Origin of the sequence: Spirochaeta cellobiosiphila DSM 17781, from assembly GCF_000426705.1 — a bacterium.
GTDB classification, from domain to species: Bacteria; Spirochaetota; Spirochaetia; order DSM-17781; family DSM-17781; genus Spirochaeta_E; species Spirochaeta_E cellobiosiphila.
The window spans coordinates 1-57,671 of the sequence record NZ_KE384554.1 but is presented as its reverse complement, the minus strand read 5'-3'; the positions used below and the strand labels follow the sequence as shown (position 1 = coordinate 57,671).

The 57,671-nt window shown below is 32.9% G+C and carries 50 protein-coding genes and 2 rRNA genes (1 of these 52 running past the window's edge); 9 read left to right on the top strand and 43 right to left on the bottom strand.

Annotation, left to right across the window (positions count from 1 at the left end):
* Positions 1-100 carry the 5' end (the start) of an ATP-binding cassette domain-containing protein gene (locus tag K345_RS0106985; RefSeq protein ID WP_037571559.1) on the bottom strand. The gene continues 1,355 nt to the left of window position 1, outside the view, so 100 of the gene's 1,455 nt are visible here — the first part of the coding sequence; it begins with the start codon at positions 98-100; its stop codon lies off the left edge, out of view.
* Positions 101-150: 50 nt separating this feature from the next.
* Entirely contained in the window at positions 151-711 is a 561-nt protein-coding gene (locus tag K345_RS0106980; RefSeq protein ID WP_037571557.1) for a sugar O-acetyltransferase, read from the bottom strand.
* Between the two features lie 97 nt (positions 712-808).
* Between K345_RS0106980 and K345_RS20115 the strand changes: the two genes are divergently transcribed.
* Positions 809-2,356, top strand: coding sequence for a methyl-accepting chemotaxis protein (locus K345_RS20115; RefSeq protein ID WP_037571776.1), 1,548 nt, complete (start codon positions 809-811; stop codon positions 2,354-2,356).
* Positions 2,357-2,409: 53 nt separating this feature from the next.
* Positions 2,410-3,978: a hypothetical protein gene (locus K345_RS0106970; protein WP_037571555.1), complete on the top strand. Its 1,569-nt coding sequence runs from the start codon at positions 2,410-2,412 to the stop codon at positions 3,976-3,978.
* A gap of 36 nt (positions 3,979-4,014) precedes the next feature.
* Here the strand turns inward: K345_RS0106970 and K345_RS0106965 are convergent, their stop codons facing one another.
* From K345_RS0106965 to rpe, 6 genes are all read right to left on the bottom strand, one after another.
* On the bottom strand, positions 4,015-4,500 hold the full coding sequence (locus tag K345_RS0106965) for a YbaK/EbsC family protein (protein WP_028973549.1): 486 nt from the start codon (positions 4,498-4,500) through the stop codon (positions 4,015-4,017).
* A gap of 316 nt (positions 4,501-4,816) precedes the next feature.
* Positions 4,817-5,392 carry a hypothetical protein gene (locus K345_RS0106960; RefSeq protein ID WP_028973548.1) on the bottom strand — a complete coding sequence of 192 codons (576 nt, stop codon included), beginning with the start codon at positions 5,390-5,392 and terminating at the stop codon, positions 4,817-4,819.
* A gap of 351 nt (positions 5,393-5,743) precedes the next feature.
* The gene (locus K345_RS0106955) at positions 5,744-6,814 is read right to left on the bottom strand and encodes a tetratricopeptide repeat protein (protein ID WP_028973547.1); all 1,071 of its coding nucleotides are present in this window, start codon (positions 6,812-6,814) and stop codon (positions 5,744-5,746) included.
* A complete protein-coding gene (locus K345_RS0106950) occupies positions 6,811-7,860 on the bottom strand; it encodes a hypothetical protein (RefSeq protein WP_028973546.1) in 1,050 nt (349 codons plus the stop codon). The genes K345_RS0106955 and K345_RS0106950 overlap by 4 nt, the downstream gene beginning before the upstream one ends.
* On the bottom strand, positions 7,850-8,818 hold the full coding sequence (locus tag K345_RS0106945; RefSeq protein WP_028973545.1) for a tetratricopeptide repeat protein: 969 nt from the start codon (positions 8,816-8,818) through the stop codon (positions 7,850-7,852). Before K345_RS0106945 ends, K345_RS0106950 begins: the two co-directional genes overlap by 11 nt.
* Positions 8,819-8,882: 64 nt before the next feature.
* Positions 8,883-9,539: a ribulose-phosphate 3-epimerase gene (gene rpe / locus K345_RS0106940; RefSeq protein WP_028973544.1), complete on the bottom strand. Its 657-nt coding sequence runs from the start codon at positions 9,537-9,539 to the stop codon at positions 8,883-8,885.
* 135 nt (positions 9,540-9,674) lie between these two features.
* On the opposite strand from rpe, the gene K345_RS0106935 reads away from it, so the two are divergent.
* From K345_RS0106935 to K345_RS0106925, 3 genes are read left to right on the top strand one after another with little or no spacing between them, the layout of a single operon-like run.
* Positions 9,675-10,625 (top strand): tetratricopeptide repeat protein, encoded by a 951-nt coding sequence (locus K345_RS0106935; RefSeq protein ID WP_053228125.1) that lies wholly within the window; start codon positions 9,675-9,677, stop codon positions 10,623-10,625.
* An 18-nt stretch (positions 10,626-10,643) separates the two neighbouring features.
* Complete coding sequence (greA, locus tag K345_RS0106930) at positions 10,644-13,343, top strand: transcription elongation factor GreA (RefSeq protein ID WP_028973542.1); 2,700 nt, start codon at positions 10,644-10,646, stop codon at positions 13,341-13,343.
* A gap of 17 nt (positions 13,344-13,360) precedes the next feature.
* Positions 13,361-15,319: a vWA domain-containing protein gene (locus tag K345_RS0106925; protein ID WP_028973541.1), complete on the top strand. Its 1,959-nt coding sequence runs from the start codon at positions 13,361-13,363 to the stop codon at positions 15,317-15,319.
* Here K345_RS0106925 and K345_RS0106920 read toward each other — a convergent pair.
* The 18 genes from K345_RS0106920 to mutS all read right to left on the bottom strand — a co-directional run bounded on the left by K345_RS0106920 (position 15,294) and on the right by mutS (position 36,963).
* The gene (locus K345_RS0106920) at positions 15,294-16,676 is read right to left on the bottom strand and encodes a HEAT repeat domain-containing protein (protein ID WP_028973540.1); all 1,383 of its coding nucleotides are present in this window, start codon (positions 16,674-16,676) and stop codon (positions 15,294-15,296) included. The genes K345_RS0106925 and K345_RS0106920 overlap by 26 nt on opposite strands.
* Positions 16,673-18,217: a murein biosynthesis integral membrane protein MurJ gene (gene murJ, locus K345_RS0106915; protein ID WP_037571550.1), complete on the bottom strand. Its 1,545-nt coding sequence runs from the start codon at positions 18,215-18,217 to the stop codon at positions 16,673-16,675. Before murJ ends, K345_RS0106920 begins: the two co-directional genes overlap by 4 nt.
* Entirely contained in the window at positions 18,204-19,313 is a 1,110-nt protein-coding gene (gene tgt / locus K345_RS0106910; RefSeq protein WP_028973538.1) for a tRNA guanosine(34) transglycosylase Tgt, read from the bottom strand. Before tgt ends, murJ begins: the two co-directional genes overlap by 14 nt.
* 10 nt (positions 19,314-19,323) lie before the next feature.
* Positions 19,324-20,400, bottom strand: a complete 1,077-nt coding sequence (locus K345_RS0106905; RefSeq protein ID WP_028973537.1) for an LptF/LptG family permease — start codon at positions 20,398-20,400, stop codon at positions 19,324-19,326.
* Entirely contained in the window at positions 20,397-21,677 is a 1,281-nt protein-coding gene (locus tag K345_RS0106900) for an LptF/LptG family permease (protein ID WP_037571548.1), read from the bottom strand. Before K345_RS0106900 ends, K345_RS0106905 begins: the two co-directional genes overlap by 4 nt.
* Complete coding sequence (locus tag K345_RS0106895; protein ID WP_156888336.1) at positions 21,674-23,020, bottom strand: ligand-binding sensor domain-containing protein; 1,347 nt, start codon at positions 23,018-23,020, stop codon at positions 21,674-21,676. The genes K345_RS0106900 and K345_RS0106895 overlap by 4 nt, the downstream gene beginning before the upstream one ends.
* Positions 22,971-23,405 (bottom strand): dUTP diphosphatase, encoded by a 435-nt coding sequence (dut, locus tag K345_RS0106890; RefSeq protein WP_028973534.1) that lies wholly within the window; start codon positions 23,403-23,405, stop codon positions 22,971-22,973. Before dut ends, K345_RS0106895 begins: the two co-directional genes overlap by 50 nt.
* A complete protein-coding gene (locus K345_RS0106885; RefSeq protein WP_037571544.1) occupies positions 23,402-24,604 on the bottom strand; it encodes a M16 family metallopeptidase in 1,203 nt (400 codons plus the stop codon). Before K345_RS0106885 ends, dut begins: the two co-directional genes overlap by 4 nt.
* A 9-nt stretch (positions 24,605-24,613) precedes the next feature.
* Positions 24,614-26,746 carry a polyribonucleotide nucleotidyltransferase gene (gene pnp / locus K345_RS0106880; protein WP_028973532.1) on the bottom strand — a complete coding sequence of 711 codons (2,133 nt, stop codon included), beginning with the start codon at positions 26,744-26,746 and terminating at the stop codon, positions 24,614-24,616.
* Between the two features lie 15 nt (positions 26,747-26,761).
* A complete protein-coding gene (gene rpsO, locus K345_RS0106875; RefSeq protein ID WP_028973531.1) occupies positions 26,762-27,031 on the bottom strand; it encodes a 30S ribosomal protein S15 in 270 nt (89 codons plus the stop codon).
* 12 nt (positions 27,032-27,043) lie between these two features.
* The gene (locus tag K345_RS0106870) at positions 27,044-27,814 is read right to left on the bottom strand and encodes an FAD synthetase family protein (protein ID WP_028973530.1); all 771 of its coding nucleotides are present in this window, start codon (positions 27,812-27,814) and stop codon (positions 27,044-27,046) included.
* Complete coding sequence (gene truB, locus K345_RS20110) at positions 27,814-28,671, bottom strand: tRNA pseudouridine(55) synthase TruB (protein WP_053228124.1); 858 nt, start codon at positions 28,669-28,671, stop codon at positions 27,814-27,816. Before truB ends, K345_RS0106870 begins: the two co-directional genes overlap by 1 nt.
* Positions 28,661-29,023 carry a 30S ribosome-binding factor RbfA gene (gene rbfA, locus K345_RS23105; protein ID WP_028973529.1) on the bottom strand — a complete coding sequence of 121 codons (363 nt, stop codon included), beginning with the start codon at positions 29,021-29,023 and terminating at the stop codon, positions 28,661-28,663. Before rbfA ends, truB begins: the two co-directional genes overlap by 11 nt.
* Positions 29,024-29,038: 15 nt before the next feature.
* On the bottom strand, positions 29,039-31,621 hold the full coding sequence (gene infB / locus K345_RS0106855) for a translation initiation factor IF-2 (protein ID WP_028973528.1): 2,583 nt from the start codon (positions 31,619-31,621) through the stop codon (positions 29,039-29,041).
* A gap of 19 nt (positions 31,622-31,640) precedes the next feature.
* The gene (gene nusA / locus K345_RS0106850; protein ID WP_028973527.1) at positions 31,641-33,119 is read right to left on the bottom strand and encodes a transcription termination factor NusA; all 1,479 of its coding nucleotides are present in this window, start codon (positions 33,117-33,119) and stop codon (positions 31,641-31,643) included.
* A gap of 3 nt (positions 33,120-33,122) precedes the next feature.
* Entirely contained in the window at positions 33,123-33,581 is a 459-nt protein-coding gene (locus K345_RS20105) for a ribosome assembly cofactor RimP (protein WP_053228123.1), read from the bottom strand.
* Positions 33,582-33,685: 104 nt separating this feature from the next.
* Positions 33,686-34,351, bottom strand: a complete 666-nt coding sequence (locus K345_RS0106840; RefSeq protein ID WP_156888335.1) for a ComF family protein — start codon at positions 34,349-34,351, stop codon at positions 33,686-33,688.
* A 32-nt stretch (positions 34,352-34,383) separates the two neighbouring features.
* Positions 34,384-36,963, bottom strand: a complete 2,580-nt coding sequence (gene mutS, locus K345_RS0106835) for a DNA mismatch repair protein MutS (protein ID WP_028973525.1) — start codon at positions 36,961-36,963, stop codon at positions 34,384-34,386.
* Positions 36,964-36,978: 15 nt separating this feature from the next.
* Between mutS and K345_RS0106830 the strand changes: the two genes are divergently transcribed.
* On the top strand, positions 36,979-37,509 hold the full coding sequence (locus K345_RS0106830) for an STAS domain-containing protein (protein ID WP_028973524.1): 531 nt from the start codon (positions 36,979-36,981) through the stop codon (positions 37,507-37,509).
* A gap of 34 nt (positions 37,510-37,543) precedes the next feature.
* Here K345_RS0106830 and K345_RS0106825 read toward each other — a convergent pair whose 3' ends face one another.
* From K345_RS0106825 to K345_RS0106795, 7 genes are read right to left on the bottom strand one after another with little or no spacing between them, the layout of a single operon-like run.
* On the bottom strand, positions 37,544-38,071 hold the full coding sequence (locus K345_RS0106825; RefSeq protein ID WP_028973523.1) for an OmpH/Skp family outer membrane protein: 528 nt from the start codon (positions 38,069-38,071) through the stop codon (positions 37,544-37,546).
* Positions 38,072-38,084: 13 nt separating this feature from the next.
* Positions 38,085-40,724 (bottom strand): outer membrane protein assembly factor BamA, encoded by a 2,640-nt coding sequence (bamA, locus tag K345_RS0106820; protein WP_028973522.1) that lies wholly within the window; start codon positions 40,722-40,724, stop codon positions 38,085-38,087.
* A gap of 17 nt (positions 40,725-40,741) precedes the next feature.
* Positions 40,742-45,040, bottom strand: coding sequence for a translocation/assembly module TamB domain-containing protein (locus K345_RS0106815; protein ID WP_156888334.1), 4,299 nt, complete (start codon positions 45,038-45,040; stop codon positions 40,742-40,744).
* Positions 45,030-45,629 (bottom strand): hypothetical protein, encoded by a 600-nt coding sequence (locus K345_RS0106810; RefSeq protein ID WP_156888333.1) that lies wholly within the window; start codon positions 45,627-45,629, stop codon positions 45,030-45,032. Before K345_RS0106810 ends, K345_RS0106815 begins: the two co-directional genes overlap by 11 nt.
* 55 nt (positions 45,630-45,684) lie before the next feature.
* Positions 45,685-46,098 (bottom strand): ExbD/TolR family protein, encoded by a 414-nt coding sequence (locus K345_RS0106805; protein WP_028973519.1) that lies wholly within the window; start codon positions 46,096-46,098, stop codon positions 45,685-45,687.
* Positions 46,099-46,105: 7 nt separating this feature from the next.
* A complete protein-coding gene (locus tag K345_RS22265) occupies positions 46,106-46,705 on the bottom strand; it encodes a MotA/TolQ/ExbB proton channel family protein (protein ID WP_053228122.1) in 600 nt (199 codons plus the stop codon).
* Positions 46,706-47,722, bottom strand: coding sequence for a hypothetical protein (locus tag K345_RS0106795; protein WP_211227845.1), 1,017 nt, complete (start codon positions 47,720-47,722; stop codon positions 46,706-46,708).
* A gap of 129 nt (positions 47,723-47,851) precedes the next feature.
* On the opposite strand from K345_RS0106795, the gene K345_RS20095 reads away from it, so the two are divergent.
* A complete protein-coding gene (locus tag K345_RS20095; RefSeq protein ID WP_211227844.1) occupies positions 47,852-48,568 on the top strand; it encodes a hypothetical protein in 717 nt (238 codons plus the stop codon).
* Here the strand turns inward: K345_RS20095 and queA are convergent.
* The 8 genes from queA to lepB (K345_RS0106750) all read right to left on the bottom strand — a co-directional run bounded on the left by queA (position 48,558) and on the right by lepB (K345_RS0106750) (position 55,324).
* Positions 48,558-49,577 carry a tRNA preQ1(34) S-adenosylmethionine ribosyltransferase-isomerase QueA gene (gene queA, locus K345_RS0106785; protein ID WP_028973517.1) on the bottom strand — a complete coding sequence of 340 codons (1,020 nt, stop codon included), beginning with the start codon at positions 49,575-49,577 and terminating at the stop codon, positions 48,558-48,560. The two genes, K345_RS20095 and queA, sit on opposite strands and share 11 nt — an antisense overlap.
* Positions 49,552-50,583, bottom strand: a complete 1,032-nt coding sequence (gene ruvB / locus K345_RS0106780; protein ID WP_425423289.1) for a Holliday junction branch migration DNA helicase RuvB — start codon at positions 50,581-50,583, stop codon at positions 49,552-49,554. Before ruvB ends, queA begins: the two co-directional genes overlap by 26 nt.
* Before the next feature lie 6 nt (positions 50,584-50,589).
* On the bottom strand, positions 50,590-51,162 hold the full coding sequence (ruvA, locus tag K345_RS20090) for a Holliday junction branch migration protein RuvA (protein ID WP_053228121.1): 573 nt from the start codon (positions 51,160-51,162) through the stop codon (positions 50,590-50,592).
* Between the two features lie 3 nt (positions 51,163-51,165).
* Positions 51,166-51,648 carry a crossover junction endodeoxyribonuclease RuvC gene (gene ruvC / locus K345_RS0106770; RefSeq protein WP_028973515.1) on the bottom strand — a complete coding sequence of 161 codons (483 nt, stop codon included), beginning with the start codon at positions 51,646-51,648 and terminating at the stop codon, positions 51,166-51,168.
* On the bottom strand, positions 51,641-52,384 hold the full coding sequence (locus K345_RS0106765) for a YebC/PmpR family DNA-binding transcriptional regulator (RefSeq protein ID WP_028973514.1): 744 nt from the start codon (positions 52,382-52,384) through the stop codon (positions 51,641-51,643). Before K345_RS0106765 ends, ruvC begins: the two co-directional genes overlap by 8 nt.
* 61 nt (positions 52,385-52,445) lie before the next feature.
* Positions 52,446-53,657 (bottom strand): radical SAM family heme chaperone HemW, encoded by a 1,212-nt coding sequence (gene hemW, locus K345_RS0106760; protein ID WP_028973513.1) that lies wholly within the window; start codon positions 53,655-53,657, stop codon positions 52,446-52,448.
* Positions 53,658-54,350 (bottom strand): signal peptidase I, encoded by a 693-nt coding sequence (gene lepB, locus K345_RS0106755; protein WP_028973512.1) that lies wholly within the window; start codon positions 54,348-54,350, stop codon positions 53,658-53,660.
* Positions 54,347-55,324: a signal peptidase I gene (lepB, locus tag K345_RS0106750; protein WP_028973511.1), complete on the bottom strand. Its 978-nt coding sequence runs from the start codon at positions 55,322-55,324 to the stop codon at positions 54,347-54,349. The genes lepB (K345_RS0106755) and lepB (K345_RS0106750) overlap by 4 nt, the downstream gene beginning before the upstream one ends.
* Before the next feature lie 92 nt (positions 55,325-55,416).
* Between lepB (K345_RS0106750) and K345_RS0106745 the strand changes: the two genes are divergently transcribed.
* Together K345_RS0106745 and smpB are read left to right on the top strand one after the other, a co-directional pair.
* A complete protein-coding gene (locus K345_RS0106745) occupies positions 55,417-56,631 on the top strand; it encodes a PEGA domain-containing protein (RefSeq protein WP_028973510.1) in 1,215 nt (404 codons plus the stop codon).
* A gap of 2 nt (positions 56,632-56,633) precedes the next feature.
* Positions 56,634-57,095, top strand: coding sequence for an SsrA-binding protein SmpB (gene smpB, locus K345_RS0106740; RefSeq protein ID WP_028973509.1), 462 nt, complete (start codon positions 56,634-56,636; stop codon positions 57,093-57,095).
* 258 nt (positions 57,096-57,353) lie between these two features.
* Here the strand turns inward: smpB and rrf are convergent.
* Together rrf and K345_RS0106730 are read right to left on the bottom strand one after the other, a co-directional pair.
* Positions 57,354-57,464: ribosomal RNA gene (rrf, locus tag K345_RS0106735) — 5S ribosomal RNA — on the bottom strand.
* A gap of 97 nt (positions 57,465-57,561) precedes the next feature.
* Positions 57,562-57,671, bottom strand: a 23S ribosomal RNA gene (locus K345_RS0106730); the annotation flags it as partial.

The window sequence follows — 57,671 nt, the reverse complement described above, 5'->3', positions numbered from 1 at the left end:
CTCCTTTAGATATTTTGATATTTATGTTCTTAATAAAAACTTTGTGTTTTACTAGTAAAGAAACATTTTGAGCCATGAAAAGAGTTTCATCATCATTCATATCGATATAGTGAAACAAAAAGATAAGTGCTTCAATACTTAAGTGAAATTTTATTGATTTAAATATTTAACAACTTTAGCAGGGTTCCCAACAGCTAAGGCATCAGGAGGGATATCTTTCGTAACGACAGCACCAGCACCTATGACAGCTCGGTCTCCAATTGTAACCCCTGGACAAATAGTAACATGACCGCCTATCCAACACTCTTCACCTATGGTGACAGGAACACAGTCCTCCCAAACTCTTCTTTCTTCCACACTGAGTGGATGTCTTGCTGTATAGATATGAACACCAGGAGCAATCAATGTTTTACGACCAATACGGACTTTTGCCCCGTCTAAAATGACAGCTCCAAAGTTAATAAAAACCCCTTCATCTGCAAAAATGTTTTCTCCATAATCACAATAAAAAGGAGGTTCTAGATGTATATCCTTCGCAGAGTTAGGGCATAGTTCATTTATAACTAATTTAAAATTATCAGTATAATACTCTGTCACGTTTAACCGGTGAAGTATGTGTTTTATCTTTGTCCTTATGCTTATCATTTCTTCACAATGAGCATCATAAGGTTCTCCGGCAAGCATTTTTTCTTTTTCTGTTTTCTTTGACATAGAGTTTATTATTAAACCATTGTTGTATTTTGACAAGTTAAACCTTTTATTGACAATCAATACCTACAAGCTAGACTTAGATGTAAGGGGTGAATCCATGTTCCGATCGACCAGTATTTCTATAAGAATTATTCTACTCATAGTACTCATTATATTAATGACTATAGGAATAAATGCTGTTTACATTTTGGAAATAGAAAATATTAAGAACTACAGTATTGATGAAAGCGGTAAAATAATGCTTAGTGGTCAAGAGGCAAAATTAAAAGTAGCCAACCACACAGCGGCTATTGGATTGGGTGCCCTCCTAAAAGAGGTACCAAAAGAGAATAAAGACAGTTTTGTACAATCATTTGTCGAAGACATTAGATTCGAAGAGGATGAGTCTGGTTATTTTTTTGTTTATCGAGGCACAATAAACGTTGCACTTCCAACGAATAAGGCCTTAGTGGGTACAGACCTAAAAGATAATCAGGATGTAAACGGAGTTTATTATGTAAGAGAATTGTCAGAGGCTGCAAACAGAGGAGGAGACTTTGTCACTTACGTATTTTTAAAACCTGGATACGGTGATCAGCCTAAGTTAGGTTATGCAGAAATGATACCTGGAACAGATATGTGGATTGGCACTGGTATATATATTGATAACGTTGAGGCAATTAAAAAAGGAATTAACCAATCCATTACTTCCATGATCAATCGACTAATATTGTCTATTTTGATTGCAGTCATTGGATTCTTCCTTGTTTTCTTTCTTCCCTTCTCCCTATTATTCTATCGAAGCATAACAATACCTCTATCGAAAGCGGTAAAGTTAACAAGAGATATTGCTTCAGGAGATTTAAAAAGTACAATACATTATCTTGGAAACGATGAAGTCGGTAAGCTGATACAATCCTTAAATACTATGCAAAAAAAATTAGTTCAGATAGTTAAACATATACAAGATTTATCTAAACGATTATCTACAGGAAGCTCAGAAATCAATTCAACAGCTCAGCTAGTGTCAAATGGGACTATCCAGCAAGCAGCATCAACTGAAGAAACCAGTGCTTCTATGGAAGAAATGTCCTCGACTGTTCAGCAAACAACAGAAAATGCCAACCAAACAGAAATTATTGCATTAAAAGCAAAGAATGATGCCATCAAAGGTAGTGAAGCGGTTCATAAGACAGTAGAAGCTATGCACAATATTCAATCTCGAACAGAACTAATTGAATCCATTGCTCGACAAACAAACTTACTGGCTTTAAATGCGGCTATAGAAGCGGCCAGAGCCGGAGATGCTGGTAAAGGATTTGCTGTTGTTGCTACTGAAGTTAGAAAGTTAGCGGAGAACTCTCAAGATGCTGCCGTTGTTATATCCCAACTCTCCTTAGAGAGTATGAAAATTTCAAAGGATTCAGGTGAATTATTTGACCAACTTTTACCGGGAATTCAAAAAACATCTGATCTTGTACAAGAAATAAGTACCGCTTCCAGAGAGCAGTCAACAGGTATAGAACAGGTAAATTCCGCATTAAGAATACTAGATGAAACAGTACAACAAAATGCTGCAGTATCAGAAGAACTTTCAGGGATGGCCCAAGAATTTGAAGTTAGCGCTAAACATTTAAATGAGACGGTTAGTTTTTTTAAACTGTAGTCTTCCCTTTTTTAGAAATAAGATAATTGTCTTTTTTTGATTCCGGAGGTACAGTGACAAAGGTTAAATTAATGATGGATACAACAGAAGCAGAATTACTTAAAAGAGATCGAAGATTAATTTCAACATGGGAACTTTATGTTCAGTACCTAGAAGAACTCTTAGACAGCAATGATATAGATAAAGGTATTAAATTCTTAAAAGAATTAGATCTGCATACATTAGATTACACTTGGATTCCCTCTTGTAGTGAATGCAATAAATTACTCATAACTGGAGCAGCCTTTTATTCAATAGCAGATCAAAAGGATAAAGCTTTAGATTTATTACAGAAAGCATTTTTATTTGATCATCATCTACCAGGTTTTTATAGTGAACAAGATTTCCTTTTGGAACAACAAGAAAGGCAAGTAAGATCAGGTATACCAGTTGAGAAACCTAAAAAGCTGGAACAGGCTTTTTTTGATCCCTATTTTGTAGATAAAAAAGCTCCTTCAAGAACGGAATATCATTTTAAAAGTATTGAAAGTACACCATTTTGCTGGATTGAGAAGGGAGAATTAAATCGCAAACAGCAATGGTGTAGAATAAGTAAAAAGATGTTAAAGAAAGGTGATAGCCTATACAAGTATCGCTTTTTTACAGGAGCAAACGACAGTCCAGAAGAATTTGATATTATTGATGCTAAGGCATTTGAAAATAATGATGCTGCAGTAAAAAACAAAGAAAGATATGAATCGAATAAATATAAACTAGAAGATTACAATTATAATACAAATTATTGTGCACCCTATATAAGTAGATTTTACAAAACACTTACTGGTTTTAATTTGCAGGCAACTCTCGAGACCATAGCGTCTCCCCCTGTCTATCCAACTCAATACATTCTTAATTCTTTTACAGATAAATTTGAACGGAAATTTCTCGAGGATGATTATGTGAATGGCCAAGGAGGAGGCCCCTATGTGGAACTCCTCTATGTTTTAATAAAATGTGGTTATTTAACAGATATTATTAAACTATTACCTCAACTACCATCTCATATGCCCTATCTTATGTTACTCTTTGATTCTGATGAGGTAAGGTTTGCTATTAATTCCTACTTGAACAATGAAAATCATGGGAAGATGATAGATATTGCCATTAAGACTTTTTCTCGTAGAAAAAGCCAAACATTGATTGATTTAGCTATCTATGGCAAAGAAAACCCTCTATTCCTTGAGAATCTTGCTATATGTTTAAATCTCTATGAATTCCATTTTTTTGATGAATACTATCATTATCCCAATTGGAACATTCCAGAATTTAGTTTTATGAGAAAAGCTAAAAGTGTTGCTTTACTTGATTTCTTTATTACAGACATAAAATCAATACCTATACTAATGAGAATGAAAGAAGAATTAGCCTTACCTACCGCATCAGTAGAAATGTTTGGTACGGATAGACTGGCATTCTCCTTACCCTTTTTGTGTCGTACAATAGCCTTAAACCTAGCTTGGCATGGCGACAGTAAATATGAACTTTGGTTTAAAGTTTTTAGTACCTTTGATAATCCGATAATAACCAAAGCTTTTCTTGATAATACTATGAAGATAATAGAATCAATAAAAACTGAAAACTAGGAATTGTTAACTAATTCTATAAAACGACTAGTTACTTTATTTTGCAATATCTGCAATTTTTCCTTTTACAGCATGAAGGTAATCATCTCTATCTAGTATAACTTGTATACCTCTTTGTCCAGCGCTCATACAAATTTGTTTATGTTGAATAGCTGTTATATCTAAGTGGACTGGCCAATTTTTATTGACTAGAGAGAGGGAACTAATACCTCCTACTTTTAATCCTGTTTTATCTTCTGTTAACTTTTGACTTGCCATTTGAAGTTTTTTTTCACCTGTTAGGATTGATAACTTTTTTAAATCCAATTCACCATTTGCTGGAATGATTGCCAAATAAAAATTATTAGCATTATGAAGACTCTGCACAACAAGTGTTTTATATAATTGAGTATAAGGTAATTTTAACATATCAGCGACTTCAATGGCATTATGGAAATCCCCATCACCATATTCAATTATTTCATAAGGAATTTTCTGTTGATCGAGGAAGCGCATACTATTTAATTTTTTTTGTTTCTTCATAAACTAATTCCAAGGGACCTAATATATTTTTGTGCGTACTATTAATGAATACTCATATTTTTTATTTTACCACCAAAACGTTCTATAGTTTTAGCCACTTTATTTTTGTCATCAGAAGTGATAAGAAGTTTTTTATTATTCTTTCTTTAGTCTCCTGTCACTTTTTAAATATATTGTATATTGCTCTTTATAGATTTGAATATCTTCTACTATTAAATATCATGTTAAAAAAGAGCTCAGTAATAGATCCTTTTAAATACTGAAAAATCTATTACATATAACTCATTTTAAAAATTAGATTCCAAAAACGAAGAATTTAATTTTCAACTTTTAAGTATTCAAAAGCATCATCAATATCCCAACCTCGAGGATAGTCTGCCAAGTATACTTCTTTGTTAAAAGACATTTTCTGATATTGACTATAACTATTAGAGTATCTGTAACCACTTTTTAAGTAAAAAGCAGAAAGAGATATAGCTTTATCATCAACAAATATCATAAAAACATTTGTCACAGACACACTACGCCTTAATACTTGCTCTAAATCTATATTTGGAGAATCTAAAGTTACTTCCTGACTTAGATGGTTCATTGCAGATAGAAAATATGCTACAGTAACAGGACTATCAGATTTGACCTTAGGTCCTTCTAAGATCGCAGGTAATCCTTTCTGTTTTTTCTTATTAATTGTTTTCTTTAATTTATACTCAGCACTATTAATATATTCATAAGCATCGTCTAGATTATCAAAATATAATACACCAGAAGAATTGGGGAAATAATCAGAAAGCTCTGTACCCTTCGTTAGATTAGCATAAGTCTTTTCTTTTTGTATTGACGAACAACTAAAAAACATGAAACTAGTTATAGTGAGTAGTAATAATTTTTTCATTTATCTATTCCTTTTTCAAATTTTCATTTAAATAAAATAGATTATAAGTGAGTTTTAATCAATATAGATGGATACACACTCTTCATTTTTCTTTCACCATTATCAATCTGATATTTAAGATTTTACTTACTGCATTTTATCGATTTTGACTGCTTGGCTTGGTCCTTTTGACTGCTAGGTTTGGTCCTTTTGGTTACTAGGTTTCGACCTTTTGGTTACTAGGTTTCGACCATTTGGTTACTAGGTTTCGACCATTTGGTTACTTGGTTTGGTCCATTTGGTTACTTGGTTTCAACCATTTATAAGTAAGCAAAATCGACGTTTTTCAATAGGCAAAATAATATATCAGTACTAGTCTTTTAACTTATGAATACTAAGGGCTTCAAGATAGACTTTTCCCTCTCGGATATGTATCTGCCCAAGGACTTCAATAGGAGTATCATCATCCAGGTTGATACCAAAGTTTACTTCAACAGGGACAATCCCCTCTAAGACTTTACCATCTGTATATCCTATAAGAAAATCAAATGTAATCTTGTCTCCAATTTTGGGATTTGAAATTCTCCCTGGCCAGATTACATATGTGTTTTCATATAAATAAGGATTTTCTTTCACTTCTGAATAAGGATAATTGGTGTCTAGAGTCGCAAAACTAGGTTTATCCAGATGGCTCAATAAAGAACTAACCCTATCTTTAATTAAGCCATTGACATTCCCCATTAATAAATAATTGATCTCTTTACGAACAAGGTTGTCTTTATGATCCTGAAAATACCGATTAACTCTTTTAAGCCCTGCTTTGATTTCATTTTCTGTTAGTACAGTTTGATATTCTCCAGACATATCAAAATATTGATCAACATCAATATCCAAGGAGACTCCATCACGTTTTTGTTCTTCCATATGGCTCATGATCAAAGGATAAGTTAAGACACTACCAGAAATAAGAACAATAGCCACAATTACAACTGATAATATAGGTCGCATTAGATCCCAGACAGATCCTAAGTTAGGGAGATAATATCCTTTTTTGCTTTTATCAAGAATATCCGGTAATAGATTAGGATCTTCTACATCCCTTAATAATTTGAGAGCACGCTTTGCCATTTTTTGATTAGGATAATCATCAAGAATATTTAGATACAAAGAGAGAGCCTTGTCAATATTACGTCTTCTTAATGCTAGATAGCCAATACCTAGATAGGGAAATAAATTTTCATGATCAAGTTGTTGGGCTCTTTTCAGGTAAGATTCTGCAGCTCCAAAATCATTTAAATGAAGACAGGAATATCCAAGGAGAATATAAAAATCCATGTTGTCACGATAGGTAAAAATTTCTTTTTCTAATAATCGTATTACAGCATTGTATTTTTTCTTATTGTATAAACTTTGTGCTTTTTTTAGTACCCCCTCTACTTTCATTGTTGTAGATACGCATCCTGCCTTCTTTCTAGTTCTTTGAGGACTTCTTGTAGTACTGTCAATTCTTCTTGAGTTAAGGTCTCAGGTGTTCTCAGTCTTGTATTAATATTATCCAACAATTCAATAACTGCTGTATAGTCATTTTTCATTTGTATTGTCTTGTCCCTTGTTGGATTTTCTATATCTGACGAACTATCCGTCAATATTTCAGAAACTGGTGACAAGCTGGCGCCTTGATTCAGATTAAAGCCTTCATTATTTTGAATCCCCAATAGAATTTTAATTTTACGTTCTTCCTGGGGTGTCATGATCTTATCTTCATATATCTGGGCTACTGCAGAGTCATTAAAACTATAGGGCGGTAAATTAAAATCTCTTGAGGGGTCTGCTTCAAAGGACCATAGGTTTTCTTCTAAACGTTTCCAGTTGGCAAATACAAGTCTACTTGGTTGGGTCACCCCACTGATGGCATTTGTCATGACCATTAGTCCAGGATTTTTATTGCCTCTCGATATCCAAAAAGGAGGCATATCATTAGTAAACACTCTTTCATTTTTAATAGTTTGACCAGCTGAAAGATTAAAATGATCACCTTTTTCTCCAAGATAAGTATCAATAAGGAATAACAAACCAACCTTGGCAGAACGTTCTGAAATATTCTTTATATTAACATCAATTTCTAGTCCATTGGCTGTCATGGTATTCTTAGATACAATAAAAATATAATCCACGATGATGAGATAAAAAGGGTTTTGATAGGCCACTTTTACTCCAGATGCGGTTTTACTTACATTAATATCAAAGGCGTTTCCCTTACCAAGTACATAAGACTTGTCATTCTCCCTTAAGGAAAAAAAGCTAGTTCTAGGATCATCTGCAAAAAAGAATGATTCATCAGTTTGTGTATTTTTAATGATTACCGACCCATTACGCTCATTAATATTAAGAGATAGAGATCCTTGGCTTACCTCCAAGGAATACACACTAACCACATTGAAAATAAGGAGCCATGTTAATAAGAGGTAGAATCCTTTCTTATTGACCATCAACTTGTACTCCTTCTTGTAGGAGCTCTACATAGTAGAATTCCTTTAGTTTTAACACCCGTTCCTTAAGATCAATAAGGGCTTTAAGCTTTTGGATATCATCATTATTTTGAATGGTCATATCCTGTATATTGGCATCCTTAGAGTTTAGCTGTGTTCTCAGAGCTTTATTTTCTGCTTCTAAGTTATCAATACGAGCCTGTAAAGCTCTGTTTTGGTCTTCCTGAGATTTTAGATTATCAGATATATCTACTAATTGGTTTTCCAAATTCTTAGATTGTAGAATAGCCAATTTGTTTTGATAATCCTTTATAGCGTTGCGATATTCTACTTCTCTCTTCTGGAATTCTTCCAAACTTTCAAGATTCTCTTCATGACTCCACTTGATTAACTTCAATAGTTCTTCTTCTCTTCTTTTTAAGGAAATAAGAGTTACTCTGTATTTAGCTGCTTCAAACTTAAAGGACTTGGGATATTGTTGAATGACAACTTGGTAAGCTGTCATAGCTTCTTCCCAATGCCCTGTTTCATAAAAACACTCACCTAACCAAAAATGTCCATTTGAGATTAGAGAAGAATCAGGATATTTATTAATAAAATCAGTTAGAACATTAATGGCCTTGGCATATTCTTTTTGGAAAAATAACAATCGTCCTTTTTGATATATACCTTCAGGATAATTGGTATTATTAGGGAAGTTTTGAAGAAAATACTCCAAGTTCTTTTCAGCTTGTACAAGCTCAAGAGTTGTTACATAGACTTTACCTAACCAAAAATAAGCATCCCCTTGAAGATTAGCTTTATCAGAGTCCAATAGGATATTACGCAAGCTCTCAGTAGCTTCGCTGTATTTGCCCTGATTATATTGATTGATAGCAGTGTTTAAAGCACCATCATTGACTTGAGCAAAGGATAGACTTGCTGTTAATAGATATAATATCCAAAGTTTTCTCTGCATAACCTCGACCTAAAATGGTAGTTTTCTTAATCAATTATCGACACATTGTGTCTTAATCTATATCTCATTTACTTCTTAATGTATTTATATAAGACTTTTTGTCTTTTGCCTTAAAGAAAGCACTCCCTGTTACAATAACATCCGGTGCATAGGTTTTTATAACATTAATAGTATCACTATTAACACCGCCATCAATACTAACTAATAGACTAGGATTGACACGACTTGAGATCTCTCTGATTTCTTCTATTTTGTTCAAACATCTCGGTATCATTATCTGACCACCAAATCCAGGATTTACAGTCATAACAAGAACTAGATCAAGATAAGGAATCAACTCCTTAATAGCACTTACAGGGGTCGAAGGAACAATACTTATGCCTGCTTTGACACCCCCTTGTTTAATCAGTTCCACAGTTCTATGGGAATGAACCTCTGCTTCCATATGAAAGGTGATATAATCAGCACCTGCTTTTATGAAGTTATCTATATGACTTTGGGGATGTTCCACCATTAAGTGAACATCTAGAGGTAAATCTGTTTTAGTATTGATATCCCCTACCATTTTATGCCCGAAGGTTATGTCAGGGACAAAAGATCCATCCATAACATCCAAATGTACCCAGTCAGCACCCCCTTCTTCCATAAGTTTTATACTTTCTTTACCTAATGTAAAATCAGCCGCTAGGAAAGATGGCGCAATTATTGTATGCTTATTCATAGTTAACTTTTAACACTTTTATTCCTTTTATTCAAACTGTTATTCAAACACAAATTAAAAGAATTAAGTTTACTCAGATTGACTAAAATTTTAGGTCTGCTATAATAGAAATAAGGGCTATGGGATTTTTGATTCGTGAAACCATCTAATTCAATAAGATCAACTGAATTTAGACCATTACTGGATGAAGCCTATAAGGCCCTTGAATTAGGACAATTTGAAAAGGCGGGGCAAAAATTAGAACAGGCATTACAGATCTCTTTCGATGACTGGGAACTTTTGTCTGCACTTAAATGTGTTGAGTATTGGCGACAAAGAAAAGATAAACTAGACAACATTAACGATTCTATAGAGTTGGCAGAAGTGAGACTTTATGAATGGAAGGGTTTTGTGTCTCGTTTTGTTCCTAAGCTTAAGGCGGATCAATTAATGGCTACACATGCCATTCAAAGATGGGTATTTAACTCAGCTATAAAGAGTTATGAATCCATAATTGACGAGACTAGTGAGAAAACCCCTGAAGTCAGGCTCAAACTGGGGCGGTTGTACAAAGGGATAGGTGATTATGAAAAAGCACAGGACTATCTAGAAGATGCCCTTAGTAAGATGCCTTCTGCACGTGTCTATGCCGAACTGGCTGATACTTATGCACTAATTGGTCAGCTTAAATACGCAAAAGTCTTCTTTAGGGAAGCTTTTTTTATTGGAGCTGAAAAGATTGAACTTGAATATTTAGAATCAGGTTTAATCCGTAAACTTTTGGATACTTTAAAAGAGGATGGTTACAGCGGCAGAGAACTGCAGGAATGGGTTCCGGTGTATGGCGTTTTGCATGGAATATTTAATATAAAACGAGAACTTAAACCGGTAGAACTTGGTCAACTCAAGCAATCAATATATTCACTTAATGCTATGATGCAGGATAACAAAGAGGAGTCCAAGTACATAATTCCAAAGTTGATAAACCGTTACTTTTGGCTGATCGATCACTATATAGGTAAGAAAGAAGATCGTAGCCGTATAAATGAGATGTTGAAAAACATCAAACATCTGGATGCCAGGATTTACCAGAAATACATTAACTAACACAAGGAGCTTACCAAAATGAGTGAAGAGATTATTAAAGAGATTACCGAGAAGCTGCACGAAGAGCAGTGGACACGAACAACTCTTAACAACTTTTCGATCGGTAATTTTTCAGAATTAGATAATCTGCTCGATAAAATTGATGATTCAGAAACAGAAGATGAAATACTAGAAATCTGTAACACCCACTTGGTTGATTCCAAGAATTCCATTATTGCTCTCTATTTATCGGGAATGATTTCCTTAGGTAAGCAATTGGTAGATGATTCTAATATAGTCATGTTGATTAACTTATTCTCACGAAATCACAAGTGGAATATTGTTGAATATTTAGCCAACAGAATCTTGAGTTTTGGTGAAAACAAGTATGCCCTTAGAACACTTACTGAATGTTATACTAACGAAAGTGATGAAGAAAAACTTTATGATGTATGGGAACGCTTAATCAAAGTTGATTTTGAAGAAGCAGACATCGTTCGAAAGATTGCTGAATCAAAAGAAGAAAAAGGTGATACAGAAGCAGCTGTAGAATACTACAAGAAAGCCATGCACAGATACATCAACAAAAAGATGTATACCAACATTAGGGATATTTGGATTAAACTGATTCAATATATTCCTGAAGATTTTGACCTTTTCTTCCTTCTTGAAAGAAAAATTGCCAAGAGTATGAGCAATGAAAGAGCATCCCTACTACTGGAAGATTATTTTCCTGTGTTAAAAGAAAAGGAAATGTGGGATCAAGCTCTAGAAGTTCTAAAGAGAATTCTATCCTATGATGCAAAGAATCTTAAGGCTCGTAAAGACATAGTAGATATCTATAAAAAGAAATATGAAGGTCACAGTCAGTTAGATGAATATATTCGCGTATCAAATCTATCACAGGGATGGCGTAATGTTCATGAAGCCATTAGTGATTTTGAAAAACATATTAGTTTTGACAAGGGTAACTTTGTACATCACAAAACTTGGGGTGTTGGGCGGATAAGCAAAATCGAAGGTGACAACATTGTTATTGATTTTGTACGGAAACGAGGACACTCAATGTCTCTTAAGATGGCAGTTAGTGCTCTAACCTCCCTTCAAAAAGATCATATTTGGGTTTTAAAAGCAATTTGGTCAAAAGAAAAACTTAAGAAATCTGTAAAAAAAGACATTCCCTGGGCTCTTAAAATGATCATTAAGAGTTTTGATAATGTTGCAGATATGAAGAAGATCAAAAAAGAACTTGTTCCTTTTGTCCTAACACAAGGGGAATGGTCTAGTTGGTCAACTGAAGCTCGCCAGACTTTAAAAACTAACTCCGAATTCGGTAACCTTCCTGATAAAGCAGATCAGTTTGTTGTTCGTGATAAGCCAATTTCTTTTGAAGAGAAAGCTTTCAATACGTTTAAGGCTGAAAAAAACTTTTTTAATAGAATATCCACTCTGCATGAGTTTCTTAAATTATCAGATCCTGAAAGTGAATACTTCTTGGAACTATTCGCCTATTTTTCCAACTTCTTAAAAACCTTTAGTAATGTTAATGAACAAGTAATGGGATCTTTTCTACTTATTCAAAAACTTGTTAAACAGTATCCTTTCCTTAACCCTGGATATAATTACAAGTTCATTGAATTATTTGATGAAATAGAGGATATCAATGATCTTTTTCAAAAACTTGATGACAGCGATCTTCGAAAAGAGTTTCTTATACAGGTTAAGAAGAATGTTGCTAATTGGCCTGAAATCTATTGCAACTTGTTCCCCTACTACCTGACTAGGTTCATTGTAGATGAATTACGAAATAATAAGAAAACGGAAGAGCTTCAAGGTTTGATATCTAATATCTTAGAAAGATACAGAGATATGAGGGAAGCTCTTATTTGGATTGCAAGAAACATTGTAGAAGAACCATGGTTTGAAGAATTAGGATTTCATTCCGAAAAATTCTATATTGCCATGATTCACTTATTAGATATTACAGGACGGGATATTGAAAACCGTAAAGAAGTATCTAACAATAGAAAATATAACAGACAAATTCATAATTTCTTGTTTAAAGAAGAAAAACTCAAGACTCATTTTGAAACAGCAGATGCAGAAAGTGTGTCTCGCTTGATTACACTTCTGGAAGATGTCAAAGATCTTGATCCTACCCTTGTTATTAACCTTAAAAATATCATCACAGATAGATTCCCTGACTTCAAGTTCTTCACGAGAGGCGTTCAAGCAAGCGAAACTAAGCGAAAAGCAGCTCCAAAAGCTATTCTTTGTACTTTGGCAAGCTACAATGCTAAGCAACAAGAACTTAAACAAATCATTGAAGTCGAAATACCTAAGAACTCTGCAGAAATAGGTTCTGCTATTGAATTAGGAGACTTAAAAGAGAATGCAGAATACAAAGCTGGTAAGGAAAGACAGGAATATCTAAATGTTAGTGTCGGAAAATTAAAAGCAGGTATCGGGAATTCAAAAGTTGTTAATGCTAAAGATGTAAAAGGTGATACAATAGCTTTTGGTACTAAGGTGGTTTTAACCAATCTAAATACAAATGAAGAGGAAGAGTATAGCATCCTTGGACCATGGGAATCTGATCCTAATAACAAGGTTATCTCTTACTTATCTCCTTTAGGTCATGAACTTCTCGAAGGTAAAGTTGGTGATTCTTTGAAATTCACCATCAATGAAAGAGAATATGAATACAAGGTTGAAGGCATCACCGTACTAAACTTTTAATAACACAAGGTACATTAATGCGCCAAAAACTATTATTATTAGTCCTATTATTTTCTGCACACCTACTGTGGGCAGAAAATAAGGACGTTATCGTTCTTATGGATACATCTTCGTCCATGTTTGACTCCTATAAAGATGTTAATGATTATCTTTTTACAGATCTTCTTAAGAAACATCTCAATATAGGAGATCACTTTTATTTTATTAGTTTTGATGAAAAACCAAATTTGGAGATTACACGTCAGATTAATTCAAAGGCTGATATAGAACAAACTCTAAACCAACTATTATTAATTCAACCATTAGGGGAATACACGGATCTATTATTAGCATTAGACTATCTACATCAGTATACCAGTGATTTAGCTCCTGAGAGCCAGAAAGTCATCCTCGTATTAACAGATGGAATACATGATCCTCCTCCAGGATCAAGTTATGTATTTAATTCTCAAGAGGCGTTGAAAGAGGCTATCAAGAAAAAGGGAGATATTCTTCGTCAGGAAGGATGGAATATTAATTTAATTCAGATCAATGAAAAGCAAGATGACCAGATTGATATTGAAGTTAAAGACTCTACTTCTGATTTAGTTAACACTGAGGAAGAGTCTTCTTCTCAAACTGATTCAAAGGGAAAGACGTCCTCCTCTAATAGTATTAATCCAGCATTAAACAAAGAAGAACCAAAAGATAATTCAGAACCTTTAGGTACAAATGTGTACGAGGATTTGTCTAATGAGTTAAATACTCCTGTTGTTAACTTTGAACAAACAGAAGATATGTCAGAAAAAGCTCTTGGTTTACCCAGAATTACAATGGAAAGGGATTTGGGGATTATTAAACGTTCTGGAAAAATTAAGATACATCTCATTAATAATACCAACCAAGCTAACTTAATTAAAATACGAAAACTATTTGTTGATAATCGTAATGTTTTGGCAAGTCCTGTTGATATTTTTCTAGATCCTCAAAAAGAAAGGAATATTAAACTATCTGTTGATTTCCCATCATCTATTGAGAATGGACAACAACAGGATGTGTTCCGGTTTAATTTTGCAAAAGGGTTTGATGCAACTCCTAATAACTTTGTGATAACTTATGAATTGAAAGAAAATGGCTTCTTCGATAAGAATATTGTTTTAATTATAGCTACTCTTTTTGTAGGTGTACTTGTTATTATTATATTGTTTTCTGTATTCTTAAAGATCTCTCATTCCATGTCTCTTCCTCTTGCTTCCCGTAATCGGGAACAGGAAAATGTGGTGCACAATTCCAGAGCTTCTTATAAGGAAGAACAACAAAAGCAAACAGCTTTGGTTAGTGATAATGATATCTCTTCACAGACCAGGAATCCTTCGGTGAAGAGAACGTCCTTATCTACTTCTGGAGGAAGTTCTTCTCCAACAGCTAATAGCCTACCACTACGTACAGAGAAAAAGAGATCTCATGTTAAAAAAGGTCAAAAGATAAGTCTTGCTTCTTTATCCAATAATTCTGATGCAACAGACTTGTCTTCACCCTCTCCACAACATTATGGAGAACAAAGAAGAGAAACCCCATATAAACCACCGATCATGGCTTCACTAGACGAGAATGGCTTACCAAAAGCTCTATTAATGAGGGTTTTTATGGAAGGCGGTTTAGTGGAACAAAATAGATATCAAGGGAATTTTAATACGAAATATTTTCAGGATGGTCAAAGCCATATAGTAGGTGGTCGTAATCATAGTTTTAAGATTTTTCTTAAACCTATAAATGGATACATTGGAAAGATAACATTAGAAAACGGTCATTATAACTTTTACCGTAATCAATCTAATAACAATGTACTTAATACAGAAGAGTTAATTAAAGATTGTGTTGGAGTGGAGATAAAAGTAAAATCTAAAACCAACCAGATACTTTCCATATATTTTGAACCTTACCGTTCACCTTTGGATGAACTAAATGCTCTTATGCGTCAGGTTCGTTCTTCTTAGTTTCTGATTCATTGGCTTTGTCTACAGCATCCTTGGACATGCCCATTTCTTCTAGTACGGAGTAAGCATATTTTCTTAGAAAACCGTTTTGCTTTTCTCCTGCTAGAGGGATTATTTTATTCTTCATACCTGTTAGATTATTATTTTCAATACCTCTTAAGCCATATATCTGGATGATATAATTCTTGTGAGTGAGAAACTTTTCATAAAGGCTACTGAATCCAGAATATTTTGTTGTTGCTATGTTTTTACCAATAACATCTAGTATCCATGATTTATCTTCATCCCATTCCTCTTTCATTACTTTTTCAATTGAGGACTTCAGACTGCCCTTATCATGTTCTAATAGTACAAGAAAAGCTTTTTGCCGTAATTTAGGCTTAGTATCTTTATTCTCAAATAATTCCTTGAGATAGCTTTTACCTTTACCCGATTCGAATTGACCTACAGTATCCATAGCCTGAAGTTGAACCTTTTCGACTGGATCCTTCCTAGCCATATAAATAACATTATCCAGAGCCTCTGTATATTTCTTCTCCCCTATTCCTTTAAGGGCTTCAATTCTAATCTTCCAGTAAGAATCTCGTAAGGACTTAATAAATAGTTCTGATAGATCTTCATTTTTATGTTTAATTAAAGCGCCTAAAGCTTCCGTCCTAATAAAGGGATCTTGATCAGTCATAATGGAAATTAGGACATTGTGACTTTCACTAGTCTCTATTTCTCCTAATGCCCATATTGCAGCCAAACGCATATCCTTATCTTCTTCATCACTATCAGCGATTTTAATAATACGTTCTAGAGTGTCTATATTATGAATACGTCCTAAGCTTCGTAGTATTTCAGGACGAACACTATCGTCTATATCGTCATCATCTAATAAATCCAATAAGTGCTTAGCATCATCAGCATCTCCAACAGCTCCAAGATCTCGTATGGCTTCTAAAGAAATAACTCGGTCTTCATCTTCTAAATAATCATCCACTACAGAACGTAAATCTTTATACTTGATGATTCGAAGATAGGATAAACTAGCTAATATCGAGGCTTGGTCATCAAAAGCCTCAGTCTTTAAGGCATTAAGGGCCCATTCTGCTGCGATATCAGTCTCTTGCTCTTTGAACAAATCAAGTATGGCATTGTTAAGTTTAGTATTTGATGACTGATCCAGTAGTTTTAACAAATCTGCATTATATTCTTCTTCCTTTTCTTTTTTTAAGTCAGTGATGAGACTAATAACTTGATCATCTATTCCGAATTGAATGGTATCTTTACGATCCTGTTTAATGCTCTTTATATCATCATCACCATAAACAGGAGTTATAAGCAAAGATATTAAAAGAAATAAATATATCATCTGCGCCTCTTATTAATTAGTTCACGTATAAAGTCGACTTTAACCAAATAGTAAAAAGTTAGAGTTAGTAGTCCATAGATTAAGGACCCAATGGCTAGAATTGTAAACCCTTCAATAGTACTTCCTTGACTCCATATACCTTTAAGATAATACACAAAGCCAATTAATCCAATTAATGGTACTATAGATCCGACTACACATTTGACAGTTGTGTTTAAAAGAGGAATTACATCATGAAAGCTTACCTTTATCCCCTTGTTAGCAAATAAATAGAATAAGCCTATGATAAAAGATATGGAATTGGCTGTAGCTAAACCAGCAACACCTAATTTGGTGTGCATGAGATATATACTTAATCCGACATCACATATTACAACGAGGATAGAAGATTTAAGAGGTATGAAATAATTACCTTGGCTATAGAAGTATCGGTTTGTAAAATTATAGGCTCCGACAAAAAATAATCCGATTGTGAATTGAATAAGCACCTTATTAGTCAGAATTGTTCCTGCAAGGTCAAAGTTTCCTTTCTGTAAGGACACTGCGATTAAAGGTAAACCTGCTACAAATAGATATAAAGAAGAAGGAATTTGAAAACTTATAAGATTACTTAACCCTCTCAACATTGTAGACTTTGCCTTTTCATATTCTTTATTAGCAATTTCCTTACTCATCTTGGGAAATAAGACAGTAGTAGTAGCATTAGTGAATAATCCATAGGGCAATTGCCAGAAAACAATGGCATAACTAAAGGCTGCAATACTTCCTTCTGTCAATCTGGAAGCTAAATTATGAGCAACCAGTTGATTTACAGTGAATATAGAAGAAGTTACCATAATAGGAAGCCAGTTTGTTAAAACTTTCTTCATTAAGGGGGATTGAAAGTTAAAAGACGGTATTATCGAAAATTTTTCGCGGAAGAATACCGGTAATTGGATGAGTATCTGTAATACTCCTCCTACTAAGACTCCAATGACCATACCAAAAGGACCTAATTTTTTATAAAAAACAATTATAGAACTTATGACAGATATAGAAAAAATAATGGGAGTAATAGATGTTAAGAAAAAACGTCCCTTCACATTTAACACTGCCATAATGACAGCACTTATGGAAACCAATGGCAAATACCAAATAAAATATTTAAAGATTTGCGAAGCCAAAACGCGTTTAGCCTCATTATCATAAACTAAAAGTGTATTTATAATAGGATAAGAAAAGAAAAGTACAAGCAAACCTAAAGGTATAAGTACTATTAATTGGAATCCCAAAAGTGATTTTGTTAATTTAACCGCTTCTTTAGGATCTTCCTTTTCAGCTAAACTTAGAGACGGTATAAAGGCACTTGATAAAGCACCTTCAGCCATCAATTTCCGCAGGTTATTGGGGATATTAAATACCCCATTAAGAACATCTGCAATCCATGTTATCCCAAAATACTTAGCTAAAATCATAGTACGAACATATCCAAGAATACGGGAAAGCAAAGTACTAGCCATTACAATAGCAGTATTACGTGATGTAGATCTATTTTTGCCCATATTGTCTAAAAAAACTCTCTTTGAAGGAATGAAAATGACCTTCTCTTATACTTTGTCTTATTTCAATCATCATTTGATGTAAAAAATGCAAGTTATGTATAGTTGTCATCATGGGACCAAGGATTTCCTTTGCCTTGAATAAATGTCTAAGATAGGATTTAGAATATGTTTGGCAGGCATGACATGTACAACCAGGATCGATGGGTGTAAAATCAGTCTCATATTCTTTTCTTTTAAGAGCTATAATACCGTTTCTCGTGAATACTGTTCCATTCCGGGCTATACGCGTAGGATAAACACAATCAAAGATATCGATTCCATTTTCTACAGCTGCAAAAATATACTCGGGAGTTCCTATACCCATGAGATAATGAGGTTTTTCTGAGGGTAAATAACTGGCAGTCATTTCTAAATGCTTTAAAAACTCCTCAAAAGGTTCTCCTACAGATAACCCCCCTATGGCCACGCCTGGTGAATCTAATTCAAGGATTTCGTCGGTAGACTTTCTTCTTAAGTCCTCGTAAAAATTACCTTGGATAATTAAGAAAAGTTTTCCCAAATAGTCATCGGGAGCTTCTTTTCTTTGAGCCATACTTCTAGCAGCCCATCTAGTAGTTCTATCAGAGGCTTCTAAAGCTTGACGATAATCAATACCGGGTGCTGTACAAACATCAAGTGGCATCATAATATCTGAGCGGAATATGGTTTGTATATCAACTACCTTTTCCGGGCTGAGCTCATGATAAGCTCCATCTATATGAGAACGGAATCTCACTCCTTCTTCTTTTATTTTGCGAAAAGGCGCCAAGGAAAATACCTGGAATCCGCCTGAGTCTGTTAAAATATTGTGATTCCAATTGGCAAATTTATGTAGACTTCCTGCTTTTTTAATAATTTCTATACCTGGACGTAAATAAAGATGATAAGTATTACCAAGTATTAAGTTAGGCCCAATTTCCTCAATACCTTTATGACTAATGGCTTTGACAGCACCATTAGTACCGACAGGCATAAATGCAGGAGTTTGCACATCTCCATGTGGAAGATGCATAACCCCATTTCGTGCTTTACCATCGGTTTCCTTAATTGTAAACATTAAAACTCCTCTATGTTTTAGCCTTGGAGAATAAAAAGACTCCAAAGATGAAGACAAAAATCACACCAAACCATGCACCAAATGCAGGTGGTAATATATCAAGTTTTGCCATTATTACAGTAACTAATTGGATTACATAATATCCAACTCCTATAATAAGACTGGATAACAGACTCATTAATAGAATATTTTTTTTAAATCTTCCACCCAAGGCACAAGAAATGAAAGCCACAATAAAGGGTGTAAAAGCAAAGGCAAACCTATTGTAATAATCAGTCAGAGCTACTTTATAGGGAAGATTACCTTTTTGCAAGAAATGAATATACTCTTTTGCTTCAGTTAAATTCATCTCATCAATATCTGTTGTTTGTTTTTTAAAAACTTCAGGATCTTCATTGAATTTCTCTTCAGATATTTGATCATAATCTTCTTCGAAATAAACTTCATTCTCAGAAGATTTTAAGAAAACTCTCGCTTTATTAAATGTCCACTGTGTATTTCTATATTCTGCATAATCAGCATCAATTCGTCTGAGGATAGTACCATCGCTATTTCTTTCAAGGTAGATAAGGCCTGATAATGTTTTTGTTTTATCATTGTAATAATTAGCAAAATATACGATTCTCCCTTCCTGACTCATTTTGATAACATTGGAATTACTATAATTAGTTTGTTGATGTAATAATTCTCTAGATAGATTATTTTTATTTTTGTAAGTAGGAATAACTACATAATTATCAAAAATAAGACCAGTGACAGATATGAGTAAACCTAATATAAAAACGGGGATGGTCAGATATAGTAATGAGACGCCAGAACCAAATACAGCTATAAGCTCATTATTTGCATATAAATCACCTAAAGAAAATGATACAGCAAACAACAAAGCTACTGGTAAGGAAAAGGATACACATTTAGGTAGATATAATAAAGCAAGATATGCGACCTGTACTAAATTGACTTCATTTTGAAGATATCTCCATAAATTAGTAAATAAATCCAGTAATTCTAATATGGTTACAAAGAAAAAAACGGCTACAATAAATACAGGTAGAATTTTCTTTAAAAGCATTTTTTGTAGTATCATCGTTTTAACCTGATACTAAAGAGGATTAATCCTAATGTAAACATCAAAATATTAGGCGTCCACATGGAAATCACCGGGTTCAAATTTGCTTTATACCCCAAAGTTCTTCCACTAACCAATAGTCCCCAATATATGAGTGATAATAAAACACCAATTCCAAAACCAACAGATCGGCCGCTACGTTTGCTAAATAATCCAATAGGAAACGCAATAAAGGTAAAAACAATACATGAAAAAGGAAGGCTAAATTTCTGATTAAATTCTAATTTCCAACTATGAATAGAACGATCTTCTTTTATCTTCATTTTAGATCGTTCTAAAGTTCTAAGTTTTCTTTTTAGATCTGTGTCATCATATCTATACCGCTTTAAATCTACGGATTCAGAAGTACTACTGGAATAAGCTACACTTAAATCAAAAAAATTCTTATCAATTGACCTTCTATTCTCTGTCTTCTTAACTAAAAAATCTTTTTCTTTCTTTTTTATCTCTTGATAAACATCATACGAACTCATTTCTCTTGGTGAGAGGTTTTGTACTTGATTTGTTAAATCTTTAAGTAAAATATTATATAACATTTTATCACTTTCAAAATATTCAAAGTCATTTTTCACTTTTTTATCAGGTGTCAGACCTAAGACATCAAGTAATTTAAGACTTAATATATCGCTATTTTTATCTCCTTTTATCAACTCAGCTGAGGATGAAGATATAACACGATTATTTTTTTCTGTATCTTTATCAATGATAAGAAGATTATTGATAAGATTGTCCTTTACATCTCCTGTTATTAGTACAGTATCATTAATTTTTTTGACCATATAAGATTCTAGTTCTAATTGAGGCATTTGGTAGACTATTTTCTTATAGTGTTTATTGAAGTTAAGTATTCCCAAAGGTAAAAAATAGTCATTAACTATAAAGCTCATTAAGGAAATAATAATAGATAAGCAAAAAATCGGAATAAATATCCTAGGTAATGATACCCCTACAGCTTGCATAGATAATATTTCGTTATCTGATGATAAACGGCCAACTGTCATCAAAGCTCCCACCAAGGATCCAAAAGGAGCTGATAAAGCAATAATCGCCGGTAGACTAAAAAAAATTAATAAGAGGACATCCCACAGGGGTATTCTTTTGGATAGTATAACTTCAGCTAAAACTAGTATCTGATTAACAAAAAATAAAAAGAAAAAAAACAGAAAACTAACGAGAAAACTGAAAATAAGTTCTTTACTTATATATATGTAAATTTTTGTATAACTTCTTCTCATAATTTTTGATATTGAACAAGATAAACACCATTACCTAATGTTCCAAGAACGATATAGTCTTTTAGTACTGATATGGCTGCAACATCTTGTGACAAAAAACCATTATTAACATTAAACGTTTTTATATGATCTGCATCCTTTATTAACGAAAAACCACCACCAAAGGTACCTACAAATAACTCAGTTTTATTAGGAACAATATCAAGGATCCAATCATCTCCTAACAAAGAATTACTTTTGTTAATATTAGATATTTTTTTTCCATCATAAAAATATAGTCCTTTACCATAAGTACCAATAACTAGCATACCTTTCCACAAGCTTAAAGAACTTATATTTAATTGATTATTTAAAGCCTTTATAGGACGATCAAATTGAGAATCATTTATTATCCAAAGTCCTTTATTCACAGTTCCTACATACAACTCATTCTTATATATTTGAAATACTGTATAATTATAATCACCACCATGAATCATCTTATATTTACCTTCAGTGAGGGTCCATATACCGTTTTCCAAGGTTGATATATACATAACATTATTTTTTATTATGATATCCTGTATTTGACTAATTTGTTTATCTAACGAAAGTGGTATCAACTGCGATCTTCTCTTGTTGTATACAGATAGACCAGTATATTGACCAATATAAATCTCATTATTATAAGATATTATTTTTCGTATTGCCTGTGACTCTAAACTTGGTTTTGGTGGCTGAATAACAATAGAATCGCCAGTATTAAAACTGTATCTTAAGATTCCACCATTCCAAGTTCCTATCCATATATCTTCATTATCAACTAGAATTTCAGATACATTATGATCCTCTAATTGGTAGATAGCTTGATCAACCTTAAAATACAGTAACCTATTTCTTAATAATTCAAAGAGATTGCTCTCTTCTTTAGGTAAATTATTTTCTTTATCTATTCTGGAAAAATAATAATATGCTTTATCTTTCTCTTCTTTTTCAAATAAAAAGTAGTCACTAAAAATTAAATTTATTTGGTCGGTATAATAGTATTCAGGAAGATCCTGTAATGTTTTTATAGCTACTGCTTTTAGCCCTTGTTTATATAGAAAAACACCCAGCGCTTTTCTATATTGGTTTTTAGTAAGTTCATCCCGAGATAGATAAATGTTTTTTTCAAAATCATTTATTATTTTTGATGGTTCTTTCTGCTTTAACAGGATATCAATATTTGGATTATGGACTAGTTCTTTATATGATATATCCTCTTGTTGAGCTAATGAATATAAATGTGTAGAAAATAAGAAAATAAAGAGAACTTTACTGACCTGATGAACCAAATCCCTTATCTCCCCTTTCTGTGCTGTCAATGATTAGCACTTCTTCAAAACGTGCTTGAATAAGTGGTGCCACAACCAGTTGAGCAATACGCATACCATCCTTAATGGTAAAGTCTTCTTCACCTAAATTGATCAACAAAATTTTTATTTCACCTCTATAATCCGAATCTATTGTTCCAGGGCTGTTTACTAGAGTTACACCATTTTTATAGGCTAATCCTGATCTTGGCCTAACCTGGATTTCATATCCAGGAGGTATTTCCATGAATAAACCAGTAGGAACAAGAGCTCTCTTTCCTGGTTTTAATAGAATCTCTTTATCCAGAAGAGCATAAACGTCTGCGCCAGCAGCTTCAACAGTAGCATATGAAGGTTTACGTGCTCCCTTTTTATATTTAATTGTTATCTTATTCATCCAATTACCTTTATCCATGAGTCAGCAACTATCCTTTCAAGGTATTCTTCCAAATCCTTGTCACTAATGGAATTTATAATTTCTATATACTGGGTAGTGTCAAGTAATGGCCAGTTGGCCACACAATGATTAAACAACCGTTTTGTGTGATATTCATAGTCATTATCTGACAACAACAGACTTCCCGTAAATTGACTTCTTGCTATAAGCCACTCTTCACTAGTGACACCTTTCTTAAGGCTCTCCAATTCATGATACATGGCATCTAATGTTTTAGTCTTATACTTTTCACTTGTGTTGGCATAAATTTGAAAGAATTGCAAATCATTATAATCTTGATAAAAAGACCCAACACTATAACACAGACCTAATTTTTCCCTGATTTTCTGGAACATGCGAGAACTCATAGTCTCACCAATAACATTAGAACATAGCTGTGCTTTAAGTGAATCTTCAAGAGAGGGAGTCCCTTCTATAACTTTTGATAGTAATATTTGAATCTGATTAAATTCTGATTTTAAAACTCTTCCTTTATTTTTATAAGAAGTTACTGCTTCAAAACTTGGTGAATTACCTGATCTAATAGGTAATTCGCTAAAGAGTTCTACTATGTTTATACTTTTATAATTGCCAACAATTGTAAAAATAAGGTCTTTTGTGGAAAATATATCATTATAAAATTGTCTAATAGATTCTGGTGTTATTTTCTCGATAGTCTTGCGTAACCCTGCTATAGGATTTGCCAATGAATTTGTTTGAAATATTTCCTGAAAATTGCATTCTTGTATTAAATCATCAGGATCATCTTTAATGGCTTCTATTTCATTAACCACAACACTAATTTCACGCTTAATTTCTTTGGGATCAAACAAAGGTTCAAATAACATACTGACAATGGTATCAAGTCCGATAGCTAATGAATCTGTTGGTATCCATATTTGAAAAAATATTTCTTCTTTATCAGTATATCCATTTATCTGACCACCAGATTTTTCTATATTTGTTGCTATTTGTAGAGTAGAAAACTTCTTTGTGCCTTTAAAAAGGATATGCTCCAAAAAATGAGTATATCCATTTATGGACTTACTTTCATGCCTGGAACCAAAAGGAAGACCTACTCCAATGGCGCAGGTCTTCACGTTCTCTATTGGTTGCTGAATTAATGTGATTCCGTTTGAGAGAATTTTTTTGCTAATCAAGTACTATACTTACCGTTTTTGAGGTCGGCTTCCTCCAGGACGTTGGCTTCTCTTCTTCCAAACTTCTTCATCAACATCTACAATACTTAAATTAAGACGTCCCATTTTATCAATTTCTACTAATCGAACTTTAACAGCATCGCCTTCTTTAAGAACATCTGTCACTGCACCTACTCTTTCAGTAGACAATTTAGAGATGTGACATAAACCTTCTTTATTTGGAAGGATTTCGATAAAAGCACCGAAATCAACAATTCGTTTAACAGTTCCGTCATAAACGCGACCTTCTTCTGGATCTTCAATCATACCACGAAGTTTTGTTTCAGCCATTCGAGCGCCATCACGTTTCTTACCGTATATCGTAACGGTACCGTCATCTTCAATATTAATTGAGGCATCACAAGATTCAGAAATTGCTTTAATGTTTTTACCACCAGGTCCAATAACCATACCAATCTTATCTGGATCTATTTTCATACTGATGATTTTAGGAGCCAATTCAGACACATCTTCCGCAGGATCATGAATAGTTTCAGACATTTTTCCTAGGATATGCATTCTTCCTCTTTTAGCCTGATCCAAAGCTTTTTCCATTAAGGCACGACTGACATTAGATATTTTAATATCCATCTGAAAGGCAGTGATACCATCTTCTGTTCCAGCAACTTTAAAGTCCATATCTCCAAGATGATCTTCTTCACCAAGAATATCACTTAGAATAACATAGTCGTCACCTTCACTTATCAATCCCATTGCAATCCCAGCAACAGGTTTTCTAATAGGAACTCCAGCATTTTGTAAACACATAGAACTACCACATACAGTTGCCATAGATGATGAACCATTAGATTCCAGTATTTCTGACACTATTCTCAATGTGTAGGGAAAAGACGCTGTTTCAGGTAAGACCCCTTCAATAGCTCTTTGAGCTAAGTGACCATGTCCAATTTCTCTACGTCCTGTTCCCATACGTCCTGTTTCACCAACACTAAATGGTGGAAAATTATAGTGAAGCATAAACTTAGCTCGTTTATCTCCATCTATATCATCCATAATTTGTTCATCGAATACAGTTCCTAAAGTCGCAACGGCTAAAGCCTGCGTTTCACCACGAGTAAACAAAGCAGAACCATGAGTACGATCTAAGACATTAACTTCTGTTGTAATATTTCGTATTTCTTCCGGATTTCTATGATCAGTTCTTTTTTTATTATTAAGGATTGAAGAACGAACAATTTCTTTTTCCCATTTGGCAAATAAATCACTAAAGATTTCTTTATTCTCATCGCCAATTTCTTCACCATATTCTGCCCATGCAGATAATTTTAGATCTTTTATGGCCTTATATCTAATATGCTTTCCTATTACAAAACAAGCTTCTTCTAAAGCACTGTAATATTTGGTCTTAATGGCATCTTCTTGTTCTAGTACAACGGTTTCCCACACAGGTAAAGACAGCTTTTCATTTCCTACTTTATCAGACAGTTCGACAATAGCGGCACATATTTGTTTTAAAACCGGCTCAGCTTTTTCAATGGCGGATATCATCTGTTCCTCAGAAACTTCTTTACCTCCACCTTCTACCATTGTAATTCCATCATTAGTACCAGCAACAACTATGTCTAAGCGACTTTTACTAATTTGTTCAAATGTTGGATTAACAATATAGTCATCACCGACGAGAGCAACTCGTACAGCGGCAACTGGGCCATTAAAAGGAATGTCGGATATGGAAACAGCAGCAAATGCGGCTACCATTCCTATAACATCAGGAGGGTTAATTTGATCTGTAGATACAGTTGTTGGAATAACTTGTATTTCTCGACCAAACTCTTTATAGAAAAGAGGTCTCATTGGACGATCTATCAATCGACTTACCAATATCTCTTTATCTTTTGGTCGTCCTTCTCTCTTAAGGAAACCACCAGGTATTTTACCTGCGGCATAGTACTTTTCGTTATAATCTACAGAAAGGGGGACAAAGTCCAACTTTTCCCCCTCTTTTGCAGAACAACATACCGTAGCGAGAACCGAAGATCCCCCATAAGTGGCGAAAACTGATCCGTTTGCTTGTTTAGCCATTCGTCCAGTTTCTAGGATCAGATCTTCTTCACCGATCCTTATGCTTACACGATTTATCATTCTTTATCCTTGTTATTATTTACGTAAACCTAGTTCTTTGATTAAGCTTCTGTATTTATCAATATTAGTATTCTTAAGATACCTTAGCAATCTTCTTCGTCTTCCTACGAGTTTTAGAAGACCTCTTCTTGAACTATGATCTTTCTTATGTGTCTTAAAGTGTTCTGTTAACTCTTGAATTCTCTTAGTTAATAATGCTATCTGTACTTCACTAGAACCTGTATCCTGTGCACTTCTTCCAAAATTAGATACAATCGTCTCTTTTTTGCTCTTATCCAAAGACATATTTACTCCTTACTATGATTCAAAAACAATACAAACTGGATTAGATCCGTCCTTTTGCACCCACCTAATTTTATCCTCATAGACTTCAAGCTCAGTTGAGCAGAGAGTGTTATTTTCTCCCTGAATTGTAATCGGATATACACCGGTTTTAGGTAGTTGATAAGGAATATCATTTTTATAAATAACGTATACTCCCTCTTGTTCATATGCCTTACCAAAAATATTTATATAATACTTTCGACCTAGCATATCATTAGCTTTTTGCAAGTTCCCATTTTGAATAGCTAAACGAATTGTCGAACTACTAACTTTCTCAGAACCCAAAAAAACTGGATCAATTATATCAACTTTAGTATTGCTATTATGATACCTACTCTCTATATCTCTAGAATTGGTATCTCTATCTTTACCACAATGAAAATTGAATCCGATGGTTATTTGGCGAAGGTCGGACTTTTTCTCAATTTCCTGTAGAAAATCTTCTCCTGTCAGTTTACTAAAATCGGGAGAAAAGTCAATCAGTACAACCTCATCTATCCCCATTGAAGCAAAAGTTAAAAGCCTATCGTCAATAGACATCAATGATTTCATTTTATTAGACTTTCGAAAGCTCTTAGGACTATTACCGAAGGTAAAAACTATCGAATATAGATTTTTATCCAATATATTAGCTATCAAAGATTTATGTCCTATATGAACACCATCATAAACACCAATAGTTATGGCAGATGGTACCTTTTCACTTGTTTTTGCACGAAATTTGTCCCACGATAGCACATTCATCAGTCAAGCCGTTCTAAATAATAATATTTTAAACTTCTATTTGCAAATTCTACAATTCCCACAAAAACGTCATCTTCTCTATAAAGAAAATAAGTACCCTCGATTTCGGGTGGCTCTATAAAATACTCTGGATACAATACCTTTCCATCTTTTGTATAACTATAGTAGTCGGGCTTCAAGTAAAGACTATCCCAATTAAACAATTTCTTAAGCAACTCATCACTTCCTATGAGTACATTTTGTTTATAATCTTCTAAGTTGAAAGGTCCTATACTAGTTCTGCGTAAGTGTTCTAAATGTCCACAAGAGTTCAAAGAATATGCAATATCTCTCGCCAAAGAACGTACATAAGTACCTTTTGAACAAAAAACTTCAAATTTTAGAGTTTCTTCATTATAAGATACGGCTTTCAAGCTTTTAATATCTATTTTTCTTATAGGGGGTTCTACTTTTTCACCGCTACGAACACGTTCATAAGCCCTTTTCCCATTAATGTGGATTGCTGAATATGCCGGTGGTATCTGATTAATTGTACCAAGAAAAGTAGGCAATACCTTTTCTATTTGATTCAAATCGGGCAAATTAGCAGTCTTAATTACTTGTCCTTCGGGATCAAGAGTGTCAGTTTCAACACCAAAACTCATAGTAGCAATATATGATTTATCTAAACCTGAAAAGAGAGCATTTAATTTGGTTGCACGTCCAACTAATACAATCATTAAACCGCTGGCAAATTTATCCAAAGTACCAGCATGTCCAACTCTTTTAGTATTTAGTTTTCTTTTAATTGTACCAAGGAATTGAAAAGATGTCTGACCTATGTTCTTATCAGCTAATATAATTCCATTAGTTATCATCAGACTCCTTAGTTAGTTCATCTATTTTTTGGTTTATTATAAAACCCTCTACTATAGATGAGTCTGCTACAAATACCAATTTAGGAATATTTCTCATTCTTAGTTTTTGACCTAAATGCTTTTGTATAAAACCTGCCGCACTATTTAGTCCATTAACACCGTTTTGAAGTTTGCTCTCCCCTTCAATAGAGGAGATAAACACTTTAGCATTAGTAAGATCCTGGGCAACTTTTATCCTTGTAATGGATAAAAAAGAACTAACCCTAGGATCTTTTATTTCTTCATGACTAACTAGACGACTTATTTCTTCTCGGATTAAGTTACCTATTCTTTCTGGACGAAACTTAGCCATTTGTAAAAATACTCCCTACAACTTCTTGGCAATTTCTCGAATTTCATAAACTTCGATAGTATCACCAACCTTCAAGTCATTGTAATTTTCTAAACCTACACCACATTCATATCCACGATTAACTTCTTTGACATCATCTTTAAAACGTTTCAATGATGAAATCTTTCCATTGAATATCTGAATACCATCTCTAATGAGGTTAACCATTGCATTTCTACGTATTGTACCATCTGTAACCATACAACCAGCAATAACACCAATTTTAGGAACTTTAAATGTCTCACGAACTTCTACAGAACCAATAGTTTCTTCTTTAAGCTCAGGACTTAACATACCTTCCATGGCTTCTTTGATATCTTCAACAGCGTCATAAATGATATTGTATTTCCTAACTTCAACCTTTTCTTCTTCAGCAATAGACAAAGCCTGAGGGGTTGGTCTTACATGGAATCCGACAATGATTGCGTTTGATGCTGCAGCTAAATAAACGTCATCTTTTACAATTGCACCTGCTGCCGCATGTATTACATGAAGTCTGATTTCACTAGTACTTAATTTCTCTAGTGATACCTGTAAAGCTTCTACAGAACCATGGACATCACCTTTAATGATTACCTTTAATTCCTGAACTTCACCATCTTGTATGGAATCATATAGATTTGCCAGAGTGATTTTCTTAACATTTTTAGCATCCTCAACCTTTTTGAGTTCTTGTCTTTTTTCTCCAATCTGTCGTGCAAACTTTTCAGTATTTGCCACTTGGAAAGGATCTCCAGAATTAGGAATTCCAGTAAATCCAAGAATCTCGATAGGCATAGAAGGACCAGCCTCTTTCACTCTTTCACCACGGTCATTAAACATAGCTCTCACTTTACCATAGTGAATACCACCAACAAAACTATCACCTATTTTAAGTTTACCTTTCTCAATCAAAACAGTAGCAACGACACCACGTCCCTGATCAACTTTTGATTCAATGATATGACCTTCAGCACTTCTTTCAGGATTAGCTTTTAACTCCATCATTTCTGACTGTAACAATATTGATTCTAATAGACCATCAATATTTAGCCGCTTTAAAGCAGAGATTTCGACAAACATTGTTGAACCTCCCCACTCTTCAGGGATCAGTTCATATTCTGACAATTGCTGCTTAACTCGATCAGGATTTGCTTCTGGTAAATCCACCTTATTAATAGCTACTATCAAAGGTACTTTAGCTTCTTTAGCATGGTTAATAGCTTCAATAGTCTGAGGCATAACGCCATCATTTGCCGCAACTACCAATACAACTATATCCGTAATCTGAGCACCTCTAGCTCTCATCAAAGTGAAGGCTTCGTGTCCTGGAGTATCAAGGAAAGTAACAACTTTACCATTCTGTGTGGTTACTTGATAGGCACCAATATGTTGTGTGATCCCACCGTATTCACCAGCAACAACATTTGTTGTTCTTATTGCATCTAATAACTTGGTTTTACCATGATCAACATGTCCCATAATAGTAACAATAGGTGGTCGTTCAGTAAGATCAACATCTTCGTCTTCTTTTGATTCAATAATTGTCTCATCGTATAAGCTAACCAAGTTAACTTTACACTTATATTCTTCAGCTAAAAGAGTTGCTGTATCTGCATCAATCTGCTGATTGATGGTAACCATCATACCCATACCCATTAATTTACCAATCAGATCACTTGCTTTTAAGTTCATCTTTCTTGCCAATTCAGAAACAGTTATTACTTCCATAATATCGATTTCTTTTGGAACAGGGTTCGCTTTTTGAATAGACTTCTTTTTCTGAGTGAACATTTTTTCTGTATGTTCTTCTCTTTTCTTTACAAAACTATTCTTAGACTTCTTTGCCTTAAATTTCTTTGCAGATGTTTTTTTACCATCCGTAATGGAAGGTTGTGCTGTTGCATTATTGTTTCCACCACTTCTGTTATTACCACCAGCATAACCACCTCGGTTATTACCACCTGGTCTATTGCTATTGAAAGAACCTCTTCCTCCAGAATTGTTACCAGGTCGGCTATTAGGCCTTCGATCATTACCTTGTCTGTTGTTATTGTCCTTATTAAACGGTCTTCTAACAGCATCCCCGGTACTTTCGCGTTTAGGATATCTTGGTCTATTTACATTATTACTTTGACTTTGATCTCTATCACGATAATTACGTCTCTCTCCTTGAGGACGATTATTATTATCACGGTCTCTGTAATTTGTATTACGACTGTTATTATCTCGACCAGTATTGCTCCGTCGATTATCGAATCTTCCAGACCCACCATTATTGTTAGATCTATCAGAATTACTTCGGTATCCCTGATTATCCCGTGGGCGACGTTCTCTATTATCGTTATTGTAATTGCCTGATGTTTTTTTATCAGGTGATCCATTTTTAGTGAAAGTTTCGTCTGTATCTTCGTCGTTCTTTTTTGCAACGACTTTATGAGTCTTCTTAACAACTTTATGAGTCTTTTTAACTACAACAACCTTCTTCTTTTCCTGCTTTTCATCTTTCTCAGGAACGTCAGTAGACTTCTTGTGTTTAATTAAAGTCGCTTTAGGTTTTTCTTTCTTATCCTCTGGCATGTTCTAATCTTATTCCTTCTTACTCTTCTATCTCTTCAACCTCAAAGCTCAATCCAACTCCACAGACAGGACAAGATGTCATGTCAATAGTAATAGGAGATCCACACTCTGGACATTCATACTCCTCATCACCACTTTCAAATGAATCCTCTTCTGCCTCACCTTCTTCAGGCTGTTCAGATTCGCTTTCCTCTTCCTCAATTATCTCTACATTTTCACTAATTGCTGATTTGATCACCTCAACATCTTCATTGGTCAACCCCTCAATCCCTATTAGTTCTTTGTCCGTCAAGGAAATGAGATCTTCTATCATTTCATATCCCGCATTTGTTAATGCAGTAATCAACCTGTTATCAATATCAGGAAGTTCATCGATGCGGGAGATTTCATCACTACTTTCTTCTTCAACAGTATCAAATAAAGCATTTGCCGCTAATTTTGATTCTAAAGAAATATCCATTTCTTCAAACTGTTCTTCTGTTTTAACATCAATGTTCCAATCAGCCAACCTATTTGCTAGACGGACATTCAATCCTTGCTTACCAATAGCTAAAGATAATTGATTCTCTTTAACCACTGCTAATGCCTGACGTTTTTCTTCATCCAAAATAATAACTTGTATAACTTCTGCAGGAGAAAGAGCATTTTTGATAAATGTTAAAGGATCCTCTTCATAACGAAGAATATCAATTTTTTCACCTTCAAGCTCTCGTACAATAGCTTGGATTCTTACACCCTTCAATCCAACACAGGCTCCAACAGGATCAACATCTTCACGATTGGAATAGACTGCCAACTTTGTTCGATATCCAGGCTCCCTGACAATTTTAAAGATTTCTACTGTATTATCATAAATTTCAGGTACTTCTAACTCAAAGATACGCTTAACAAAATCTGTATGAGTTCTACTTAAAGCTATCTGTAAGCCACTTGAATTTTTATTTACTTCAAAAATTAACGCCTTAATTCTATCTCCCGGACGATAGATTTCCCTTGGTGATTGAAACCTTTTAGGGAGAATTCCTTCAGTTTTTCCAAGATCAACAAAAATATTACCATTTCTTTCTCGCTGGAAATAACCTATGATCATTTCCCCTTCTTTTTGTTTGAACTCAGAATATAATGTATCTTTTTGAATTTCCTTTAGATTTTGCCGTGCTTTTTGTTTAGCAGATTGAATAGCCACGCGATCAAATTCTTTAGGATCAATTTCAATGAGTAATTCATCACCTAATTCACAATCTTCGTTATATTCTAAGGCTTCTTCCAAACTCATTTCAGAGACAGGGTCGTAGACGTCTTCTACGATCATCTTTTTTGCAAACAAGCCGACATTTTCACCTTCTTCGGTTATTTTTACTACAGCATTATCTGCTGTTCCAAAACGTCTTTTGTAAGCAGCTAATAAGAATTCTTCTACAGTTCTAAGAACTAGATCTTCACTAATTCCTCTGTTTGCTACAATTTGCCTTATAGCCTCAGCAAACTCAGATGCCATTTTCTACCTACCTGTTCCTACGGAGTCATCAAGCTTAGCCTTCTGAATATCCTCCGGTGATATATCTATATTTATACCATCCTTGGTAATGATATAACTATTTTTATTTTTCGTTAAGACACCATTAACCCATTCAGACTTACTTTTGAGATATAAACTAACTCCTTGTCCAACAAAAACTTCTAATTCATAAAAAGTCTTGATGTTTCTTGAAATTCCTGGAGATGAAACTTCCAAATTCACATCCTGACTATCTAGTAAGATTTCTAGTTTGGGTAAAAGAATTTCAGATGTTTTTTGACAATCATCATGGGAAACCCCACTTTTCTTATATATTACCAAATCAGCTCTTACTAATCCTTTATTTCGGTGTAAACCGAATTCCAAAGGACATATTTCTAAAGGAGCCAAGATATTCACTACTTCATCAAAAAGGGGATGTTCTGGTTTATCTTTTAACATATACTTCCTTTTTTGGCACAAAAAAAAGAGCCTCTAAGACTCTTGAATACAATTGTCTAACGTAATTTTGACTAAACTAACACTTTTATTAGATACTGTCAACGTTAGTCGCGGCAAAGTGTAATCACGTCAATATTATTAAACCCAATGGATTTTAATGCTGACACACATTGTTTTATGGTATTACCTGTTGTATAAATATCATCAATTATACATATTCTCTTGTTAGTGTATTTCATATATTTTTGAATTTTGTACTTATCAACAGATATCAAGTTTCTATGACGATTTTGAAGGCTTAGTTTTTTCTGCTGAGTATTTTTTATTTTCTTAAGTAAGTATACTATATTCAGATCAAAATGCTTAGCCATGTACTTAGTTATGTCTATAAAGCTACCTTTCTTAGTTAGTATATTTCTTTTTGAAGGTGCTGGAATAATGATGTCATATGAATAAATCCAAGGACTGAGCCTAATAAATAAATCAGCCAGATACTTACAATATCTATCCTCTTTTACGTTTTTAAATGCTTGTATTATCAATTTTATACTCCCTTCATAAGACATTAGAAAGTAAGTATTATAGTTGCTGCTATCAGAACAGGAACTACATTTTTTCATCAATGGACTAGGCAATATAATACCACAATTCTTACAAAAGTTATTTCTAAATATCCCATTGGGAATAGCACAACCATCACAAAAGTGTGTGCCTATATCTATCAAAGATCCACAAAGTTCACAGTATTGGGGGAAAATATCAATTTTCATATAAGGTATACAAATTAATTATCTATATCCCTTCAAAGATTATGTTCATTTTTCCATCTATGTAACAAATTCAAAGCCTGAATTGGTGTCATATTATTTAGATTCATCCCTGCCAATTCTTTGGATATTAGTTCTTCAGGAGAAAATAAACCAGATTGGATTCCAGAATTATTTTTATCAGGAATGTTTATTTTCGAATCAGTATCACCAATTTCATTAAGTATTTGGGTTGCTCGATAAACAACTTCAAGAGGAATACCTGCAAGCTTTGCAACATGAATACCATAGGAATTTCCGGCAGGACCTTTTTTTATTTTTTTAAGAAAAACAATGTCTTCACCCGTTTCTTTTACATCCATACTCAGATTTTGGATCTTTTTACTCTTTAATAGAGTTAATTCATGATAATGAGTAGCAAATAAAGACTTGGCATCTATCTTATCAATGATATATTCACAAATAGCCCAAGCTATAGATAATCCATCATTTGTACTTGTACCTCTACCTACCTCATCCATTATAATAAGACTGTGGTTAGTACTATTTCGTAAAATATGAGCTGTTTCACTCATTTCTACTAAAAAGGTACTCTCTCCCTTTGCTAAATTATCACTTGCTCCAACTCTACAAAATATTTTATCAATTATTCCTATCTGAGCTTTAGACGCTGGAACAAAGGATCCTATTTGAGCCATGATACTGATTAGAGCGATTTGTCTAAGAAAGGTAGACTTTCCTGCCATATTGGGACCTGTTATCATGGCAAAACTTTTTTTATCTGGATCAAGACTTATACCATTTGGTATGAATTCATTAGAAGGCAATGCCTCTTCAACAACAGGATGACGGCCTCCATCAATATTCAAAGTTCTAGAATTAGTGATTTCAGGACGTATATAACCTCTTCTTGTCGCTATATACGCCATTGATTGAAAATAATCTACCTCTCCTATGCTTTGAGATATTTGCTGTAGAATATCAATACAGTCTTTGCATTTTTCACGTATTTCATAAAAAAGTTTTTTTTCTAATTCAATTAAACGCTCTCCAGCGTTGTGTATATTATTCTCCAGTTCCTTTAATCTAGAAGTTACATATCGTTCTGCATTTACTAATTGTTGACGACGTTCAAAATGTTCAGGAACTGCTTGTAAATTCGAATTAGTCACCTCAAAAAAGTAACCAAGAATTTTGTTGTATTTTAATTTTAGACCAGTAATACCTGATTCTAATTTTTGTTCACTGAGATAATTATTTAGAACAACTTTTGCATTATTTTGCAATTGTCTTAATTCATCTACTTCGGAACTATAACCTTCCTTTATGAGCCGCCCTTCTGTTGTCAGAATGCTAGGTTCAGGATGAATACTATTACTAAGTAAAGCCCCAAGAGAATCTATTTTCTTAACATTTGCCTCATCATTTGTCCAAAAGTTTATATATTTATTATATTCTTCTAAAGTTGGTTCACAGGATCTAATATTAATAAGGCTATTGGACAAGGCTAAAAGGTCCTTGCCATGAGCCTTGTCCATGGCAACACGTGTAGTTAATCTTTCAATGTCTTGAATCTTGCTTAGTTGATCACGAATTTTAGACAAAAGAAGCTGGTGTTGATAAAAATACTGAACATTATCATGTCGCTTTTCTATCTCTGATTGATCAATCAAGGGACTCAATATCCATTTTTTTAAAAGACGTCCACCCATAGCAGTTTTTGTTTGATCTAGAACCTTTAATAAAGTAAAAGCTTGATCACCTGTAGTCAGATTTCTTATTAATTCCAGATTTCTTTGTGTTGAATCATCCATTACAAGAAATTGATGATGTGAATAAGTTTTCAATGTCCTAATATGACGGAGATGAGATTTTGAAGTATCTTCCAAATAACTTATCAACACACCAGCTGAGATAACTTCTGGACTGGATTCATTTAAATTGAATGCTTTTAAATTAATTATTGAAAAATGTTCTATTAGTGTTTTATAGCAGCTTTCTTTGTCAAACTGCCAATCAGGATATCTATTGATTACCAAATTAGGTCTAGAGGACAATAGAGCATTGATGCCAGGGAAAATCTCATTGATGTTATCTTGAACAATAACTTCAGAAGGATTTATTCTCTGCAATTCTTTTCTTAAAACCTCTAAACCGTCTTCAATTCTAAAACTAGTGCTCTGGAATTCCCCAGTGGATAAATCAGCAAATGCTAAGGAAAGACTAGTAGAAAAATAGCCTATTACAACAATATAGTTGTTCTCTTTTTGATTTAAATAATTTTCATTAGTTATAGTACCTGGAGTTATTACTTCAACTATTTCACGTTTGGCTATTCCTTTTCCATCGGTTGGCATACTAACTTGTTCACAAATAGCTATCTTCTTTCCATATTTTAGTAACCTTCCAATATATCCCTCAGCAGCATGATAAGGAATCCCGCACATAGGTATATTATGACGCTTTGTCAAAGTTAAATTAAGTAGCGAACTAACTTCGACAGCGTCGTCACGGAACATTTCATAAAAATCACCCAACCTAAAGAAAAGGATTGAGTCTTTATTCTTCTTTTTAATATCCTGGTATTGTTTCATCATAGGGGTTGTTTCAGACATAGTACATGGATTATAGTGGATATTGGAAAGGCTATACAACAGCAAATGGAAGAAGCATTATACTATTCTGAAGATAAGAATCGACTCTATATAAGAGCTGAAGGACATATCACAGCGAATTTGTGCTTTGAATTGAAAAATATTGTTTTTCAACGTTTTGAAGGCGCAAACAAACCAGATGATGTAATAGTTGATTTATCTGACTGTGATTATATGGACTCTACTTTTATGGGACTACTTATAGGCTTTAATAAGAAGCTTACAAGGTCCAAAGGTAAACACATTAAAATTACAAATCCTTCTGAACAATGTACTAAATTACTTAACAGTCTTGGTATCATGAAAATAATAGACATAGTAAAGAATAATTCTCAATTCAGATTGGATTATCATAAAATCTCTGATTCTCCATCGGCAACTGCAGAGATTTTATTGTCGGCACATGAGAATCTTATGTCGCTAAATGAAGAAAACAAAAAAAAGTTTGAGAATGTTCGAAAGATACTCAGACAACATGTAGAACAAAAGCACAAAAAAAACCCTTAAAAAATTAAGGGTTTTTCTATTCAAGAAAAGCATCTTACTGCTTAGACTTAACTAATCTATCAAGTACAGCATCTGTTATATCGACATCAGGGGAATACCACACTAAATTTGAACTTGTTCCATTCTTCTGTAATATAAGTGAATATCCTTCAGCTTCTGAAACATATTGAATCTGTGATAATATCTCCTTTAAAAAGTCCGAGCTTTCTAAAACACTGTCTGATTTTTTCTTCAACTGACTTTGCCTCATACTCGCATATTCTTTTAGAAGCTCTTTCTTTTTAAAAATTTCATTATCAAGCTTAAGAGCAGTGCTATCATCTCCGTCATTTTCTGCTTTCATTTTCTTTTCTGTTAGTTGTCTAATCTCATCATTCATTCTATTAATATCATTCTGATAAGTCTTTTTTAACTCTTCTATTTCTCTAACAGCTTTTGACTCTTTGTAATACACTGAATAAATGCGTGATAAATCAACAACTCCCACTTTTGTGATGCGATCAGCAAAAGCAAAAGAACTAACTAAACATATTAAAACTAAAAAACTTATATATTTCTTCATCTATTTCCTCTTCTTAAAATAAGTCTATACCAAACGTCAATATAAAATTCATATTCTCCCATGGGGAATCATTATCAAAAACCCATTCATCATTAATATAACCAAATGGTTTAACAAAGTAGAATGCAAGTGGAAAATTCTGAATAGCAAATCTTGGTCCTAAACCATAACTAAAATAGAAGTCTTCAAGATTAACATCACTTAAGGAGTCCAATTTTGAGATGTTTCCACTTAAATTCTTTGTGTCATCCCCAAATAAAGCCACAGCATCAAAGATAAAATCCCAAGCAATTATATTCTTCACAATAGGGATTCTTAATTCAACTTTATTATCCCATAATGCTGTACCGTTCTCATCAACGTCACTCCACCCTCTTGCTGTAAACATTCCATCAATAGATAGCTTATTGACAGAAGATATCCCGACATCTATATCCCTATTATAAAACGGATCAAATGGATCCATCAAAGCAGTTCCTGTTGATTTTAACCTAAGAACTCCAGTGAAGTCATAAGAGGAAATTGGCAATTTCCATAGAGTTTTATAATATTCACCTGTCAGTTGTTCTTTAGTGTAATGAAAATCACCACCTAAAAAACCACCAGTTAAAGTCAATCTTTCAGCTACTCTATAACCACTAGTTGCATTGTAATTCAAGTCTCTTGTGTCCCAACTAGTACCCAATATTAATTTATTTTGTAATCGCCATTGTCCATTTGCATTACGTATGTCAGGATCAGCAGGTCTATATAAAGTATCATCATAATCTATTAGTGATAATCCACTACTTATAGCAGAACTTAAATTAAACCTTCCTACACCTAAATTCCAGGTGTAACCAGTATGTACTCCAATTGTTACAGAATATTCATCATATTCCATTGATCCTGATGAGTTATTTCCTGAGTAATAATCATAATCATGAACTAAGTTGTATGTGGAAATCCATGCATTGTCTGTAACAGGGAATGGGAAAGTATCTCCTTCAGAATAATTTTTTGAAAGGTTAGCAGGATCTCCGTTATAGTCAGTATAATCAGACTTAAAAACATAGGCCCCAGTATAAGGATCTGGAATGATTTTATTACTTTCATCAAAAATTGGATTCATGATATCCTGTGGAACATTTTGGTACAGTGTGTGAGCGACGGTTAAATCAAAACCTCCTGACCATCTTTTTCCGGCTATCCAGCTTTCTGAAAAACTAACATCAAGATTTTGAGAAGTGGGACTAAAATTTCCTTCAACACCAATAGTCTGACCACGTCCTAAAAAATTTCGATCTTGCCATTTCACTTGACCTGATACGGGAAAATCAGTTGCCCCACTAAACGCGATTCCAAGTATAATATCAGAAGTATGACCTTCTTCGACATTAAAGATCAAATCAATCAAACCATCATCAGAAACAGGAGTCTCAGGCACCACATTATTAAAATACTGTAGCCTTGCTAAGTTTTGATAACCTTGAACAAACTTTTTCTTACTAAATACCTCACCAGATTCTAACGGTATTTCTCTCAGAATCACATAGTCCTTCGTTTTTTCATTACCCTTCACTACAATATCTCTAATATGTGCTCTGGGTCTTTCTATAATTGAAATATTATATGAAACAACACTACCAGATCTGACTTCTTTTTTGTTAATTGTATTAAACACATATCCATTTTCATAGTACAAGTCTGTAATTTTTGAAAAATCGGATTCTAATTCATTTTTATTTAAAACTTCTCCATCTTTAAGGGTTATTTCTTCTCGTAATTTTTCGGAGGAGAATATCTTATTTCCTGTAAAGGTTGTCCCACCATAGGTAAATTGACTACCTTCATTGATTAAAAAATTTAGACTGACCTCTTGTCTATTTTCATCTTCAACATCTTCATATACTTTTTCAATATCAACAACTTTTGCATCGATATATCCTTTTTCCCAATAATATGATTCTATTTTTTGACGATCCATTGCTATTACATCATCCTGATAGGCCCCATCATTAAAAAAACCTTTTACCTTTGAATCTAATAATTTCTTAAGTGTATTTTCAGAGGCATAACGATTCCCTTCAAAGGTTATCTTTTTTATTGTAGTTTGTATTCCTTCATCAATCTGAAAATATAAATTAATTAGGTTCTTCTCAGAATCAGTCTCTACTCTACTAGAGACTTTGGCTTTTTCAAAACCCTTTTCTTTATAAGCTTTGATAATAGCATCTTCATCCAATGTTACTCTACTTTTCCTGTACATATCATCCAATTTAGTAACTATTGCACCCATTAATTCTGATCTTCGTAACTTATCATTCCCATCAAATATAATTTTATCTACCAAAGGCTTTTCTTTTACTTTAAATAAGATGATTACATTTGAACGACTCTCATTACCAGGAATAGCATTAGGAACAATAAGACCATCAAAATATTCTAACGCATATAGACGACCTTGAAGATCTCGAAAAAGAGCATCTGAAAAAGGTTGATCTATAAACGGCTTAACTATCCCATTCAATTCAGATTTAGATACCGTTTTTAACCCTTCAAATCTTATATCTTTAATAATTTTTCCGTTATACCAGTTAGAATTGTCTTCTTGTGCAAACAGGTATAATGGTATTAACAACAAAGCAACTACGATTACCTTATTTTTTAGCATCAAAACTCCTCTTATCTTTAGAACGATTTTCTCCATTCCAAAGAGAAAACAGTATCTTTTAAATATAAATTTTCTCTATCTTCTTCTTCAGGAGCTAAATTCCAACCGATCTGAAACAAAGGTGTATCAAATGTTAGGCCAAATTCCAAGTCCACTCCAATTGTGTCAGAAGCTTCTAGATATGTTTTACTATCATCTAAACTCCTAAAATTAAGGATAGTTTCAAGAAATATATCATCAGAAAGGTATTTTCCAAAAAAAACACGAGTATTGTCAAGAACATCACTAACAGATGTTATTTCATCTCTTTCCAAAATAGCTTTCTTTAATACTTCCGATCTTAATGTAAACAAATCAAGCCTAAGAAAATCTTGAATTTTTGCTTCAAACGGTCGAATTAAAAAAATACCAACAGTATCACCAACTAAATCAGCTCCTACTTCTGAAGCAGATATTTCATTCAACACAGAAACATCATCATTTGAAGTTATTAAATCACCATTTTCTGATATTGTTGGTAAACCCATGAGAGCCATTAATTGGGCTTCTGTTTTTGGAGGGTTTGATTCAAATCTAGGTTTAAAGTTTAATAATGAACCAGAATGTATGAGAGTAATTGTATAGCTATCTCCGTTATTATCTTTTTCTCTAGTTTCGGCTCTAACCTCTAATTGAGGATCAAAATACTCATTAGTTTCATTTAAAGTTATTATACCTTCCTTAATATAAAAACTTCTGCTCTTTAAATAGTTTATTTCACCACGATCGATAGCTAATTTACCTTGGATTGCGTATTCATTTGTACTTTGATTGTAGTAGAAATTAAGGTTATTACCTATGGTTAAAAAGCCTTTAATTAAAGGAAAACGTTTACTTGGAGCATACAGCTGTACTTTAGGTCCAACCTTAACATTCATATCAAGCATAGCTTTAAAATTTGTACTTTCAGATTTATTGTTAGCGCTATCATCAGTTAAACCTAATACAATTTCAGAATTACTAAGAGTAATATCTCCTGTAATTACTGCAGTCTGGAAATTTCCTTCCATTTGTGCAGCTCCATTTATATCACCATCAATACTCAAATAGTTTTTTCCAAAGCTAAATGGAATACCAGGATTATCAAGAATGTCTATTTTGATTTGATAAGACGAGGGAATCCAATGATCAATTAATCCAGTACCTAAAAAATTCAAGTTAGTTCGATTTATACGACCATTTGTATTATCGATAACTAATTCTTTATCTGATATCTTTATATTTGAGGTATCGATTAAAAGATTTTTTTCAATGTACGGAATTTGAGCATTAAAATCAGTTAGTATAAAATGTCCATCGAAATCGGGATCATTTATTGATCCAATTACATTAACCTCTCCAGTAAGAACTCCATTATGGATTACGAAATCACTTCTATTTAAGAAATTATTTAGCCAAGATAACTCTACTTTTACATTTGAAAGTGTAGTAGTTAATGACCCATTTCTAATAAATGCATATCCGTCAAGACTTACGGGAGATTGTCTATCAATTGAAAAATTTAATGTATTAAGATTTGTTAATGATCCATTTATAGAGTTTCTGTATCCACCATTAAAAAAAATATTATTTATAGAGTTTTCAGAATAGAAATTTAGTTGCCAATCATCATATATCTGACCACTTTGGAGAATATCTGATATTTTTATATAACCTATTCTGTTATTGGTTGTTTCAGATTTAATGGTATCTATGTTGAGGTCCAGATGACCTTGAAAAACATCTCTACCCATTTTACTTAGAATATCCCCTTGAAGGGTGCCTTTTAATTGTGATGTGGCTATGTTGCCTGAAATATTATTCAAACTCATTTGACGGTATTTTATATTAGTCTTAGAAATCTCTATATTGTCAGAAACATATCTAAAAAGACTATTAAGTTGTATAGAATCATTTTTATAGATTAAATCTGGAGCTTTAATACTACCTTTAATAACTAATGATTCTTCTTTAGTCATATTTACTGTAGCTTCAACATTTCCACTCCACTGACTACCAAAAAATCTACTTACGGGCAAACTATCAACATTTAACGATATTTGACTAATTTTAGAATCTAAGGAGATAGAGATATTTTCAGTTGTCGATTCTGATTGTAAAGTCAATTCTCCATTAGCGAAAGGAAAAACACCAGGAGTAACAGACAATAGACCATGCCCTTTTAAGTCCGCCTCTTCAGACTCAACTAAAATATTTTCTATATTAATTATTCCTTTCTTATAACGTCCAGAAATGTTTAATGTAGTACTAACATTTGATACTGGAGCCTTAATAGTTGTAGCTAAACTATCTATATTTACTTCTATTCCCTTGTCGTTAATATAAATACTTGATGTCAAAGAACTTGTAGTAAAGAACTTATTAAACTCTAGAGGAAAATCTATAATATTAATAGAAATTAGATTATTACCTAATTTATCTTTCTGCCAATTAATGAACTCACTATTTAAATAATTAATAGTTAAAGGTTTAGAAGAATTCCAATGGTATTCACCAGTATAGACATATAATTCTCCAAGCCAGTTTAATTGACTTCTTATATTGTACTTATGATCATCTTTTTCTAGCTTTATTTCCCCTTTTATACTCTTATCAAACCATGAAATATTAATATCACTAATACTTATGATATTATTTGATATTGAAAATGACAAATTTATATTATCATTCTTATCAATGGAGTTATTTATTTTGTTTGACAAAGAGCTAATCAAAAAAGAACCTTTGTTGATTCTTAAAAAAATATCACTATTATAATTATATTTGGACAAAGCAGTGTAATAATCTAAATTAAAAGACTTATCGGGTACAGCTATCTTATAAATTTCACTAATAGGTAATTCTTTTACGCTGGCATAACCCATGATACTATTGAGATCATCCAGATTTATATTAAATTCAAAATCAATATTGGAAGCCGTATCGAGTATTGGAATATCTATCGATCCAGTAGCTAACAAAGTATTTTTAATTTTAAAAATATCCAAACTGAAACTATCTATAATTGTAGTACCAACATTTATTAAATCAGATGTGATTATAATTTTATTAGAAGATTTAGAATTAATTAATAGACTTGTATCAATTCTTTTAAACAAACCAGGGATAAGTACTGACTGTAAATGAACAACGCCATCGGGTAATTGATTTTTCCAATCCAAGTTACCAGAATATACTATTTCTCCATTCTGACTGGATAAATGCAAACTATTGACATTTGTCAAAAATCGAGAGCCATTAATGTCTAGATCAATATGACTATCTTTAAATAATGAAGTTAAGTATGAATCAAAAGAACCAGACGCAGAATATTCTATAGTTTTCTGTTTCCAATTTCCTGAAATTGAAGCATCAAGTGTAAAGTTATCTAAATCATATCCATTTATAAAGTCTAACTTACCAATAAACTTAACAATGTTGTTTAATCTAAATTTCTCACTTAATATCTTCAACGACCATTTCGTATCTATTAAACTATAATTAAACTGTAAATCCAGGGGTAACTTATCTCTTGTCTTTTGAATGTGAATTTTATTCTCAAAATATTCTAAATATATATTCTGATCTTCTATAATAAAATAATCTGATTTTGTTTTCTTTATTTCTGTATTCCAGTTAGTCCAAGTCAATTTCTTACCAGTTGCCCCTGAAATACGTAGTTTAGAATCCAATATATGAGTTTGTGTCTGAATATTTGTTATAATTACGTTACTGGATACCTGTGTTCTATAATTTGATTCACGATCTTCCAAACGAAAGAATAAATCATCTAATGAGATCTGATATGCACGGTAAAGAATATTGACAGATATATTTTTACCAGAAATGTTTATTCCCTCTGGTAATTTTATATTACTTAATGGGCTAATTGAGTTAGTATTTCCATTTTCACTCTTTTTATTTAAATCTAGATTTAAGGTGGTGTTTTCAAAACGTACTTCATCAACAAAACCATCCCAATCGCGAGCAATCAGCTTAAATATATTATAATAAACTCTAACACTATTTACTGATAATAATTGAGTTTTCGTTATCGGATCAACAACTTTAAGAGACTTAATCCTAAAATTACGGAAAATGGAAGGTGAGATGCTTTCATATGAAATGCTATAACCTGTTTTATCTTCTAAACGAAGAATCGCATTGTTTTTACCTTCATTAAATAGTAATTGGATTCTTTTTATTAAAGGATAAGTACATAAAGATGAAAGTATTATTGCTACAATTACTATAATGGTTCCAATATTAATATTAATATTAAAAGTTTTATTTTTCATATATACTTTTAATACCAACTTTCAAATTAAATTCTATAGTATATTTTCTTTCACCTATGTAAGGACTAAAAACTAACTCTCTGATATATTCTTCCAAACTTGCATCCAAATCAGGATTTCCAGTTGTTGCTATCTTATAATTTTCAACATATCCTGAGGTATTAATAATGACATCAATCTCAATATCCCTACTTTCATTTATATTATCATTATGATTTATGAATTTAAAGTCTGGTTCGAAAACAATACTATATTTTGAATTAACGTCATTGTTGGTACTAATAATATCTTGTGATGTATTACTTATTATTTCTGTATCCATAGCAAAAAAATTATTCTCTGATTTAGACATGATTTGAAATGCTTTATTATCTACCAAATATTTTTTAATTGAAGTTGTTGATTCTACATTCTCGAAATCAGAAGGTAAGTTGGATATATCAAAATCCTTCTCTTGTGCTAAGAAACCATTATTTTCATTTCTCTTTCTTAACGTATCCGTGTTTGAAGTTATTGATTTGTTACTAGATATCATATTTATTGGGATTACTTGATCAGTAGAAGTATTAATTTTTAATAAAATTAACACCAAAATTACTATAGAGTGAAAAACTATTGAAGTAAATGTTGTATATATGAATAATCTATTCATTCCCTATTTTCTTATCGGTAACTAAAAATACATTTACAAAATCATTAGACCTCAATACGTCCAAGATATTCAGGACCTTACCATAAGATGTAAATTCATCTGAATAGATGTATATCTTAATTTCTTTTTCTTTATCAACTAAAGCCTGTAGAAGACTTTCTGTATTATACTCCTCATCATCAATCACTATTGATCCTGTAGCTCGTACATATATTGAAATTTCTTTTTCGGTCAAATCAGGCTTGCTACTACTTGCTTTTGGAAGTTTTATATCAAGAACTGGAGTTAAGGAAAAACTAGTATTTATGATAAAAAATATCATTACTAGAAAGACCATATCTATTAATGGTGTTAAGGGAAGACTTTTATCATGATTTTGTTTTCTTTTAAGACTTAATCTTCGCATATTAGTTCTAGTTGCTCCTAAATGCTATCAATTCATTAATCAAAATATCCAATTCATCTAATCTTTTATCTAATGTCTCGGAAAAACCGTAATAAGCAAATAAATTAGGAATGGCCACAAGTAGTCCTGCTGCTGTAGTTATCAAGGCTTGCGATATACCTCCTGCAAGAGAACTAGGGTCGGAAGCTCCTGTATTTTTCATGTTATAAAAGGTTAAGATCATTCCAGTTACAGTACCTAATAAACCTAAAAGTGTGGAAATATTAGAGATCGCTAAAAGAATATTGATATTTTTTGATAATTTATTTTTCCATTCCATGGCGGAAGCTTCTAAAATAGGTACAAGAACTTCAGAAGTACTATCTTGTCTAGACATAAAAGTTAGAATCAAACTATCAATTGCGGAATGTTGATCTTTTACGGTATCTCTTAGTTGATGTAAATTTCCAATTCTTAAAAGATTTTTGACAATATTAAATTTTTTAGATGATAATGCATTGGTATATAAATAAAAAAAGGTTCTTTCAAGAATAAGAGAGATACCAATAATGGAAAGAACTAATATTGGTAATAACATAACCCAATTGTCTCTAATTAAGTCTAACACCTAAAAACTCCTAGTGTATGATAATGATGATAAGATTATATTATCTTGAGTACCCAATTCTATCTCAAAATCATATATTTTAAAAACAAATCCTGTTGAAATTGCTTTATTTAAAGGAATATTGTCTTTATCAATAGCCAATCCGATTTTGAAGTTATCAGTCACCTTTGAATCGATTAGGATCTGTCCTCCCAAAGTCTCCATACCTAAATTGGTTCTTACATTCAAGGAATATTTTTTATATATAATGTTAGATATTAATAATGTCTCTAAACGCTGAGGAGGTTGTGATCCAAAATAATCAGTAACAAACCCTACTCCCATTTCATAAAAACTATTGATGCTTGTATGAGTATAGGACAGATAGGTTTGACCATAGTTTTCTTTCCATTCACTCGAAATTAAAGCAATCTTATATGTTTTTAATGGAAAATTTATATTGAAAAGTGGATAAAAACTATTATTGCTATTTACACTAGCCCCCCAGTCTCCCCAATTTGCAGAAAGTGTTAATAAATTATCGTAGCTAATACGATAATCCATTATCTTTGAATATAAAGGTATATTATGATGAAAAAATATATCATTATTGATACTTTTATACATGAGACTCAAACTCTGATTTTGAAGGATAATACCTGGATAAATGTTACCACTGTTGTTGGTGTAAACAATTGTCGGGTTAATTTGATTATAATTAATTTCAATTGGTCTTCTGGGTCCATTTTTATTGTAATAAATTGAACCTTTTACAATTGACCATTCATAATCGACATAGCCGTTTTTGTTTTCTTTGTCATGTTTTTTAAAACCTGGTATAAATTTCAAAGATTCTCTGTCATTTTGGCTTTTTAAACTTGGAAAACTATCGTCAAAAATAAAATCAAAGTTATCAGTTTCAATATTTTCATCAGTAATATTGCCTCCAATATAGATATCCTTTCGATATGTCTCTGGATACGACAAATTTGCCGATAAAAACATCAACAGTAATATATGATATATAGACGTTTTCATTATTCAAATTATATAAGGGAGTTATAAACATGAATACATGTGTTTGAATAATTTTTCATATTTTAGATGGATTAGATAAAACAGATATAATAATTTAAACTTAGTGGATATCAAATCAGTATAAGTAATTTGAAACAAAATACCGATAATCTTAGAGTAATGAACAAACTAATGGCATCTTTTTTATTCCTATTATTTATTAACCATCCGTTATGGGCATATAAACTTACTTACAAGGAACAGGTATATGAATTATATCATCGTCATTTGTATGCTTACCCTAATAGAACTTGGGAAAATCTTATGTATCTTGAGGAAGCCTTGGATGCAGATTTTGCAAATCCGTTGAATGCATTAACGCGTATTGAAACAAAAGAAGAATGGAATAAATATCAAAAACTATTCGATATGCACATTCATTTAAAGATTGTTGAAAACTATCTAATACTTGGAAATAAGTTCGATAAGCAAAAAGCTTACTTCTATAATGCCCCTTATAAAGACATCACTCTAAGAAGTCTAGACATAGCCGAAAAAATATATAATTTTGCTCTACCTCATTGGGTGGAAGCAGTCAAATTAGCGAAGGAAACAGAAAATTATCCCTACTTATTTCTAGAGGGAATTCAGTTCTGGGAAGACGAAGCCTATAGAATTAATCATGATGAATTGAATTATGAATCAATAATAAACAAACAAATAAATAGATTGATTAGAGTAAGAGAAGAATTAAATAAAATGGATTCTTCCACATTTCCAGGACCAGGCGAAAATGGAATCGCCGATCCTGATAAAGTAGGAGAATTAAATAACTTATTTAAAGATTGGGAGGGTTTTATAAAATAAACATTGCATCGCCATAGGAAAAAAAACGATATTTTTCATTAATGGCCTCTTGGTATATATTCTTTATAACATCCATTCCTGCAAAAGCAGATACCATAACAATAAGTGTCGATTCTGGTGTATGAAAATTAGTAAACAAATGATTTACCACTTTAAACTCATAACCAGGATAAATAAAGATATCAGTTTCTTGCCAACCACTTCTTGGTGTTGGACTGCTAAATGTGGCTTCTAAAGCTCTTACAGAGGTTGTTCCAACAGCAATGATAGGACGCCCTTGTCTTTTTGCCTCATTAATTTTACTAAATAATTCAGGTGTAATGAGATATTCTTCCGTATGCATTGTATGATCTTTCACATTTTCAGAACGCATAGGAGAAAAGGTTCCTAATCCTACGTGTAAAGTAACATAATCAATTTCGATACCTTCAGATTTTATACAATTGAGAATTTCTTCTGTAAAGTGTAACCCTGCTGTTGGTGCAGCAGCAGATCCTATTTCAGAAGAATACACATTTTGATATCGAACAGCGTCATCCTTCGTATCCTCACGCTTTATGTAAGGAGGTAAAGGAATATGACCGTATTCATCTAAATAGTTATCATCTAATTCAAAGTCGAACTTAACAATGCGATTGGCATCCTCTAAAACTTCAACAATTTCACAACTCTTATTTGCAGGAAAAAAGAGTTTCTTACCAACTTTTTGCTTTTTTGCTTTACTGACAATTGCCTTCCACTTATAGCCATCAATATTTTTAGTTAGTAATACCTCAACTTTTCCACCGTGGACAGTTGTAGCATATAACCTAGCTTTTCTCACTTTTGAGTTATTAAATATCATCAAACTATTTTTGGGTAAGTATTTTACCATGTCTTTTATATGCTCATGAGAGACTTGTTTTGTTTTTCTGTTATATACTAATAATCGACTACTCCCTCTCTCTGATGGTGGAGTTTGTGCAATTAATTCATCTGGTAATTCAAAATAAAATTCCTTGGCCTTCATCATTATCCTTCACATCAATTTTCAATAGCTCATAGGCACGTAAAGTTGCTACTCGACCTCTACTGGTACGTTTTAAGAAACCTTGCCTGATCAAGTATGGCTCATAAAAGTCTTCCAATGTATCGATACCTTCACTTACTGATATTGCTAAAGTTTCAGCACCTACAGGACCACCATTATATTTCTCGATGATCGCGCGTAAAATATCACGGTCATGACGCTCTAGACCTTTATCATCAATTCCTAATCTATTTAGCCCATTGACAACAATAGCTTTGGTTATAATACCATCCCCATTCACCTGAGCAAAATCACGCATTCTTCTTAATAACCTATTGGCAACACGAGGAGTACCTCTTGAACATTTAGCCAACAAATCAGCGGCTTCCTCATGAATATCGATTTTTAAAATATCTGAAGAACGATTAAGTATGTCGATTAGTTCCCTCTTGTCATAATAATCCATCTTCAAAGTTATTCCGAATCTCGTATACATAGGACTGGATACTTTTCCAGGCTTGGTTGTAGCACCTACAAGAGTGAATGGAGGCACAGGGATTCTAATAGTTCTAGCACTTGGGCCTTGTCCTATAATCCAGTCCAGTTCATAATCTTCCATTGCCACATACAACATCTCCTCTATAGCAGGTTTTAGTCTATGTATTTCATCAATGAAAAAAACAGTTCCTGGCTGAATTGTTGTTAACAGACCAGCAAGATCTTTTGGTTTATCTAGTGCAGGAGCTGCAGTTACTCGGGCTTCTACTCCCAACTCGTTTGCCATTATTCCAGCCAAGGTCGTTTTCCCTAATCCTGGAGGTCCACTAATAAATACATGATCTAATGCTTCTTTTCTCGACTTAGCTGCTTTAATAAATATTTCTAAATTATCTTTTAATTTATCTTGTCCCTGAAAATCCCTTAAAGTAAGAGGCCTTAAGGCTGTGTCTTTTACATCATCCGTTTTTGCTTCCATCGAGTAGAAGCTTTCCATATCATCCACTATACAACCTTAATTAGTGCTTAATTCAATTATCAATTGTCTCATCAGGTCTGACTCTGTCAAATCTTCGGTTATTTGTATTTTACTTAATGCTCGCATGATACTGCTCTTATCATATCCCATCAATTCTAAAGATTGAATAATTTCTTCTGAAACACTTGGATAATTGTTATCCGTATTACTAATTAATTTACCTTGTAACGCTAAAACAATACGCTGGGCAGTCTTTTTACCCACTCCGGGCAATTTAGATAGAACACTTAAATCTTCTGTTTCCAGGGCTTTCTTAAAATCTTCGACTCCAATACCAGACAATATCTTTATAGCACCCTTTGGGCCAATCCCATTAACTTTGATGAGTTCTAAAAATAACTCCTTTTCTGCTAAATCATGAAAACCATATAAAAGTACAGCATCTTCTCTATGGTACAGATAGGTATAGATCTTTTGATTTTCTTTCATCAAAGGTAGTTTATTTATAGTGTTCATAGAAGCAATAACTTCGTATTCTATGTTATTTACATCTATGATAACAGAATCTAATTTTTTTTCGGAAATCATGCCATTTAAGCTGTATATCAAGTTTTAAACTCCTATAGGATTACTATGAAAAGCACAAATAGCTGCTGCTAAAGCGTCAGAAGCATGGTCTGGTTTTATTACTTCCTTTAAGCCCAAGATTAACTTTACCATCATTTGAACTTGCTCTTTTTCAGCACGTCCATTGCCAACTAATGCTTGTTTTATTTGTAAAGGAGTATACTCATGTGTTATAAGATTATTACTTTCAAAGCATAATAATATTACACCTTTTGCTTCAGATACAGGCATAGCAGATTTTACATTTTTTGCAAAATACAAACTCTCTATCGAAGCAATTTGAGGACTATAAAGCTTAATAACCTTACTCAACTCATCATATATATACTTTAATCTATGACCAGTTTTGTCCATACTTTTTGTTTTGATTACACCATGCTCTACATGATGAGCTTTCCCTGATTGGATCTCAATTAGTCCCCAACCAGTGGAAGCTAAACCAGGATCAACACCTAAAAACTTAAGCATTGTCCTCCCAATCATCAGGAACCTCTAAGTTTGATGATACACTTTGTACATCATCATTATCTTCCAACTTTTCAATAAGATTTAGAACTTTTTGAGTCTTTTCTTTATCTAACGCTACTGTAGTTGAAGGAACCATAGAAATTTCAGCCATCTCATTTTCGTAACCTTTCTTTGATAACTCTTCCAGTATAGTATCAAACATTTCAGGGCTAGTAGAAACCTCTATAACCTCACCTTCATTACTAACGTCTTCTGCTCCAGACTCTAATGCAGCCTCAAATATTTCATCTTCTGAATATTTTGATGCATCAAAAGCTATCAACCCTTTTCGGCTAAACAAATAACTGACGCTTCCTGTTGTACCTAAACTACCACCTGCTTTAGTAAAAATACTTCTCACATCTGCAGCTGTTCTATTCTTATTGTCAGTGAGTGTATCGACCATTATAGCTACGCCACCAATAGCATAACCTTCATACTGAAGCTCAACATAGTCTACACCATCAAGATCTCCCGTTCCCTTTTTAATGGCACGGTCGATATTGTCCGTAGGCATATTTTGACCACGAGCCTTTAAAACAGCAGTACGTAATTTAGGATTTGAATCTAACTCACCACCACCTAATCTTGCAGCGACTGTAATTTCTTTTATAATCTTAGCAAAGATGCGTCCACGCTTTGCATCCTGAGCACCTTTTCTATGTTTGATATTAGCCCACTTACTATGGCCAGACATAAAACACCTCGTCTATTTATTTTTCGGATCATAGCAAATTAACACAGTTAAAAAAGTAATGTCAACCTTCCCAAGTCCAATCCAAGTTTGTGATATTACTAGGCTCTTCATTTAAAAAATCAGCTATTATATTATCAGTAAAATCAATTTGATGTTCTGGAATAGAATAATATCCTTTGTTATATACTATTTTCTTAGCACTTAATAACCTTTCGACTGTTTTTGGATAGATGTACTTTAAAGGATATCCAAATCTACGTTTAAATATAGAGTCCTCTATACCTTTTGTTAAACGTAACGACATCATTATATTTTCAAAAACAAAATCCTGTAGAAGTATCATTTCCTGTATAGAACTTTTATTGTTATTCAAATAATCATTTAAATAGCTATTCTTTATCCTTATTGGCTTGCCTTTTTCATCATTATAAAACGAGACAGCGCCAGGACCTACCCCAATATATGGATTCAAATACCAATAATTAGTGTTGTGTTTACTATATTTACCAGGTTTTGAATAATTACTAATTTCATATTTATCATAGCCTAAATTATTCAATTCGGTCCTGAAACTATTAAATAGTTCTCTGTCTAAATCCTCATCAGGTAGCTTTATAAATCCCTTTTGAACCAGTCGGTATAAGGGAGCCTCTTCTTCAATCATCAGAGAATAAAGACTAATGTGTTCAGGATTATATTCTTTAACAAGATTTACATCCCTTTTAATATCATAATAAGACTGATCAGGTAACCCGGTTATAAAATCAAAATTTATATTTATTTTGTCTCTATAATCATTAATTTCCTCTAAAACTCTTATGATATCTTCTTCTCTTGTTGGCCGATTTAATGTTTCAAGGACTTTATTATTGAAAGTTTGTATTCCAAGACTCAATCTATTGACTATTGAGTCTTTTAAAATATCCAAATGCACTTTTGTCAAAGATTCTGGATTAGCTTCGATTGATACTTCGGTAGGTATATTAGGTATGGTTTTCTTTATACCTTCTAAAAGCCTGTGTAAATCATCGGGAGTCAATAAACTTGGGGTTCCCCCCCCTATAAAAATTGAATCTATGATATCAACATTAAGCAGATTTATTTTACAATCCAGATCTGAAATAATTTTATCGATTAACTGTTCGGATTTCTTTGTTTGGCCTATCTCAGAGTAAAAATCGCAGTAATAACATTTTTGTTTACAAAATGGTATATGCACATACAGTCCCATTTTTACTTCTTTCTGAGAGTTTTCTGTATATATAGTTGACATCTATCTAATACCAATAGAATCAAAAGGCCAATATTGAAATAAAACTTTTCCAATAATTGCCTTTTTGTCGATAGTCCCCCAAAATCTAGAATCCCCCCAAACAATTCGATTATCATCTAGAACAAATATCTCATCCTTTGGAACAGTAATCTCATCCATATCATCCTTTATGGGTAAATTAGGATTAATATCAACATTTACTTTACTTCTTATGTCATAAGAATGTTTTGATAGTTCAAATTCACTTAAATACAATTCATTATCACTTGTTTTCACATAAGCGATATTATCAATAATTTTTACTTTATCCCCAGGTAAAGCTATTAAACGTTTATATTGTTTATCAGAAGCCCATGGTTCATCCATATAGCTTATTAAAGAAAATTGCTCGAATGTCACAAATCGACTTATATAATCCAGTGCAGTCAAAAACAGAGAATGATGAGTATTCTGAGGATTAACGATAACGACATCACCTCTATTATATTTTTTTACAATCCTAGAGCTTAATGTTATGACACGTGCTCCTTCTTCAAATGTAGGAGTCATAGTAGTAGAATTAAATTGATAAATTGGGAAAAATTGGAAGATAATTAATTTAAAAACAAAAAAAACTAAGATAGTTTGACCAATTCTCTTCCCAATATGTTTCTTTTCTGTTTGCGTATTATATGGACGATACTTCTTACTCATTTTATCAAGCCAAACCTGTTTAAGGGCCAGTATTTAATCATTGCCTGCCCCAGAACCTCTTTTTTACTTATAATCCCAAAGCTTCTACCATCTTTTGAATTGTCGCGATTATCCCCAAGAGGTAGTATCCAACCATGTGGCACAAATTGACCATTAATATCTTTATAATAGGTTGCAAAGTCTATTTTTGATGTCCTGTTTAAAGCCAATTCACTTTTATTGGCATAGAATTGAATTGAATAGAGATCAAAATAATCTCTATCAGTCTGTATTTGAGAATAGGCACTGGATTCATCAGAAGTAAGTGTAGCTCCACTATTATTTAATGCAATAGCATGAGAACCAAGACGAATCGTGTTGTAGTTTTCATCTTTTATCAAACGTTGGGTCTTATTTTTTTGGTCTAATCTTGTACGATAGGTTGTCTCATCTAACCACTCTGACTCCCCTTCAGGTTTAAAGTAAATATATCCATCAATATTTTTTATTGTATCACCATCAGCAGCAGCAGCTCTTTTTATTAAAAAATGATGTTTTGGAGTTCCGTCAGGATTCTTATCTATATCCACCATAGAAAGGGTCAACATATAAATGATACGTTGTAAGACATCAAAGATTGGACCTTGTGATATGTATTGTGGATTTTCAAAAATTATTATATCACCCCTCTTGGGTTTTATAGGGCTAGGTAGTTTAGCAATTCCTGGTAGCAATTCAGGGCCATATACCAGCTTATTTACAAATATTCTGTCACCTACAATTAGTGTTTTTTCCATAGAGGGCGAGGGTATTTGATAAGCCTGAATTAAATACTGATTTAAAAGAAGCACTACACCAGCAGCCCAAAGAAAAGCATCCAGCCAGTCTATAATAAAATGCCTTCGCTTTGATCTCTCTTTTCGTATATACTGCTTTACTCTTCGTCTTGTGAGGTATTTTTCTGTGATTTTTACCAAAGAATCTGCTACTTCCATTATTATAATTCCGCCTGAATTTTTCTTCGTAACCGTAACACATATGAAACATCGTTGACAAGCTATTTACCAATTTCTATAATCCAATCAATATGAAGAAAAAAGACCCGATCACAATACCTGAAAATCTTTCAGTAAAGCTACCTACCATTCTCAAAATTAAACCTACAACGTATATACCAGTCTTCTATACCTTTTTGCTAATAATAGGTTTATTTGCTATTTTACTATACCCCGGAATACGAAAGAACGGGTCCATAATATATTTAGATTCCTATCCTCGAGGGGCAGCTGTCTACAATAATGACAAAAGATTAGGAAGTACTCCTGTAAAAGCTTTTGTGCCTAAAGGAAACCAAAATATAGTTTTTTCGTTGCCTAATGTTGAGGACGTTAAAGTAACAAGTAAAGTCAAAGGCAGGATATTTGGATCTCTTTTTTTCCCATCTAGAGATACCATTAGAATAAATTTTAAATCAAACAATAGTATGAAAATATTACATGATTCTTTTTATTCTTTTGCTGCGTGGAATTATTCTGGAAAACCACGAACGCGTTATCAATTTCCTTACACCTTAACTAATGCTTCTAAAAGGCTAGCCATATCACAGACTAATAATATGATAAGGGATAATAAGGATTACTTACTAGGTACATTTGGCCTTATTAATAGTGAATTTACATTAAGGGACTGGTCTGGAATGATAAGCAACCTCCATACAAATGGAAAAACGCTATCTGCCTCCCACTATTTATCACTCGTAAAATATCTCATGAATAACACTGATCCAGCATACTTAAAACATTTAACAGATATTCATGAGTTAGAAATAGACATTACTGGAAAAAATAGTATTCCTAAAACCATATCCAGAACTAACTCAAGTATTAGTGTTGGCCAACTAACATTCAATAAATATATTGATAATAAGAATGATGCTATTTACATTCTTGACAAACATCTAGAACAGATAGATTTTGAAAAACAAAATTCTGAAATTATAGACGTATCAAAGGCCTCTTACTCTGATATAATTGCCTATATTAATTGGTTTAATAATAAATACTTGAATAATATTGATTTGCAAGCTTATTTACCGTCATTAGAGATCTTAAAACAAATTAAACCTTCTAAAAATTGGGAGCTTACAAGTACAGGAGTCTCTTCTGATGTATATTTAACGAGTGAGAACTATAATTACCCAAGCTACATCATATACAACAGCACATCATCTGATGTAGGATACCTTCCTGATACTTTCCAATTGGATGATATTAGGTTTAGACTTTTATTAAAAGAGAAATAATTATGAGTGAAAAGATACAACACAAGGTGTTGGCCAACAATAAGAAAGCGTATTTTCAATATTTCGTAGAGCAAAAACTAGAATGTGGTGTCGTATTACATGGAACAGAAGTAAAATCTATGAAAGCCAACAAATTTAACTTTGTCGATTCCTATGCAGAAATTGAAAATGGAGAATTATGGCTTAATAATTTGTCCATTACACCTTATGCCTTTGGTAATACATTCAATCATACCACTGTGCGTTCAAGAAAGTTATTAGCCCACAAACAAGAAATTGCAAAACTAAGAAAAAAAGTAGATGAAAAAGGTTACACACTTGTCCCTCTACAATTCTATATTCATAAAGGACTTATTAAAGTAGAAATTGGTTTATGTAAAGGGAAAAAATTATACGACAAGAGAGACAGTATAAAACAAAAAGATATGCAAAGAGAGCAAGATAGGGTTAATAAATACTCATAAACACATTTTATGAGTATTTATAATACTATATAAACACTGTTTTTTGCTTTCTACTGTTACTTCAAGATAGCAAAATGACAAAATAATAATATTTTAACGATAATTAATTAACATTGTGATAGCGTACAGGTATCATGCTATTGGTCTAAAGAAACTAAGAACACAACACAGATCAACAATCATAAAAGTAGTATAAGTATTAAGTAAAGGATAGTGCTTATTATTGAAAATTAACGAGACAAGTTTATAAAAAAGAAAGTCTGGCGACGACCTACTCTCCCACCTTGCGGCAGTACCATCGGCGATGAAGGGCTTAACTTCCGTGTTCGGAATGGGAACGGGTGGATCCCCTTCTCTATGGTCACCAGACAATAATATTCTTCAAAACAAGATACTAAGTCAATGAAATAGTATCCTCTTTAAAAGTTCTCTTTTAAGACATGTTTTTTAAGGGATAACAAATAATATGGTCAAGCCTCACGACAAATTAGTACTGGTATGCTAAACATGTTACCATGCGTATACACCCAGCCTATCAACCTGATATTCTCTCAGGTGTCTTTAGGAATCTTTAAG

Excerpts from the sequence above, each read along its gene's own strand:
- K345_RS0106980 (WP_037571557.1), bottom strand. The coding sequence starts at position 711 with ATGTCAAAGAAAACAGAAAAAGAAAAAATGCTTGCCGGAGAACCTTAT.
- K345_RS20115 (WP_037571776.1), top strand. The coding sequence starts at position 809 with ATGTTCCGATCGACCAGTATTTCTATAAGAATTATTCTACTCATAGTA.
- K345_RS0106965 (WP_028973549.1), bottom strand. The coding sequence starts at position 4,500 with ATGAAGAAACAAAAAAAATTAAATAGTATGCGCTTCCTCGATCAACAG.
- K345_RS0106960 (WP_028973548.1), bottom strand. The coding sequence starts at position 5,392 with ATGAAAAAATTATTACTACTCACTATAACTAGTTTCATGTTTTTTAGT.
- K345_RS0106955 (WP_028973547.1), bottom strand. The coding sequence starts at position 6,814 with ATGAAAGTAGAGGGGGTACTAAAAAAAGCACAAAGTTTATACAATAAG.
- K345_RS0106950 (WP_028973546.1), bottom strand. The coding sequence starts at position 7,860 with ATGGTCAATAAGAAAGGATTCTACCTCTTATTAACATGGCTCCTTATT.
- K345_RS0106945 (WP_028973545.1), bottom strand. The coding sequence starts at position 8,818 with ATGCAGAGAAAACTTTGGATATTATATCTATTAACAGCAAGTCTATCC.
- rpe (WP_028973544.1), bottom strand. The coding sequence starts at position 9,539 with ATGAATAAGCATACAATAATTGCGCCATCTTTCCTAGCGGCTGATTTT.
- greA (WP_028973542.1), top strand. The coding sequence starts at position 10,644 with ATGAGTGAAGAGATTATTAAAGAGATTACCGAGAAGCTGCACGAAGAG.
- K345_RS0106925 (WP_028973541.1), top strand. The coding sequence starts at position 13,361 with ATGCGCCAAAAACTATTATTATTAGTCCTATTATTTTCTGCACACCTA.
- K345_RS0106920 (WP_028973540.1), bottom strand. The coding sequence starts at position 16,676 with ATGATATATTTATTTCTTTTAATATCTTTGCTTATAACTCCTGTTTAT.
- murJ (WP_037571550.1), bottom strand. The coding sequence starts at position 18,217 with ATGGGCAAAAATAGATCTACATCACGTAATACTGCTATTGTAATGGCT.
- tgt (WP_028973538.1), bottom strand. The coding sequence starts at position 19,313 with ATGTTTACAATTAAGGAAACCGATGGTAAAGCACGAAATGGGGTTATG.
- K345_RS0106905 (WP_028973537.1), bottom strand. The coding sequence starts at position 20,400 with ATGATACTACAAAAAATGCTTTTAAAGAAAATTCTACCTGTATTTATT.
- K345_RS0106900 (WP_037571548.1), bottom strand. The coding sequence starts at position 21,677 with ATGAGAAGAAGTTATACAAAAATTTACATATATATAAGTAAAGAACTT.
- dut (WP_028973534.1), bottom strand. The coding sequence starts at position 23,405 with ATGAATAAGATAACAATTAAATATAAAAAGGGAGCACGTAAACCTTCA.
- pnp (WP_028973532.1), bottom strand. The coding sequence starts at position 26,746 with ATGATAAATCGTGTAAGCATAAGGATCGGTGAAGAAGATCTGATCCTA.
- rpsO (WP_028973531.1), bottom strand. The coding sequence starts at position 27,031 with ATGTCTTTGGATAAGAGCAAAAAAGAGACGATTGTATCTAATTTTGGA.
- K345_RS0106870 (WP_028973530.1), bottom strand. The coding sequence starts at position 27,814 with ATGAATGTGCTATCGTGGGACAAATTTCGTGCAAAAACAAGTGAAAAG.
- truB (WP_053228124.1), bottom strand. The coding sequence starts at position 28,671 with ATGATAACTAATGGAATTATATTAGCTGATAAGAACATAGGTCAGACA.
- rbfA (WP_028973529.1), bottom strand. The coding sequence starts at position 29,023 with ATGGCTAAGTTTCGTCCAGAAAGAATAGGTAACTTAATCCGAGAAGAA.
- infB (WP_028973528.1), bottom strand. The coding sequence starts at position 31,621 with ATGCCAGAGGATAAGAAAGAAAAACCTAAAGCGACTTTAATTAAACAC.
- nusA (WP_028973527.1), bottom strand. The coding sequence starts at position 33,119 with ATGGCATCTGAGTTTGCTGAGGCTATAAGGCAAATTGTAGCAAACAGA.
- K345_RS20105 (WP_053228123.1), bottom strand. The coding sequence starts at position 33,581 with ATGTTAAAAGATAAACCAGAACATCCCCTTTTTGATGAAGTAGTGAAT.
- K345_RS0106840 (WP_156888335.1), bottom strand. The coding sequence starts at position 34,351 with ATGAAAATTGATATTTTCCCCCAATACTGTGAACTTTGTGGATCTTTG.
- mutS (WP_028973525.1), bottom strand. The coding sequence starts at position 36,963 with ATGTCTGAAACAACCCCTATGATGAAACAATACCAGGATATTAAAAAG.
- K345_RS0106825 (WP_028973523.1), bottom strand. The coding sequence starts at position 38,071 with ATGAAGAAATATATAAGTTTTTTAGTTTTAATATGTTTAGTTAGTTCT.
- bamA (WP_028973522.1), bottom strand. The coding sequence starts at position 40,724 with ATGCTAAAAAATAAGGTAATCGTAGTTGCTTTGTTGTTAATACCATTA.
- K345_RS0106815 (WP_156888334.1), bottom strand. The coding sequence starts at position 45,040 with ATGAAAAATAAAACTTTTAATATTAATATTAATATTGGAACCATTATA.
- K345_RS0106805 (WP_028973519.1), bottom strand. The coding sequence starts at position 46,098 with ATGCGAAGATTAAGTCTTAAAAGAAAACAAAATCATGATAAAAGTCTT.
- K345_RS0106795 (WP_211227845.1), bottom strand. The coding sequence starts at position 47,722 with ATGAAAACGTCTATATATCATATATTACTGTTGATGTTTTTATCGGCA.
- queA (WP_028973517.1), bottom strand. The coding sequence starts at position 49,577 with ATGAAGGCCAAGGAATTTTATTTTGAATTACCAGATGAATTAATTGCA.
- ruvC (WP_028973515.1), bottom strand. The coding sequence starts at position 51,648 with ATGCTTAAGTTTTTAGGTGTTGATCCTGGTTTAGCTTCCACTGGTTGG.
- K345_RS0106765 (WP_028973514.1), bottom strand. The coding sequence starts at position 52,384 with ATGTCTGGCCATAGTAAGTGGGCTAATATCAAACATAGAAAAGGTGCT.
- hemW (WP_028973513.1), bottom strand. The coding sequence starts at position 53,657 with ATGTCAACTATATATACAGAAAACTCTCAGAAAGAAGTAAAAATGGGA.
- lepB (WP_028973512.1), bottom strand. The coding sequence starts at position 54,350 with ATGAGTAAGAAGTATCGTCCATATAATACGCAAACAGAAAAGAAACAT.
- lepB (WP_028973511.1), bottom strand. The coding sequence starts at position 55,324 with ATGGAAGTAGCAGATTCTTTGGTAAAAATCACAGAAAAATACCTCACA.
- K345_RS0106745 (WP_028973510.1), top strand. The coding sequence starts at position 55,417 with ATGAAGAAAAAAGACCCGATCACAATACCTGAAAATCTTTCAGTAAAG.
- smpB (WP_028973509.1), top strand. The coding sequence starts at position 56,634 with ATGAGTGAAAAGATACAACACAAGGTGTTGGCCAACAATAAGAAAGCG.